At 72.8% G+C, this 55,438-nt stretch carries 52 protein-coding genes, 2 tRNA genes and 2 pseudogenes (2 of these 56 running past the window's edge); 28 read left to right on the top strand and 28 right to left on the bottom strand.

Features of this window, described 5'->3' with window-relative positions; genetic code table 11:
• On the bottom strand, positions 1–461 hold the start of the coding sequence (locus SMD11_RS19890) for an Lrp/AsnC family transcriptional regulator (protein ID WP_087927725.1). Its footprint begins 535 nt before the window's first position; only the first 461 of its 996 coding nucleotides appear in the window; it begins with the start codon at positions 459–461; the stop codon falls past the left edge of the window.
• A 70-nt stretch (positions 462–531) separates the two neighbouring features.
• Here SMD11_RS19890 and SMD11_RS19885 point away from each other — a divergent pair, with 70 nt between their 5' ends.
• Positions 532–1,422, top strand: a complete 891-nt coding sequence (locus SMD11_RS19885; protein ID WP_087927724.1) for an inositol monophosphatase family protein — start codon at positions 532–534, stop codon at positions 1,420–1,422.
• 135 nt (positions 1,423–1,557) lie between these two features.
• On the opposite strand, the gene SMD11_RS19880 is transcribed toward SMD11_RS19885, so the two are convergent.
• The 7 genes from SMD11_RS19880 to galU all read right to left on the bottom strand — a co-directional run bounded on the left by SMD11_RS19880 (position 1,558) and on the right by galU (position 6,984).
• Positions 1,558–1,631, bottom strand: a tRNA-Ala gene (locus tag SMD11_RS19880).
• 90 nt (positions 1,632–1,721) lie between these two features.
• A complete protein-coding gene (glpR, locus tag SMD11_RS19875; protein ID WP_087927723.1) occupies positions 1,722–2,813 on the bottom strand; it encodes a gephyrin-like molybdotransferase receptor GlpR in 1,092 nt (363 codons plus the stop codon).
• 176 nt (positions 2,814–2,989) lie between these two features.
• Positions 2,990–3,625 carry a GNAT family N-acetyltransferase gene (locus tag SMD11_RS19870; RefSeq protein ID WP_087927722.1) on the bottom strand — a complete coding sequence of 212 codons (636 nt, stop codon included), beginning with the start codon at positions 3,623–3,625 and terminating at the stop codon, positions 2,990–2,992.
• The gene (locus SMD11_RS19865; protein WP_087927721.1) at positions 3,622–4,182 is read right to left on the bottom strand and encodes a MogA/MoaB family molybdenum cofactor biosynthesis protein; all 561 of its coding nucleotides are present in this window, start codon (positions 4,180–4,182) and stop codon (positions 3,622–3,624) included. The genes SMD11_RS19870 and SMD11_RS19865 overlap by 4 nt, the downstream gene beginning before the upstream one ends.
• Positions 4,179–4,685 carry a cyclic pyranopterin monophosphate synthase MoaC gene (moaC, locus tag SMD11_RS19860; protein ID WP_087927720.1) on the bottom strand — a complete coding sequence of 169 codons (507 nt, stop codon included), beginning with the start codon at positions 4,683–4,685 and terminating at the stop codon, positions 4,179–4,181. Before moaC ends, SMD11_RS19865 begins: the two co-directional genes overlap by 4 nt.
• Positions 4,686–4,733: 48 nt before the next feature.
• Entirely contained in the window at positions 4,734–6,077 is a 1,344-nt protein-coding gene (gene glp, locus SMD11_RS19855; protein WP_418952459.1) for a gephyrin-like molybdotransferase Glp, read from the bottom strand.
• A gap of 4 nt (positions 6,078–6,081) precedes the next feature.
• Positions 6,082–6,984 (bottom strand): UTP--glucose-1-phosphate uridylyltransferase GalU, encoded by a 903-nt coding sequence (gene galU / locus SMD11_RS19850; RefSeq protein ID WP_087927719.1) that lies wholly within the window; start codon positions 6,982–6,984, stop codon positions 6,082–6,084.
• 81 nt (positions 6,985–7,065) lie between these two features.
• Between galU and SMD11_RS19845 the strand changes: the two genes are divergently transcribed.
• A complete protein-coding gene (locus tag SMD11_RS19845; protein ID WP_234366095.1) occupies positions 7,066–7,674 on the top strand; it encodes a 5-formyltetrahydrofolate cyclo-ligase in 609 nt (202 codons plus the stop codon).
• 139 nt (positions 7,675–7,813) lie between these two features.
• Here the strand turns inward: SMD11_RS19845 and SMD11_RS19840 are convergent, their stop codons facing one another.
• Positions 7,814–10,693: a penicillin acylase family protein gene (locus SMD11_RS19840; protein WP_199843913.1), complete on the bottom strand. Its 2,880-nt coding sequence runs from the start codon at positions 10,691–10,693 to the stop codon at positions 7,814–7,816.
• Between the two features lie 247 nt (positions 10,694–10,940).
• Between SMD11_RS19840 and SMD11_RS19835 the strand changes: the two are divergent.
• The 5 genes and pseudogenes from SMD11_RS19835 to mscL all read left to right on the top strand — a co-directional run bounded on the left by SMD11_RS19835 (position 10,941) and on the right by mscL (position 16,001).
• A pseudogene (locus SMD11_RS19835) lies at positions 10,941–12,439 on the top strand (potassium/proton antiporter).
• Between the two features lie 265 nt (positions 12,440–12,704).
• The gene (locus SMD11_RS19830) at positions 12,705–13,982 is read left to right on the top strand and encodes an MFS transporter (RefSeq protein WP_087927717.1); all 1,278 of its coding nucleotides are present in this window, start codon (positions 12,705–12,707) and stop codon (positions 13,980–13,982) included.
• Positions 13,983–14,048: 66 nt separating this feature from the next.
• The gene (locus SMD11_RS19825; RefSeq protein WP_087927716.1) at positions 14,049–14,369 is read left to right on the top strand and encodes an FmdB family zinc ribbon protein; all 321 of its coding nucleotides are present in this window, start codon (positions 14,049–14,051) and stop codon (positions 14,367–14,369) included.
• Positions 14,370–14,516: 147 nt separating this feature from the next.
• Positions 14,517–15,407, top strand: coding sequence for an S-methyl-5'-thioadenosine phosphorylase (locus SMD11_RS19820; protein ID WP_087927715.1), 891 nt, complete (start codon positions 14,517–14,519; stop codon positions 15,405–15,407).
• 120 nt (positions 15,408–15,527) lie between these two features.
• Positions 15,528–16,001, top strand: a complete 474-nt coding sequence (mscL, locus tag SMD11_RS19815) for a large conductance mechanosensitive channel protein MscL (protein WP_087927714.1) — start codon at positions 15,528–15,530, stop codon at positions 15,999–16,001.
• Positions 16,002–16,055: 54 nt separating this feature from the next.
• Here mscL and SMD11_RS19810 read toward each other — a convergent pair whose 3' ends face one another.
• Positions 16,056–16,238 (bottom strand): hypothetical protein, encoded by a 183-nt coding sequence (locus SMD11_RS19810; protein WP_087927713.1) that lies wholly within the window; start codon positions 16,236–16,238, stop codon positions 16,056–16,058.
• Positions 16,239–16,387: 149 nt separating this feature from the next.
• Here SMD11_RS19810 and SMD11_RS19805 point away from each other — a divergent pair, with 149 nt between their 5' ends.
• Together SMD11_RS19805 and SMD11_RS19800 are read left to right on the top strand one after the other, a co-directional pair.
• Entirely contained in the window at positions 16,388–17,620 is a 1,233-nt protein-coding gene (locus SMD11_RS19805) for a low temperature requirement protein A (RefSeq protein ID WP_234366094.1), read from the top strand.
• Between the two features lie 306 nt (positions 17,621–17,926).
• A complete protein-coding gene (locus SMD11_RS19800; protein WP_087927712.1) occupies positions 17,927–19,069 on the top strand; it encodes a P1 family peptidase in 1,143 nt (380 codons plus the stop codon).
• Between the two features lie 301 nt (positions 19,070–19,370).
• On the opposite strand, the gene SMD11_RS19795 is transcribed toward SMD11_RS19800, so the two are convergent.
• The 5 genes from SMD11_RS19795 to SMD11_RS19775 form a co-directional block, all read right to left on the bottom strand.
• Complete coding sequence (locus tag SMD11_RS19795) at positions 19,371–20,159, bottom strand: VIT1/CCC1 transporter family protein (RefSeq protein WP_087927711.1); 789 nt, start codon at positions 20,157–20,159, stop codon at positions 19,371–19,373.
• 50 nt (positions 20,160–20,209) lie between these two features.
• Complete coding sequence (locus tag SMD11_RS19790; RefSeq protein ID WP_087927710.1) at positions 20,210–20,989, bottom strand: class I SAM-dependent methyltransferase; 780 nt, start codon at positions 20,987–20,989, stop codon at positions 20,210–20,212.
• Between the two features lie 77 nt (positions 20,990–21,066).
• Entirely contained in the window at positions 21,067–22,041 is a 975-nt protein-coding gene (locus SMD11_RS19785; RefSeq protein WP_087927709.1) for an ABC transporter permease subunit, read from the bottom strand.
• Positions 22,038–22,949: an ABC transporter ATP-binding protein gene (locus tag SMD11_RS19780; protein ID WP_087927708.1), complete on the bottom strand. Its 912-nt coding sequence runs from the start codon at positions 22,947–22,949 to the stop codon at positions 22,038–22,040. Before SMD11_RS19780 ends, SMD11_RS19785 begins: the two co-directional genes overlap by 4 nt.
• A complete protein-coding gene (locus SMD11_RS19775) occupies positions 22,946–23,419 on the bottom strand; it encodes a GntR family transcriptional regulator (RefSeq protein WP_087927707.1) in 474 nt (157 codons plus the stop codon). Before SMD11_RS19775 ends, SMD11_RS19780 begins: the two co-directional genes overlap by 4 nt.
• Before the next feature lie 347 nt (positions 23,420–23,766).
• Between SMD11_RS19775 and SMD11_RS19770 the strand changes: the two genes are divergently transcribed.
• Both SMD11_RS19770 and SMD11_RS19765 read left to right on the top strand, forming a co-directional pair.
• A complete protein-coding gene (locus SMD11_RS19770) occupies positions 23,767–24,063 on the top strand; it encodes a hypothetical protein (protein ID WP_087927706.1) in 297 nt (98 codons plus the stop codon).
• 229 nt (positions 24,064–24,292) lie between these two features.
• Positions 24,293–24,973: a hypothetical protein gene (locus SMD11_RS19765; protein WP_087927705.1), complete on the top strand. Its 681-nt coding sequence runs from the start codon at positions 24,293–24,295 to the stop codon at positions 24,971–24,973.
• Between the two features lie 60 nt (positions 24,974–25,033).
• Here SMD11_RS19765 and SMD11_RS36455 read toward each other — a convergent pair whose 3' ends face one another.
• The gene (locus SMD11_RS36455; RefSeq protein WP_234366093.1) at positions 25,034–25,435 is read right to left on the bottom strand and encodes a hypothetical protein; all 402 of its coding nucleotides are present in this window, start codon (positions 25,433–25,435) and stop codon (positions 25,034–25,036) included.
• Positions 25,436–26,440: 1,005 nt separating this feature from the next.
• On the opposite strand from SMD11_RS36455, the gene SMD11_RS19755 reads away from it, so the two are divergent.
• From SMD11_RS19755 to SMD11_RS19730, 6 genes are all read left to right on the top strand, one after another.
• Positions 26,441–26,644 carry a hypothetical protein gene (locus SMD11_RS19755; protein WP_087927703.1) on the top strand — a complete coding sequence of 68 codons (204 nt, stop codon included), beginning with the start codon at positions 26,441–26,443 and terminating at the stop codon, positions 26,642–26,644.
• Positions 26,645–26,654: 10 nt separating this feature from the next.
• Positions 26,655–27,182: a DUF6879 family protein gene (locus SMD11_RS19750; RefSeq protein WP_087930613.1), complete on the top strand. Its 528-nt coding sequence runs from the start codon at positions 26,655–26,657 to the stop codon at positions 27,180–27,182.
• Entirely contained in the window at positions 27,179–28,021 is an 843-nt protein-coding gene (locus SMD11_RS19745; protein WP_087927702.1) for a helix-turn-helix domain-containing protein, read from the top strand. The genes SMD11_RS19750 and SMD11_RS19745 overlap by 4 nt, the downstream gene beginning before the upstream one ends.
• Positions 28,022–28,187: 166 nt before the next feature.
• Entirely contained in the window at positions 28,188–28,493 is a 306-nt protein-coding gene (locus SMD11_RS19740; RefSeq protein ID WP_087927701.1) for a hypothetical protein, read from the top strand.
• Positions 28,494–28,660: 167 nt separating this feature from the next.
• Positions 28,661–29,695, top strand: a complete 1,035-nt coding sequence (locus SMD11_RS19735; RefSeq protein WP_234366092.1) for a methyltransferase domain-containing protein — start codon at positions 28,661–28,663, stop codon at positions 29,693–29,695.
• A gap of 25 nt (positions 29,696–29,720) precedes the next feature.
• Positions 29,721–30,155 (top strand): VOC family protein, encoded by a 435-nt coding sequence (locus tag SMD11_RS19730; protein ID WP_087927700.1) that lies wholly within the window; start codon positions 29,721–29,723, stop codon positions 30,153–30,155.
• A 72-nt stretch (positions 30,156–30,227) separates the two neighbouring features.
• On the opposite strand, the pseudogene SMD11_RS19725 reads toward SMD11_RS19730, so the two are convergent.
• The 4 genes and pseudogenes from SMD11_RS19725 to SMD11_RS19705 all read right to left on the bottom strand — a co-directional run bounded on the left by SMD11_RS19725 (position 30,228) and on the right by SMD11_RS19705 (position 36,062).
• A pseudogene (locus SMD11_RS19725) lies at positions 30,228–32,260 on the bottom strand (PTS fructose transporter subunit IIABC).
• Positions 32,261–32,567: 307 nt separating this feature from the next.
• Positions 32,568–33,542: a 1-phosphofructokinase gene (pfkB, locus tag SMD11_RS19715; protein WP_087927698.1), complete on the bottom strand. Its 975-nt coding sequence runs from the start codon at positions 33,540–33,542 to the stop codon at positions 32,568–32,570.
• Positions 33,539–34,300, bottom strand: a complete 762-nt coding sequence (locus tag SMD11_RS19710) for a DeoR/GlpR family DNA-binding transcription regulator (RefSeq protein ID WP_087927697.1) — start codon at positions 34,298–34,300, stop codon at positions 33,539–33,541. Before SMD11_RS19710 ends, pfkB begins: the two co-directional genes overlap by 4 nt.
• A 226-nt stretch (positions 34,301–34,526) precedes the next feature.
• Entirely contained in the window at positions 34,527–36,062 is a 1,536-nt protein-coding gene (locus SMD11_RS19705; protein ID WP_087927696.1) for an MFS transporter, read from the bottom strand.
• Between the two features lie 95 nt (positions 36,063–36,157).
• Between SMD11_RS19705 and SMD11_RS19700 the strand changes: the two genes are divergently transcribed.
• Positions 36,158–37,141 (top strand): helix-turn-helix transcriptional regulator, encoded by a 984-nt coding sequence (locus SMD11_RS19700; RefSeq protein WP_087927695.1) that lies wholly within the window; start codon positions 36,158–36,160, stop codon positions 37,139–37,141.
• A gap of 102 nt (positions 37,142–37,243) precedes the next feature.
• On the opposite strand, the gene SMD11_RS19695 is transcribed toward SMD11_RS19700, so the two are convergent.
• Positions 37,244–38,272 carry a sigma-70 family RNA polymerase sigma factor gene (locus SMD11_RS19695; protein ID WP_087927694.1) on the bottom strand — a complete coding sequence of 343 codons (1,029 nt, stop codon included), beginning with the start codon at positions 38,270–38,272 and terminating at the stop codon, positions 37,244–37,246.
• A gap of 872 nt (positions 38,273–39,144) precedes the next feature.
• Here SMD11_RS19695 and SMD11_RS19690 point away from each other — a divergent pair.
• Both SMD11_RS19690 and SMD11_RS19685 read left to right on the top strand, forming a co-directional pair.
• On the top strand, positions 39,145–39,585 hold the full coding sequence (locus tag SMD11_RS19690) for a hypothetical protein (protein ID WP_087927693.1): 441 nt from the start codon (positions 39,145–39,147) through the stop codon (positions 39,583–39,585).
• 165 nt (positions 39,586–39,750) lie between these two features.
• The gene (locus tag SMD11_RS19685) at positions 39,751–40,878 is read left to right on the top strand and encodes a questin oxidase family protein (RefSeq protein WP_087927692.1); all 1,128 of its coding nucleotides are present in this window, start codon (positions 39,751–39,753) and stop codon (positions 40,876–40,878) included.
• Between the two features lie 56 nt (positions 40,879–40,934).
• Here the strand turns inward: SMD11_RS19685 and SMD11_RS19680 are convergent, their stop codons facing one another.
• The gene (locus SMD11_RS19680) at positions 40,935–41,729 is read right to left on the bottom strand and encodes a dioxygenase (protein WP_087927691.1); all 795 of its coding nucleotides are present in this window, start codon (positions 41,727–41,729) and stop codon (positions 40,935–40,937) included.
• A gap of 129 nt (positions 41,730–41,858) precedes the next feature.
• Between SMD11_RS19680 and SMD11_RS19675 the strand changes: the two genes are divergently transcribed.
• Positions 41,859–42,419: a MarR family winged helix-turn-helix transcriptional regulator gene (locus SMD11_RS19675; protein ID WP_087927690.1), complete on the top strand. Its 561-nt coding sequence runs from the start codon at positions 41,859–41,861 to the stop codon at positions 42,417–42,419.
• A gap of 109 nt (positions 42,420–42,528) precedes the next feature.
• On the opposite strand, the gene SMD11_RS19670 is transcribed toward SMD11_RS19675, so the two are convergent.
• Positions 42,529–44,037 (bottom strand): MFS transporter, encoded by a 1,509-nt coding sequence (locus tag SMD11_RS19670; RefSeq protein ID WP_087927689.1) that lies wholly within the window; start codon positions 44,035–44,037, stop codon positions 42,529–42,531.
• Between the two features lie 81 nt (positions 44,038–44,118).
• A complete protein-coding gene (locus tag SMD11_RS19665; protein WP_087927688.1) occupies positions 44,119–44,763 on the bottom strand; it encodes a TetR/AcrR family transcriptional regulator in 645 nt (214 codons plus the stop codon).
• Positions 44,764–45,121: 358 nt separating this feature from the next.
• Here SMD11_RS19665 and SMD11_RS19660 point away from each other — a divergent pair, with 358 nt between their 5' ends.
• The gene (locus tag SMD11_RS19660) at positions 45,122–46,420 is read left to right on the top strand and encodes a M6 family metalloprotease domain-containing protein (protein ID WP_087927687.1); all 1,299 of its coding nucleotides are present in this window, start codon (positions 45,122–45,124) and stop codon (positions 46,418–46,420) included.
• On the opposite strand, the gene SMD11_RS19655 is transcribed toward SMD11_RS19660, so the two are convergent.
• Positions 46,386–47,012: a TetR family transcriptional regulator gene (locus tag SMD11_RS19655; protein WP_087927686.1), complete on the bottom strand. Its 627-nt coding sequence runs from the start codon at positions 47,010–47,012 to the stop codon at positions 46,386–46,388. The two genes, SMD11_RS19660 and SMD11_RS19655, sit on opposite strands and share 35 nt — an antisense overlap.
• A 106-nt stretch (positions 47,013–47,118) precedes the next feature.
• On the opposite strand from SMD11_RS19655, the gene SMD11_RS35915 reads away from it, so the two are divergent.
• The 3 genes from SMD11_RS35915 (at position 47,119) to SMD11_RS19640 (ending at position 47,776) form a co-directional block, all read left to right on the top strand.
• Positions 47,119–47,268 (top strand): hypothetical protein, encoded by a 150-nt coding sequence (locus SMD11_RS35915; RefSeq protein ID WP_087927685.1) that lies wholly within the window; start codon positions 47,119–47,121, stop codon positions 47,266–47,268.
• 1 nt (position 47,269) lies between these two features.
• Complete coding sequence (locus tag SMD11_RS19645) at positions 47,270–47,659, top strand: hypothetical protein (protein ID WP_087927684.1); 390 nt, start codon at positions 47,270–47,272, stop codon at positions 47,657–47,659.
• Positions 47,660–47,703: 44 nt separating this feature from the next.
• Positions 47,704–47,776: transfer RNA gene (locus SMD11_RS19640), tRNA-Arg, on the top strand.
• 98 nt (positions 47,777–47,874) lie between these two features.
• Here SMD11_RS19640 and SMD11_RS19635 read toward each other — a convergent pair.
• Complete coding sequence (locus tag SMD11_RS19635; RefSeq protein WP_087927683.1) at positions 47,875–48,375, bottom strand: RICIN domain-containing protein; 501 nt, start codon at positions 48,373–48,375, stop codon at positions 47,875–47,877.
• Positions 48,376–48,919: 544 nt separating this feature from the next.
• The gene (locus SMD11_RS19630; protein ID WP_087927682.1) at positions 48,920–49,381 is read right to left on the bottom strand and encodes a hypothetical protein; all 462 of its coding nucleotides are present in this window, start codon (positions 49,379–49,381) and stop codon (positions 48,920–48,922) included.
• Positions 49,382–49,594: 213 nt separating this feature from the next.
• Here SMD11_RS19630 and SMD11_RS19625 point away from each other — a divergent pair, with 213 nt between their 5' ends.
• Complete coding sequence (locus SMD11_RS19625; RefSeq protein ID WP_199843912.1) at positions 49,595–51,712, top strand: restriction endonuclease; 2,118 nt, start codon at positions 49,595–49,597, stop codon at positions 51,710–51,712.
• Positions 51,713–52,048: 336 nt separating this feature from the next.
• Complete coding sequence (gene recQ / locus SMD11_RS19620; protein ID WP_087927681.1) at positions 52,049–53,926, top strand: DNA helicase RecQ; 1,878 nt, start codon at positions 52,049–52,051, stop codon at positions 53,924–53,926.
• A 178-nt stretch (positions 53,927–54,104) separates the two neighbouring features.
• Here recQ and SMD11_RS19615 read toward each other — a convergent pair whose 3' ends face one another.
• Positions 54,105–55,202, bottom strand: a complete 1,098-nt coding sequence (locus SMD11_RS19615) for a questin oxidase family protein (protein WP_087927680.1) — start codon at positions 55,200–55,202, stop codon at positions 54,105–54,107.
• A gap of 115 nt (positions 55,203–55,317) precedes the next feature.
• On the opposite strand from SMD11_RS19615, the gene SMD11_RS19610 reads away from it, so the two are divergent.
• Positions 55,318–55,438 carry the 5' portion of a MarR family winged helix-turn-helix transcriptional regulator gene (locus tag SMD11_RS19610; protein WP_087927679.1) on the top strand. The gene runs 419 nt beyond the window's last position, so 121 of the gene's 540 nt are visible here — the first part of the coding sequence; its start codon is at positions 55,318–55,320; its stop codon lies off the right edge, out of view.

Raw genomic sequence — 55,438 nt, 5'->3', positions numbered from 1 at the left:
CACTGCGCCGCGTCGGCGTGGACGTGCAGGACGGCGTGGACGGTGCTCTCGGCGACCGCCCGGGTGGCGGGCAGCTGCCGGTAGAGCAACCGGTCGCGGTCCCCGGCGGTCGGGACGACCACGGCGCCGATCTCCTCACCGCCCATCAGGATGTCGACGAACGGCACGTCGGGGCGGGCGGCCAGCGCGTCCGCGAGCGTCTCGACCTTCCCGCGCAGCACCCGTACGCGCAGGACGAGCGCCCCGACCGCGCCGGTGCCCTTGGGGTCCGGCATCCGTGTCACCCGCAGCAGGCCGGCCTCCCGCATCCGGGCCAGCCTGCGCGCGACCGTACGGGCGGAGACGCCGAGGACCTCCGCCATCAGCCGGGTCTCGGCGCGCCCGTCGATCTGGAGGGCGGAGACGATCCGGCGGTCGAGGGGATCCAGCACCTTGGCGGGATCCGCCACTGAGGTATCCATGCTTTCCACTATCCGCCACATCCGGGCCCTCCAGGGCCGGTTCGGGGCGCTCGCTCGGTAGACATCCGCCATGACCGCGAACACGACGCCCTCGAACACCACGCCCTCGCAGACCGCTCCCACCAAGACCGCGACGACCGCGCCCACACGCCCGGCCCCGGACCTCGCCCGCCTCCTCCCCGCCGCCGTCGACGCCGCCCGCGCCGCGGGCACCCTCCTCGCCGACCGCAGGCCGGCGGAGCCCTCCCCCGCCACCGACCTGGCCTCGCTCGCCGCCGCGTTCCGCTCCTACGACGAGCCCGCGGCGGCCCTCCTCCACGACCGGCTGGGCGCGCTCCGGCCCCAGGCGGGCCTGCTCACCGACGAGTTCGGGGGCGGGATCCCCGACGAGGGCGAGTGGTGGCTGTGCGACGCGACCGACGGCGCCGTGCAGTACCTCCAGGGCCTGCCGCACTGGTGCGTCTCGGTGACCCTGCTGCGCGACGGCGTCCCCGTCCTCGCGGTGCTGCACGCGCCGCTCCAGGGCATGACGTACACCGCGACCCTCGGCGGCGGCGCCCGCCTGGGCTCCCGTCCGGTGCGGCCCTCGCGCCGGGCACTGTCCGCCGCCGTCGTCGCCACGAGCCATCCGCCGTTCGCGGACCGCCGGCCGGAGGCCGCCCGCCGGGCCGGCGGCTCGCTGGGCGCGGCCCTGGGCCACGTCCTGGCCGTGCGCAACCTCGGGCCGACGTCGCTCCAGGTCGCCCATGTCGCCTCGGGCCACCTCGACGCCTTCTGGTCGTACGGGCCCGACGCCACCAATCTGCTGCCGGGCGCGCTCATCGCCCGCGAGGCCGGCGCCACGGTCACGGACGCGGCCGGCGGCCCCTGGAACGCTCGCTCCGAGGGCTTCCTCGCCGCGTCGCCGACCCTCCATCAGGAATTCGTGACCTCTGTCACAAACTCCCCCGCCGCCGGGTGAATGTGCCGGGCTTTCAGGGACTTCGGCGCGTCGGACACCTCAACAGGCCCCACAACGACGAAATCCCGCCCGATCGTGATGATCGGACGGGATTTCGTCAGCCTTTCCCGGGCGGACCCGGGAGAGGCGCTGCGGTGGACCTGTGGGGATTTGAACCCCAGACCCCCTCGATGCGAACGAGGTGCGCTACCAGACTGCGCCACAGGCCCTTGCAACGAGTGAAACTCTAGCACCTCCATACGGGTGCTTGGAAATCCGCTCCCCCGCTGGTCAGCGGCGGGGGTCGCGGACGGCCCCGGTCACTCGTTGGCCGCGCGGGGGCGGCCGTCCTCCGCGTACTGGTCGAAGAGGGGGGTGCGGCCGCGCTCGCGGGGGCGGCGGCGGCCGCGGGCCGGGCGGCGCTCCTGCGCGGGCGCGGGGGCGGCGGCCGGTTCGGCGGTGCTGGAGCGGGCGGAACTCCAGGTGTCGGGCGCGCCGAGGTCGACGCTCTCGGCGCCGCGCGGGGCGACCGGCGCGGTGACGTACGTCGGCAGCGGCACGGGCACAGGCTCCCAGCCCTCGCCGCCGGCGCGCCGGTCGCGCTGCTGGTCGACCCACTCCGCGTGGTCCGTCTGCTCGACGAGCGCGCGGCGGTCCGCCGTCACCGAGGGCTCGGGCACCGGCGGCGGTGTGGGCGCCGGGTGGGAGACGGTGTCAACGGGGGCGGCGGCGGTCACGGGGTCCGGCGCCGCCGCGTGAGGGCGGGGGCGGCCCTCACGGAGCCGCTGGGCGGCCAGTTCGGCACGGCGCTGGTCCATGGTGAAGGCGAACCGGCGCCGCTCCTGGATCCGCAGATAGATGATGTACGCGCTGAGCAGCAGGGCCGGTGCCGCCGGGACCCAGAGGAACGCCAGCCCGCCCACGCCCGCGACGACCGCGCCGATGGTGAAGGCCAGGAAGAGGATCACGGTGGTGCGGCGGCGGCGCGCGAGGACCTTCGAGCGCCGGGCGCGCTCGGCCGCCGCGGAGGCGGCCGCCGCGCCGGACGCGCCGGAGCCGGGGGCCTGTCCGCCGGACGCCGCCGCGGACGGCCGGCCCGCCGCCGGCCCGGAAGAGGGCATGGCGAAGGGCCGGACGTCGACCATTTCGGTCGGCGTGTCCGGCTCGGGCACGCGGGCCTCCGGCTCCGCGGGCTCGGCTGGGGCCGGCGCGTCGTCGGAGGCGCGCCCTTCCAGGTCCTTGGCGTAACGGCGCTCCATTCCCGCCCGTCCGGACAAGAGCCGGATGGCGGTGCTGAAGCGTTCCGTCGGACGGGCCTCATTGAGCTCGTCCTGCCTACGGAGCCACATCGGCACCAAGTAGGCGGCCCAGGCCCCGACGATGACTGCGTAGATGAGGCCGCTGCTGCTCACAGTTCACACCGTAGAGGGGTCCACGCGAGGGATTCCGCCAATTGGCCCGGTGTGTCGCACGATCCGGCTGATATCTCGAACTTTTTTTGTGATTGTTGGGGCCGAGATCACTCGAATACCGTCAATTGACAGTCAATTTCGAACGTTTATTCGTTTTCTTGTTCGGTTTGTTTTTCCTATTCGGCACTGCCGGCCGAGCGGGTCCCCGGCCGCGAACGGTGCCAGCGCGCCAGCAGCCCGTCCCCCGTCTCCTCCGCCGTCAGGGCGTAGACGAGGTGGTCGCGCCAGGCGCCGTCGATGTGCAGATAGCGGGGCCGCAGCCCCTCCTCGCGGAACCCCAGCTTCTCCACCACCCGGCGGCTCGGCAGGTTCTCCGGCCGGATGCAGACCTCCACCCGGTGCAGCCCCAGGGCGCGGAAGCAGTGGTCGACGGCGAGCGCGACGGACGTCGGCATCACGCCCCGGCCCGCGACGGCCGCGTCCACCCAGTAGCCGACGTGGGCCGAGCACATCGAGCCCCAGGTGATCCCCGCGACGGTCAGCTGTCCGGCCAGCCGTCCCTGGTACTCGATGACGAAGGGCAGCATCCGCCCCGCGTGCGCCTCGGCCCGCAGATGGCGGACCATCTGCCGGTACGTGGGGCGCTGGGTGACCGGGCCGCCCGGCGGGGGCGGCGGGATGGTGGCCTCCCAGGGGCGCAGCCAGTCGCGGTTGCGCCGGTTGACCTCGCGCCAGGCGTGCTGGTCGCGCAGCCGGATCGGGCGCAGCAGGACGTCGCCGTCGGCCAGCTCGGCGGGCCAGACGGCGCTCAGCTCGGGCTCCCGGGTCTGGGGTGGTCACCGCCGTGGACCTGGTCCAGGGCGTGCGGCAGCAGCCGGCCCAGCACGGCCAGGCCGTCGCGGACCCCGCCCGTCGAGCCCGGGAGGTTCACGATCAGGGTGCGGCCGGCCACCCCGGCGAGGCCCCGGGAGAGCGCGGCGGTGGGGACCTTCGCCAGCCCTTCGGCGCGCAAGGCCTCGGGGATGCCCGGGATGTCGTAGTCGAGGACGCGGCGGGTGGCGTCGGGGGTGCGGTCGGTGGGCGAGATGCCGGTGCCGCCCGTGGTGACCACGAGGTCGTACGCCGCCGCGACGGCCTCCCGCAGGGCGGCCTCGACGGGGTCGCCGTCGGGGACGACGCGCGGCCCGTCGACCGCGAGGCCGAGCTCCGTCAGGCCGGCCGCGAGGAGCGGGCCGCCCCGGTCGGCGTAGACCCCGGCGGCGGCGCGGTTGGACGCGGTGACGACGAGGGCGCGGTACGGGCCCGGGGGGCGCGCGCCGTCCGGCCGCTCGTCGCTCGGGGGCCGCGCCCCCTCCGGGCGGGTGCTCACGCCCCGCTCCCGTCCCGCGCGGCGCGCGCGTAGTCGCCGGACTTGCCGCCCGTCTTCTCCTCGACCCTCACGTCCGTGATGACGGCGGCCTTGTCGACGGCCTTCACCATGTCGACGACGGTCAGGGCGGCCACGGAGACCGCGGTCAGGGCCTCCATCTCGACGCCCGTGCGGTCGGTGGTCTTCACGGTGGCGCTGATCTCGACGGCGTCGTCGGTGACCGTCAGGTCGACCTTCGCGCCGGCCACGGAGAGGGGGTGGCAGAGCGGGATGAGGTCGGGGGTGCGCTTGGCGCCCATGATCCCCGCGATCCGGGCGGTGGCCAGGGCGTCGCCCTTGGGCACGCCCTCGCCGCGCAGCAGCCGCACGACCTCCGGGGAGACGAGGACCCGGCCGCTCGCGCGGGCCGTGCGGGCGGTGACGGGCTTGGCCGAGACGTCGACCATGCGGGCCGCCCCCGCGCTGTCCAGATGGGTGAGGCTGGGGTCCTGGGCGCTGCTCATCGTTCTCCTGATCCGGTCCTTGTGGGCAGACACCGTATCGGCAGCGTGTCAGGGAGTCCGGTCGAGGAGGACCACGTCGAGCTCGGTGCCGGCGTCGACGGCCGTCGTCGCCTCGGGGACGACTATCAGGGCGTTGGCGTCGGCGAGGGCCTTGACGAGGTGCGAGCCCGCCCCGCCGACGACCCTGACCGTGCCGTCCTCGTGGCGGGCGCGCAGATACTGCCGGCGGCCCTTCGGCGAGGAGGCGACCGCGTCGGCGCAGACCGCGCGCACGGTGGGACGGTCGAAGGGGTCGAGGCCCATGAGGGCGCGGACGGCGGGCCGGACGAAGAGCTCGAAGGAGACGTACGCGCTGACGGGGTTGCCCGGCAGGGCGAACAGGGGCGTCCGGTCGGGGCCGATGCGGCCGAAGCCCTGCGGCTTGCCGGGCTGCATGGCCAGCTTGCGGAAGGAGACGCTGCCCTCGTCGCCGGCCAGCTCGGAGAGGGTCTCCTTGACCACGTCGTAGGCGCCGACGCTGACGCCGCCGCTGGTGACCACGGCGTCGGCCCGGATGAGCTGGTCCTCCAGGGTGGAGCGCAGGGTCTCGGCGTCGTCGTCGACGGCGCCGACGCGGTAGGCGATGGCTCCGGCGTCGCGGGCGCAGGCGGCCAGGGCGAAGCTGTTGGAGTCGTGGATGCGGCCGGGGGTGAGGGTCTCGCCGGGCGGGGCGAGCTCGCTGCCGGTCGACATGACGACGACGCGGGGGCGGGGGCGGACCCGCACGGTGGCTCTGCCGATGGCCGCGAGGAGGCCGATCTGCGGCGGGCCGAGGACCGTGCCGGCGGCGAGCGCGAGCTCCCCGGCGGTGACGTCGCTGCCCCGGGCGCGGACGTGCCCGCGGGCGGCCACCGGGCGGTGCACGCGGACCTCGCCCGTGGCGCCGTCGGGGTCGGCGCTGTGGGCGGCCATGGCGGAGGCGGGGCCGCCGCCCGTGCCGCCGTCGGTCCACTCCACGGGGACGACGGCCTCGGCGCCGGGGGGCAGGGGCGCGCCGGTCATGATCCGGGCGGCCTCGCCGGGGCCGACGGTGGGCAGCTCGCCGCTGCCCGCGGCCACGTCGCCGATGACGGTCAGGACCGCCGGGAACTCCTCGCTCGCGCCCTCGACGTCGGCCGTGCGGACGGCGTAGCCGTCCATGGAGCTGTTGTCGAAGGGGGGCAGGGCGAGCGGCACGGTGACGTCCTCGACCAGGACGCAGCCCTGCGCGTCCAGGATCTGGAGCTCGATCGGCTCCAGCGGCCGGATCCGGTCCAGGATGTCCCCGAGGTGCTCCTCCACCGACCAGAGGCGCTCGTCGTCCCTCGCCACGTCGGTGTGCGCGTGAGTGCCCTTGTCGGCGGTCTTGCTCAAGGTGCTACATCTCCTCGGTGACGTAACGGCGAAGCCAGGCGCGGAAGTCCGGTCCTAGATCTTCACGTTCGCACGCCAGTCTGACAATGGCGCGGAGGTAGTCACCGCGGTCCCCGGTGTCGTAGCGGCGGCCCTTGAAGACCACGCCGTGCACGGGCCCGCCGAGGCCGGGCTCGGCGGCGAGGGCCTGGAGGGCGTCGGTGAGCTGGATCTCGCCGCCGCGGCCGGGCTCGGTCTCGCGCAGCACGTCGAAGACGGCGGGGTCGAGGACGTAGCGGCCGATCACGGCGTAGTTGCTGGGCGCCTCGGCGGCGTCGGGCTTCTCGACCAGGCCGGTGATCTGCACCACGCCGTCGACGTCGGTGGGCTTGACCGCCGCGCAGCCGTAGAGGTGGACCTGGGAGGGGTCGACCTCCATGAGGGCGATCACGCTGCCGCCGTGCTTGCGCTGGATGTCGACCATGTGCGACAGCAGCGGGTCCCGGGCGTCGATGAGGTCGTCGCCGAGGAGGACGGCGAACGGCTCGTCGCCGACGTGGGGGGCCGCGCACAGCACGGCGTGCCCGAGGCCGCGGGGGTCGCCCTGGCGGACGTAGTGCATGGTCGCCAGGTCGCTGGACTCCTGCACCCGGGCGAGCCGGGAGTCGTCGCCCTTGCGGCGCAGGGCCTCCTCCAGCTCGTAATTGCGGTCGAAGTGATCCTCCAGCGGCCGCTTGTTCCGGCCGGTGATCATGAGGACGTCGGACAGCCCGGCCAGGACGGCTTCCTCCACCACGTACTGGATCGCCGGCTTGTCGACGACCGGCAGCATCTCCTTGGGCGTGGCCTTGGTGGCCGGAAGGAAGCGGGTTCCGAGACCGGCGGCAGGGATGACAGCCTTGCTGATCCGAGGACGCGAATGAGTCATGGGCCGAACACTAACGGTTGGGAATGGGCGGAAGATGAGGCTCCACCGAGTATGACCCGACACAGGGAGTTTGTACGAACAGTGATCAAGTACGACGGTACCAAGGGTGAGTTGCGGACGGGTCTCCTGGCGGTGAGAGCCGGGTTGACCCCCGATGAGCTGGAGGTGTCCGGAACGGCGCTGACCGGCCGCGCACTGGGCCTGCCGGAGATCACGGGGGCGGGAACGGTGGCCGCCTATGTCTCGGTGGGGCGCGAGCCCGCCACCCGCGCGCTGATCGACGCGCTGCGCGAGCGGGGCGTACGGGTACTCCTTCCGGTGCTGCTCGACGACAACGATCTCGACTGGGCCGCCTACGAGGGCCCCGACCGCCTCGTCCGGGCCGGCCGCGGCCTGCTGGAACCGGCCGGCGAGCGACTCGGCCCGGACGCGGTCACCGGCGCGGACACGGTGCTGCTGCCGGGCCTGGCGGTGGACGGCCGGGGGATGCGGCTGGGGCGGGGCGGAGGCTCGTACGACCGCGTGCTGGAGCGGCTGGCGCGGGCGGGGGTGGCTCCGGTGCGGGTGGTGCTGCTGTACGACCACGAGGTGGTGGAGCGGGTGCCGGAGGAGGCGCACGACCGGCCGGTGGATGTCGTGGTGACGCCGGGTGGGGTGCGGAGGTTTTCCCCTGCCCGCCCCTCCCCGTAACGGGGGGCAAGCCCCCGGAGCCCCCTTTCCGCGCTCCGCGCGGGCCGGTTTCCGCCCGGCACACGAAACGCCGGACGGGCTGAGAAACAGCCCGTCCGGCGTTTGAGGACCGGGGTCCGGGGCGGAGCCCCGGGAAGGGTCACGGCTTCAGCGTCAGCTCCGCGTCCGTGCCCTTCTTCACCGCGTCCGGGCCGAAGGCCCACGGCAGCAGCTCGCCCTTCGCCCACTTGTCCGTCTGGTCGTAGTAGTGGTCGTTGTAGGCGTGGCCCGACGCGCCCGTGAGGTTGATCCACCGGGACTTGTCGAGGTCGTCGAGGTTGACGACCATCCGCATCGACGGCACCCAGACGGCCTCGTAGCCGCCCGCCGCGTTCCAGCCGGAGGCGTTCACCGCGGCCTCGCCGCCCGCCAGGTTCCAGGGCCCGCGGTTGAGGACCCACTGGACGATGCCGGGGCCTTCCTTGCCGAGCGTCTGGTTCTTCAGGGTCAGCTGGTGCAGCCGGCCCCAGCTCCAGGAGTTGACGTCCTTGCCGAGCTTGGAGGTGAGCTCCCAGCGGGCGTCCTTCATGGCGCGCGCGAGCAGCTCGTCACGGTTGCTGGCGCCCGGGTTGCTGCGGGTGCCGAACTTCCACCAGTCGTCCTCGGGCTTGTCGAGGATCGAGCGGACGACCTCGAACCAGCGGTCGCCGCCGTCGGGCTGCGCGGAGTCCGCGTCCCGCTCGCCGCACTCGGTGACGAGGCGGGTGTTGCCGTCGAGGTCCTCCTGCGGACCGGCGTCGTTGGCCGGGCGCACCCGCAGGCACTGGTCCTTGACCCGGAGCTCCTTGGGCAGCTTGTTGCCGAAGGCGAGCTTGAGGGTGTTGCGCCAGACGGCGTTGAAGTACGCGGCGGCGGCCGAGTCGGCCTCCTGCGTGTAGTCCCAGCCCTGGAGGAGCTTCTGGGCCTCGCGGACGTACTTCGTCTCGCGCTCGTTGGCGCCCTTGAGCTCGATCTTCAGCAGGTAGGGGGTGAGCAGCTTGGCGATCTCGCTGGTGTTGTCCATCTGCATCTTCTGCATGTCGTCCGTCGAGATCTTCCCCCCGTCCTTGATCTTCGACTGGATGAGCTCGTTGATGCGCTGGCTGCGGACGCCGTAGCCCCAGTCCGAGGTCAGGTTGTACGGGTACTTCTTGTCGACGACGGCCTGGTTGGCGGTGACGATGTAGCCGCGCTTGGGGTTGTACTCCCAGGGCAGCTCCTCCTGCGGGATCCAGCCGGTCCACTTGTAGGCCGGGTCCCAGCCGGGGGCGGGGTAGCGGCCGTCGCCCTTGCGGACGGGGATGCGGCCGGGCGCCTGGTAGCCGATGTTGCCCTTGGTGTCGGCGTAGACGAGGTTCTGCGAGGGGACCTCGAAGCCGGCGGCGGCCTTGCGGAACTGGGTGAAGTCCGCGGCGCGGTTCAGGTCCAGCAGCGCGTCCATGCTCCTGCCCGCGTCGAGCGCGGTCCAGCGCAGCGAGACGGCGTAGCCCTCGGCGCGGTCGGGCGCGGGGTCCTGCACCGGTGCGTCCTGGCCGACCTTGCCCAGCTCGGTGTTGCGGTCGGAGACGACCGGGCCGTTCTTGGTGGTGCGGATCGTGAACTCACGGTCCTTGCCGCCGGCGACCTTGATCTTCTCCTTGCGCTGGGCGAAGGGGACCTGCTTGCCGTCGTAGAGGTAGCTGTCGGCGGTGACCTTCTCCAGGTAGAGGTCGGAGACGTCGGCGCCGAGGTTGGTCATGCCCCAGGCGATGTCCTTGTTGTGGCCGATGACGACGCCGGGCATGCCCGCGAAGGTGTAGCCGGCCACGTCGTAGGGGCAGGACGGGCCGGTCTTCGTGCAGTGCAGGCCCATCTGGTACCAGAGGGACGGCAGCTGCGGGGCGAGGTGCGGGTCGTTGGCCAGCAGCGGCTTGCCGGTGGTCGTGTACGTGCCGGAGACGACCCAGGAGTTCGAGCCGATGCCGTTGCCGGAGGGGCCGAGCAGCGCCGGGATCTTGTCGAGGGTGTTGGAGAGCGAGGACAGGCCGGTCTTGAGGCCGTTCGCGGCGCCCGCGCCACCGGTGGTGGCGGGGGTGCCCGCGCCGCCGCTCTGCGTGTTCGGGGTGGTCTGACCGTTCTGGCCCGCCTGGCCGTTCTGGGCGTTACGGCCGTTCTGGCCGGTCTGCCCGCTCTGACCCTCCTGGCCGTTCTGACCGTTCTGACCCGCCGTCGGCGTCGCCTTGGGGTCGAACGCCTTGGCGGCCGGGTCGACGGCACCGCCCTCGACGACCGGCTTGTTCCGGCCGTACGGGTACGCCGGGTAGAGCTGCTCGATCTGCTTGGGGCTCAGCCGGGTCGAGGCGAGCGAGCGGTCGATCTCGTCCTGCATGTTGCCGCGCAGGTCCCAGGCCATGGCCTTGAGCCAGGCCACGGAGTCGACCGGGGTCCACTGCTCGGGCTTGTAGTCGTTCTCGAACTCCAGGGCCGCGTACTCGACGGACAGCGACTTGCCCTGGTGGTCCTTGAGATACGCGTTGACCCCGTCGGAGTACGCCTGGAGGTACTTCTTGGTGGTCGCGGAGAGCTTGGTGTCGTACTCCTCCTGCGCGACCTTCCGCCAGCCCATCGTCCGGACGAACGCGTCGGTCTCGACCTGTCCGTCGCCGAACATCTCGGAGAGGCGGCCGGCCGTCAGATGGCGGCGGACGTCCATCTCCCAGAACCGGTCCTGCGCCTGGACGAAGCCCTGGGCGCGGAAGAGGTCCTCGGCGGTGTCCGCGTAGACCTGCGGAATGCCGTTGGCGTCACGGGCGACCTTCACCGGCCCCGACAGACCCTTCAGCTGAAGGGTGCCGCTCGTCTCCGGGAAGGAGGCGCGGACCGTACTGACGCTCCAGTACGCGCCGAACCCCACGCCCGCCACGATCAGCAGCACGAGGGTGATCACGAGCAGCCGGGCGCGTCGGCCTTTCTTCTTACCGGTCTTCTTCTTGCCGGAAGGGCCGGTCTTGTTGGCGGGCATCGCTGTCCTTAGAGGGGCAGGGTGGTCCTGGAGTGCTGAAGCAACCATAGGCGCAGGGCCAGGAGCGGCCCGACGCGGAGTCCGGCCGCCGAAGTGACATAGATCGCCATCGCCCTCCTGTGACCGCCGTCACGCGTCAAGAACGCGTAAAATATTAGGTTAGGAAATGAAGTTCCCATCGGCCGGAGGAACGTTCCGGCCGAAACCCGCCCGATATCCGTGGAAAGACTCGTGAAGGGACCGGCCCCTGACTGTCCACCACCTCAACGAACTCCTGCTGATCTGCTCGGTCGTACTGCTCGTCGCGGTGGCGGCGGTACGGATCTCCTCGCGCAGCGGGCTCCCCAGCCTGCTCATCTATCTGGGCATCGGCGTCGCCATCGGCCAGGACGGCCTCGGCATCTCCTTCAACGACGTCGGACTGACCCAGGTGATCGGCTACGCGGCGCTCGTGGTGATCCTCGCCGAGGGCGGTCTCGGCACGAAGTGGCATGAGATCAAACCCGCCCTGCCCTCGGCGGCCGTACTGTCCACCTTCGGCGTCGCCGTCAGCGTGGGCGTCACCGCGGCGGCCGCCCATTACCTCGCCGGTGTCGAATGGCGCCAGGCCCTGATCATCGGTGCGGTCGTCTCCTCGACCGACGCCGCGGCCGTCTTCTCCGTCCTGCGAAACGTTCCTCTGCCCTCCCGGCTGACGGGTGTGCTGGAGGCGGAGTCCGGCTTCAACGACGCCCCCGTGGTCATCCTCGTCGTCGCCTTCTCGGCGGCCGGGCCGGTCGACCACTGGTACCTGCTGGTCGGCAAGATCGCCCTGGAGCTGGCGATCGGCGGCGCCATCGGCCTCGCCGTCGGCTTCCTCGGCGCCTACGGGCTGCGGCACGTCGCCCTGCCCGCCTCCGGCCTCTACCCCATCGCCGTGATGGCCATCGCCGTCACCGCCTACGCGGGCGGCGCCCTCGCGCACGGCTCCGGCTTCCTCGCCGTCTACCTCGCGGCGCTGATCCTCGGCAACGCCAAGCTGCCGCACTGGCCGGCCACCCGCGGCTTCGCGGAGGGGCTCGGCTGGATCGCGCAGATCGGCATGTTCGTCCTGCTCGGCCTGCTCGTCACCCCGCACGAGCTGGGCGACGACATCATCCCCGCGCTGGTCGTCGGCCTGGTGCTGACCATGGTGGCGCGCCCGGTGTCGGTGTTCCTGAGCCTGGCGCCCTTCCGGACCACCTGGCAGGAGAAGACCCTGCTGTCCTGGGCCGGGCTGCGCGGCGCGGTACCGATCGTGCTGGCCACCATCCCCATGGTGGCCGACGTGGACAACAGCCGGACGATCTTCAACATCGTCTTCGTGCTCGTGATCGTCTACACCCTGGTGCAGGGCCCGACCCTGCCCTGGCTCGCCCGGCACCTGCGGCTGGGCGACAACGAGCCGGAGGACCTCGGCATCGAGTCGGCGCCGCTGGAGCGGCTGCGCGGCCACCTGCTGTCCGTGGCGATCCCCGAGCCGTCACGGATGCACGGTGTGGAGGTCGGCGAGCTGCGGCTGCCCCCGGGGCGGCGGTGACGCTCGTCGTGCGCGACGGCACCAGCTTCGTGCCCTCGCCCACGACCGTGCTGCGCCGGGGCGACGAGCTGCTGGTGGTGGCCACGGACCCGGTGCGGGACGCGACCGAGAAACGGCTGCGCGCGGTCGGTGAGGGAGGAAAGCTTGCGGGCTGGCTGGGGAGTACGGGTACGATAAAGAGGAAGTAACCTATTTAGTTCGAAATCCTTGATCTTCGAACTGACTCGACGGGTCCACTTCACCGTCGGCCTCCCCGGCCGGCGACACCGACATCACCGAACCAACTCTGCCTGATGCAGGGCTGGCGCGACCGCACGGCGGCCGCGGTCGCGCAGTACAAGGCGGCCCGCTCGGCATCTACCACGGTCCTGCGCGAGAGGACAGCTCTCGGCGCGCTCCGTGCGGCTTTCCTCCGTCCGGTGCGCGCTACCAGGCGGCGGAAAGGCCCAGGCCGTGGCAACCACGGTCAACGACAACGCCGAGGCCCGGCCGGGATACGGACAGCTGCTGCGCACGCGCGGCGCCTGGACGTTCCTGCTCCCCGGCTTCCTCGCGCGGCAGCCGTTCGCGATGCTCACCATCGGCATCCTGCTGCTCGTCGAACACACCACAGGCTCGTACGGCAAGGCGGGCGCCGTCTCGGCGACCGCCGGCGTCGCCATGGCGCTCTTCGCGCCGCAGAGCGGCAAGCTCGCGGACCGCTTCGGCCAGGCCCGGGTGCTCATACCCGGGGTGGTCGTGCACGCGGCGGCCATCGCCCTGCTGATCACGCTGGCGCTGACGGACGCGCCGCTGTGGGCGCTCTTCGCCGCGGCGGTGCCCGCCGGTGCGTCGACCCCGCAGATCGGGCCGATGGTCCGGGCCCGCTGGGCGGCCAAGCTGGACGGCTCCCCGCTGATGCCGACGGCGGCGGCCTTCGAGTCGGTCACGGACGAGTTCACGTTCGTGATCGGCCCGGTGCTCGCCACCGCGCTGTGCACGAGCGTCCACCCGGCCGCCGGTCTGATCACCGAGGCCGTGCTCACCATCGGCGGCGGTCTGCTCTTCGCCGCCCAGCGGCGCACCCAGCCCACCCCGGTCCGGACGGCCGCGGGCAGCCCGGAGAAGCACGCGTCGGCGCTGTCCGTGCCGGGTGTGCGGGTCCTCGCGATCGCGTTCCTCGGCATCGGCTCCGTCTTCGGCGGCATGCAGGTGTCGATGACGGCCTTCACCAAGGAGCTCGGCGAGCCGGGCCTCAACGGTCTGATGTACGGCACGTTCGCGGCCGGAAACATGATCGCGGGCCTGATCTGCGGTGCCGTCGCCTGGCGCGTCAGCGCCCAGCGCCGGCTCCTGATCGCCTACCCGCTGCTGGCCCTGGCCACCACCCCGCTGTGGGCGGCGGACGCGCTGCCGGTCCTGGGCGGGCTCGGCCTGCTGGTCGGTCTCTGCATCGCCCCGGCGCTGATCACCGGCTACACGCTGGTCGAGAAGCTGGTCCCGGCGGGCAGCCGCACCGAGGCCTTCACCTGGCTGACCGGCGCGGTCGGCCTCGGCCAGGCGGCCGGCGCGGCCGTCGGCGGCAAGCTCATCGACGGCCACTCGGCGAGCACCGGATTCCTGGTGCCGCTGGTGGGCACGGCGGCGGCGCTGGTGGTCCTGCTGGCGCTGCGGAAGGCGCTCACACCGCGCGGCGAGTCGATCGTGGCCGCGCGTGGGGTCGGTCACCGTGAGCCGGTCTCGGTGGACTGACGCGACGGAATACTGCAATATGGATCGTCGTTAGCACTCAACGAGTGAGAGTGCCAGGAGGAGCAAGTGCCGACTTACCAGTACCAGTGCACCGAGTGCGGCGAGGGCCTCGAGGCGGTGCAGAAGTTCACCGATGACGCCTTGACCGTGTGCCCGAGCTGCGACGGACGCCTGAAGAAGGTTTTCTCCGCGGTCGGCATCGTCTTCAAGGGCTCCGGCTTCTACCGGAACGACAGCCGTGGCTCGTCGTCCAGCAGCAGCCCCGCCAAGGCGAGCAGCACGACGAGCACCACGTCCAAGTCGGACTCCTCCTCGTCGAGCACGAGCACGGCCTCCACGCCGAGCTCGTCCGGCAGCACGTCGAGCAGCAGCACGTCGGCCGCCTGACGGCGCCACCAGGAACATCACGGAGCCCGTCGCCCCTCACCGGGGCGGCGGGCTCCGTCGCGTCCGGGGCGGTCCCGTCCGGGGCCGCCGTGGCCATGATCGGCCATGACGTCCGGGGCCCGGTGGGGCGCCGCTAGGGTGGGCCGCATGGTCGATACAGACACCGTGAGGGACGAGACGGACGGCGGGCCCGTGGGCGACGGCGTGCGCGCGGACATAGGCGTGATCGGCGGGTCGGGGTTCTACTCCTTCCTGGAGGACGTGACCGAGGTCGTCGTGGAGACCCCGTTCGGGTCGCCGAGCGACTCGCTCTTCGTCGGCGAGCTGGCCGGCCGCAAGGTCGCCTTCGTCCCCCGGCACGGCCGCCGCCACACCCTGCCGCCGAACCGCATCAACTACCGGGCCAACCTCTGGGCCCTGCGGTCGCTCGGCGTCCGGCAGGTCCTGGCCCCCTGCGCGGTGGGCGGGCTGCACCCGCAGCTGGGCCCGGGGACGCTCGTCGTACCGGACCAGCTGGTGGACCGCACGAAGTCGCGCGTCCAGACGTTCTTCGACGGCGAGCCGCTGTACGACGGCCGGGTGGCCAACGTCGTCCACACCACGTTCGCCGACCCCTACTGCCCCACCGGGCGCGCGGTGGCGGTCGCGGTGGCGCGCGGCCACGGCTGGGGACAGGTGGTGGACGGCGGCACGATGGTCGTCATAGAGGGGCCCCGCTTCTCGACCCGCGCCGAGTCCCGGTGGCACGCGGCCCAGGGCTGGTCCGTGGTCGGCATGACCGGGCACCCGGAGGCCGTCCTCGCCCGCGAGCTGGAGCTCTGCTACACCTCGATGGCCCTGGTCACGGACCTGGACGCGGGGGCCGAGGCGGGCGACGGCGTCAACCACGGCGACGTGATGCGGGTCTTCGCCGAGAACGTCGGCCGGCTGCGCGAGGTGCTCTTCGCGGCGGTCACCGCGCTGCCGGAGAACGACGGCCGGTCCTGCCTCTGCGCCGGGGTGCACGAGGGCTGGGACCTGGGTATCGAGCTGCCGTAACGGCTCTTGTGCTCCGGGTGACCGGACAGAGCTGGCAAAATCTCCCGTACGTTGCGGAACTATTCATTCCGCAACGTACGGAGACAGCGTCGGAGACAGCAAGACAGTGAGGCAGTTGCGGTGAGCGAGAAGAAGACAGGCGTCCTCGGGGGCTTCAAGGCGTTCCTGATGCGGGGCAACGTGATAGACCTCGCCGTCGCCGTCGTCATCGGCGCCGCGTTCACCAACATCGTGAACTCCGTGGTCAAGGGTGTGATCAACCCGGTCGTCGGCGCCTTCGGCACCAAGGACCTGGACCACTACGCGTCCTGCCTCAAGGGCCCCTGCGACCGGAACGCGGCGGGCGAGGTGACCAAGGGCGTCTTCATCCAGTGGGGCACCGTGCTCAGCGCGACGCTCACCTTCCTGATCACGGCGGCGGTCGTCTACTTCCTGATGCTGCTGCCGATGAAGCGCTGGCAGGACCGCCAGGCGGCCAAGGCCCCGGCGACCCCCGCCAAGGAGACCGAGCTGGAGCTGCTCGCGCAGATCCGCGACGCGCTGGTGGAGCAGCGGCGCGAGCCGGGCGCGGACGCGGTGCCGGCCCAGCGGTAGCGCCCGGGCGCGCGGCAGCGCCGGGACCCGCGCCAGCGCCCGGACGCGCCGCCGTCACACGTGGTGCGGCGGCTTCTCGTCCAGGAAGCGGGCCAGGTCGGCGGCGCTCCCGCCGCCGGAGGGGCGGTCGCCCCAGCCGTGGTCCGTGTCGTCCGAGGACTGCTGCGAGAGCGGGTCGTCGAAGATCAGCGCGGCGGGACGGGGCCGCGGGGCGGGCTCGGGGGCGGTGTCGCTCATCCGTCCAGGGTACGGGGCGGGTGGCGGCGCGGGCGGGGCAGGCGCGGGCCCGCCCGTACGCACCCGCTCGCACCAGCCCGTACCCGCCCGTACCCGCCCGGCGGACGCCTCACCGCGCGCACCGCGCCACGGGCGGTGACAATCGGCGCATGAGCGAGCACCCCGCGCCCCGGACCGGTGCCGTCCTGCGGCGGATGGTCGCGCGCGCCCGCGACGAGGAACACCGCGCCGCGACACCGCTGGAGCTGTTCTTCGACCTCTGCTTCGTGGTCGCCGTGGCACAGGCGGGCGCCCGGCTGGTGCACGCGCTGGCCGAAGGACACACGGACACAGGGATCATTTCCTACCTTTTCGTGTTCTTCGGGATCTGGTGGGCGTGGATGAACTTCTCGTGGTTCGCCTCCGCCTACGACTGCGACGACGTGCCGTACCGGGTGCTGACCCTGATCCAGATGGCGGGCGTGCAGATCTACGCGGCCGGGGTGCCGCGCGCCTTCGACAAGAACGACTGGACGATCGCGGTCGTCGGGTACGTCGTGATGCGGCTGGCCCTCACCACGCAGTGGCTGCGGGCGTCACGCTCCGAGGAGGACCCCGGGGCGGCCCTCACGGCCCGGCGGTACGCGATCGGCCTGGTGATCTGCCAGCTCGGCTGGGTGGCCCTCCTGTTCGCCCCGGAGGGCTCCCGGAAGTGGCTGTTCCTGGTCCTGGTGGCGGCGGAACTGTCCGTACCGCTGATCGCCGAGCGGAACACGCCGACCCCCTGGCACCCGCACCACATCGCCGAGCGCTACGGCCTCTTCACGGTGATCGTCATCGGCGAGACGATCACGGCGGGCACGGTCGCGGTGCAGTCGGCCCTGGACGAGAACGAGGCGCTGGACGAGCTGCTGCCGATCGCGGCGGGCGGGCTGCTGATCGTCTTCGCCGCCTGGTGGATCTACTTCGCGGTGCCCATCCACGAACGGCTGTCCTCCAACCGCTACGCCCTCCCCTGGGGGTACGGCCACTACCTGATCTTCGCCTCGGCGGCGGCGATCGGCGCGGGCATCGAGGTGGCGGTGGAACAGGCCGTGGGCAAGGCCCATGTCTCGACGACCGCGGCGGCGGCCGCGGTGACGATCCCGTCGGCGGCCTTCCTGTTCGTGGTGTGGCTGCTGCACTCCCGGCACTACAAGAGGGGCGCGGCGCAGCAGGCGGTACTGCCGGTGTCGGCGGCGCTGATGCTGGCGTGCACGTTCGCGGGCCGTGCGGCGGTGTTGCTGGCGGGGGTGGTGGCGGCGGTGACGGTGGGGGTGGGGGTGACGCTTGCGGCGCGGGGGCGTGAGCGGGTGCGAGTGCGGGAGCCGGGGGATGTTTCCCCGCCCCGCCCTTCCCCGTGACCGGGGGCAGGCCCCCGGGGCCCCCGGTCCGCGCTAGGCGCGGGCCTCAAACTCCCCCAGCTACCGCTGGGAGGTGCCCCCAGCCGGGCTGGATCTCGCCCCTGCCTGAGGCTGGCTTTTCTGCCCGGTTCCGGGCGACAACTCAGCCCGTCCGGCGTTTGAGGACCGGGGTCCGGGGCGGAGCCCCGGTTTCGGGAAGGGGCGGGGCCGGGGAAAAAGGCCCGCGCAGCGGCACCCACCCCCCGCACAAGCGCCCCGTGGCGACAACCCGCCCCCACCCCGCACCCCTCGTGGTACCCAGGCCCCATGACTGATGCCGTCACAACCCCCGGCCCCCAAGACGCCCTCACCGACGTCCCCCACATCCGCGTGGGCCACGCACACCGCACAGGCAACGGCTTCCTCACCGGCACCACAGTCGTCCTCGCCCCGGTCGGCGGAGCCGTCGCCGCCGTGGACGTACGGGGCGGTGGCCCCGGCACCCGGGAGACGGACGCCCTGGACCCGCGCAACCTCGTGCAGAAGGTGGAGGCCGTCGTCCTCACGGGCGGCAGCGCGTTCGGGCTGGACGCCGCGTCCGGGGTGGTGGCGTGGCTGGAGGAGGCGGGCCGCGGCTTCCGCGTGGGCCCGGACCCGTCCCAGGTCGTACCGGTCGTCCCGGCGGCGGCGCTCTTCGACCTCGGCCGCGGCGGCGACTGGCGGGCCCGGCCCGACGCGGCGCTGGGCCGCGCGGCGGCGGAGGCGGCGGCCCGTACGGAATCGGGGGCGCCGGTCGTCCAGGGCACGGTGGGCGCGGGTACGGGCGCGGTGGCCGGCGGCCTCAAGGGCGGCGTCGGCACGGCCAGCGCGGTGCTGCCGTCGGGGACGACGGTCGCGGCGCTGGCGATCGTCAACGCGGCGGGTTCGGTGGTCGAGCCGACGACGGGCGCGCTGTACGGGCGGCTGGCCATGGGCGAGGTCGAGGTCCCGGACCGGGAGCGGCACCGCGCCGCCCGGGAGACGCTGGCCGCGGCCGTGAAGGAGTCCGCGAAGCGCTCGGCGGCGTCCGCGCGCCCGCCGCTGAACACGACGCTGGCCGTCGTCTGCACGGACGCCGCGCTCACCCGCGCCCAGGCACAGAAGCTCGCGGGCACGGCACACGACGGCCTGGCGCGCGCCGTACGCCCGGTCCACCTGCTGAACGACGGCGACACGGTCTTCGCCCTGGCCACGGGCGCGCGGCCGCTGGTCGCGGAGGACGTCTTCGGGGACCCGACGGTACTGGCGGCGGGGGCGCTCAACGAGATCCTGGCGGCGGGGGCGGATGTGCTGACGCGGGCTGTGGTGAAGGGGGTACTGGCGGCGGGGTCGGTGGAGGGGGCGGGTGGGGTGTTTCCGTCGTACGGGGAGTTGTACGGGGGTGAGTGGCGGGGTGGAGTGACGGCGGGCGGGTGGGGCGCCGGCGGATGACCGCTGCGCGGGGCCTTTCCCCAGCCCCGCCCCTTCCCGAAACCGGGGAGATCCCCGGGCCCCTTCCGCGCTACCGCGCGGTGTCCTCAAACTCCCCCGGCTACCGCTGGGAGGTGCCCCCAGCCGGGCTGGATCTCGCCCGGTTCCGGGCGACAACTCAGCCCGTCCGGCGTTTGAGGACCGGGGTCCGGGGCGGAGCCCCGCACGCGGCGGAGCCGCACATCGGATGCAGCGGGAAGGGGCGGGGTGGGGAAAAGGCCCGCCGCAGGCGCACCCCACCCGCACCCACCCGCACCCGCCCTCAAACCCCCACCGCCCCCAGCAACGACCCCGCCCCATACGTAACCCCCATAGCCACCACCCCACCCCCCGCATTGCGCAACACCGCCCGCCAAACCCCCGCCCGCCCCATCCGCGCACTCCCCCACCCGCACAGCGCCAGCGCTGCCAGCACCGCCACCACCGTGACCGGCAGCCGGACACCCGGTGGGGGCAGGACGATCGCGAGGAGCGGGAGCAGCGCGCCCGCCGTGAAGGCGAGGAAGCTCGCGCCGGCGGCCTGCCAGGGGCTGGTGAGTTCGTCGGGGTCGATGCCGAGTTCGACCTCGGCGTGGGCGCGGAGCGCGTCGTGCTCGGTGAGCTGTTCGGCGACCTCGCGGGCGAGTCCGGTGGTGAGGCCCTTGCCCTCCAGGAGCTCGGTGAGCTCGTCGAGTTCGGCCTGCGGGGCCGCGACGAGCTCCTTGCGCTCCAGGGCGAGCGCGGCCTGTTCCGAGTCGCGCTGGGTGCTCACCGAGACGTACTCGCCGGCGGCCATGGACAGGGAGCCGGCCAGCAGCCCGGCGAGCCCGGCGGTCAGCAGCGTGCCGCGCGCGTCGGTGGCCCCGGCGACGCCGACGACGAGGCCGGCGGTGGAGACCACGCCGTCGTTGGCGCCGAGGACGGCGGCGCGCAGCCGGTTGAGGCGGTTGCCGAGGGCGCCGCCCTCGTGGGGCTCGGCGTGGGACCCGGCGTCGGACCCGGCGGGCGCCGGGGAGGCCGCCTCGTCGCGTGGGCCGTCGTGACGGGGGACGCCGGGCTTGTCATCGCTCACCAGCCGAGACTCTCACCCGTCCCCCGCTCACGCGGCCGGACGCACCCCCGTCACCCGGGCAGGCTCACCCGGATCTTCGACTGGCCGTGCGGGCGGGTCTCCCAGTCCTCCATGAAGCGGCCGCGCAGCCCGTGCTTCTCGGCGAGGGCGATCAGGGTCTGGGTGCGGTAGTAGAAGTCCTCGCGGAGCACCTGGTGCTCCGCGCCCTCCGTGCGGTCGAAGGTGAAGTCGAAGAAGCCGCCGGGGGCGAGCACGCGGCCGACGTGGGCCAGGCACTCCTCGATGACCTCGATCGGCGAGTGCGAGAAGACGCTGTGCGCGTGCACGACGTCGAAGTGGGCGTCGGGGAGGAAGTCGAGCGTGAGGTTCTGGGTGATGGTGAGGTGGGGCAGCTTGTCCTGGAGGCCGTAGGTCGTCAGGGTCTGCTTGGCGGAGATGAGGATGTCGGGCGAGATGTCGATGCCGTAGTAGTTGCCGGCGTCGAGGTGGTCGATGAAGAGGCGGCCCGCGCGGAGGTTGCCGCAGCCGATGTCGAGCATGCGGTGGTGCGGGGCGAGGCCGTGCTCGCTGAGGTAGTCGAACTGCATCTTGCCGAGGGCGAGCCAGCGGTCGTGGCTGCGGCTGCCGACGGCGGCCTCGGGGTTGCGGGCGGTGTCGGAGGCCATGACCGCGCGGTAGTAGTCGACGTGGTCGGGGTGCTTCAGACGCAGCCAGGTGTCACGGGCGTGGCGCTTGAGGTAGGGGGCGATGCGTGCCGGGTTGGTGACCGCGTAACGGACCTTGTGGCTGAGGTGGCTGCGGTTCTTGAGCATGGCTTTGGGCGAAGACATGGGGGTGGACCTCCTTCGAACGGGACGAGCGGAACAGGCAGTACAGGAAGGGCGTACGGGAAGGGGAAGACGCCGCGTCAGATGACGGCGCGGCGCCGCAGCACGACGCAGATCAGCGCGAACAGCGCGGCGGCCAGCCCGAGGAAGACCGCGGTCTCGATCCACTGGAAGACCCAGAAGTCGCTGCTGGGATAGACCTTGTGGTACCGGCCGACGAAGCCCTTCTGGGCCATGCAGGTCTTCAGGTCGGGCAGGCCCTCGCCCCAGGGGCAGGCGTCCGCGACCGGGTGCTTGCGGCCGGCGCCGTCGATGAAGCCGAACTCGCCGGTCGACCAGGCGCTGCGGACGTTCTCCCGGGGCGCGTCGCCCTGGCTGATCCGGGCCGTGGGCTCGATCCAGTCGGCCCGGAAGGTGTTGAGCAGGAAGCGCAGTCCGGCGACGACGCCGAGGACGGCGCCCATGGCGGGCAGGGTGCGGCGGATCAGCAGTCCGGCGGCCGTGCCGGCGACGAGGCCGAACAGGGCGCAGGCGACGGCGGCGGGGCCGGTGGCGTTGAAGATGTAGCCGTCGTGCCAGTAGAGCCCGTCCAGCATGTTGGAGATCGGCGACCACCACCAGGCGACGAGCGCGGCGAGGACGGCCGAGCCGAGGACCGAGCAGAGGGCGGCGAGCCCGAAGCGGGCGGTGAACCAGCGGCGGAGGCCGACGCCCTGGGTGAGGGCGAGCTTCCAGGTGCCGCTCTCCAGCTCGCGGCCGAGCAGCGGCGCGCCCCAGAAGATGCCGATGATCACGGGGAGGGCGGCGCTGAGGGTGCCGAGGGCGACGATGCCGTCGTCGTTGTCGCTCAGCAGCCGCTGGGCCTGGTCGAGGTCGGTGCCGGAGCACTCCTCGGCGTCCCAGCCCTTGCAGACCTCGAAGTGGTGGCTGTCGATGAACGACATCATGTCCGCGCGCTGGAACGCGACCCACGCCACGCAGGCGAGGAGGAGCGCGGCGCCGGTCAGGATGAGTGTGCGCTGCTGGCGCCAGGCCAGCCAGAGGGAGCCTTTCACGCGGCCGCTCCGTGACGGCCGGTGTCTTCGGGGCGGTCGGAACGCAGGTAGGCGAGCAACAGTTCTTCCAGGGAGGGGGTTTCGGTGATCCAGCGGTCGCCGGCGGGCGCGGTGCCCCGGACGAACGCGCTGACCTGGCGGCCGGTGACGGTGGCCTCGACGATCCCGGCCCGGTCGAGGCCGGCGGGCAGCCCGTCCTCGGTGGAGGTGTCGGCGAGGCCGGTGAACCGTACGTGCTCCTCGCAGAGCCGCTGGACGTCGCCGTCGAGCCGTACGCCACCGTGCTTGAGCAGCAGCACGTGGTCGCAGACGCTCTCCAGTTCGGACAGGACGTGCGAGGAGATCACGACGGTGGTGCCGCGTTCGGCGACCTCCTCCATGACCAGGCCCATGGCCTCGATGCGCACGAGCGGGTCGAGGTCGGCGAGCGGCTCGTCGAGGAGGAGCAGCTCGGGGCGCTTGCCGAAGGCGACGGCGAGCGCGACGCGGGTGGCCTGGCCCTGGGAGAGGGTGCCGATCCGGACGTCGAAGGGGATGTCGCCGGCCCGGACGATGCGCTCGGCGGCGGCCTGGTCCCAGTCGCCGTTGAGCTCGCGGCCGAAGCGGAGGGTGTCGGCGACGGTGAAGCGCGGGTAGAGCGGCTTGTCCTGGGCGAGGAACGCGGTACGGGCGCGGGCCTCGTCGCTGCCGGGGACGGCGCCGAAGACGCTCAGCTCACCGGTGGTGGGGTGGAGCAGGCCGGTCGCGAGGTGGAAGAGGGTGCTCTTGCCGGCGCCGTTGGGGCCGACGAGGGCGGTGATCTTCCCGGCGGGCACGGCGAATTCGCAGTCGCGCAGCGCCCACCGGCTGCGGAACCTGCGGCCGAGGCCCGTGGCCCGCAGGGCCGTGGGGACGGTCGGGTCGGTCACGTGTCTTCCTCCATGGACTGCGGTGATCGGCGGGTCGCCCGTTCGGGCGATGGCGTGGGCCCGGGACCGGGCCCCGGGGCAGCGGGGGCGACCGCGAACGTGGCGTCGAGGGCGGCCTCGGTGAGCGCCTCGATGTCCTCCCGCTCCAGCCCGGCCGCGCGGGCGCGCGCCACCCAGACGACGGCCTCCGCGCGCAGCGGTGAGTCGGCCCCGGCGGCGGCCCGGGACAGCGACCGCTGCACGAACGTCCCCTGTCCGGGCCGTGGCTCGACCAGCCCCTCGCGCTCCAGCTCCCGGTAGGCGCGGAGCACGGTGTTGGGGTTGATCGCGACGGCCGCCACCACCTCTCTGGCGGTGGGGAGCCGGTCGCCCGGCTCCAGTGCACCCAGGCGCAGGGCTTGCCTGACCTGGTGCACGAGCTGGAGATAGGTCGCTACACCACTGCGCCGATCTATCCGGAATGCGATCATTTCGCACACTCGTTTCACTAAGGTGTTAGTGGAATGATGCGAGGGTACGACGATGACGTCAAATCACCACAGAAAGTATCCGGCTGATCACACAGCGGTACGAGCGGCGCGGTGCGGGGGTGGCCGGAAGGGACCGGCGCCCGCCAGGGCACGGAGGCGCTCCCCCCGGGCCGAGCCCCGGGTGGGGGTGCGAGCCGCCGCCTGACGACCCGCCCCGCCCGTCACGCCGCGTGAAACCCGGACACGCCCGCGCGGGACACCCTCGGGGCGCCGCTCCCACACGCCCGTTCCCGGGAGTCGGGGCCGGGCCCATCATCGGGGCAGGTACCGAGAAGAGAGGCAACCCCATGAAATCGAGGGCATCGCGCCTCGTCCCGGCGGCGGCGCTCACGGCGGGCCTGCTGCTGGCCGGAGCGTCGGGGGCGGCCGTCGCGACTCCGTCGGAGGCGTCCCCGAGCGCGACCGCCAGCCCTGGGGGCACGTCGGACAACCAGCTGACACGGGCGAGTTGGACAACGCGTGGCGAGTACTACCACAACCAGGACTGCTGCCACGGGGCAGGCAAGCACGGTAAGCAAAAGGGCGAGTGGCACGAGTACAAGTGCGAGCGGCACGGCCACTGGTGGTGGCTGCGGGCCAAGTGAACGGCGGACCGGCGACAGCCTTGTGCCCCCGGGGAGTTGCCCGGGGGCACAAGACTGTCACCGGCCATCGGCCCGCCCTTCCGCGGCCCTTCGCTCCCGGGTCAATGCCGTAAACGCGGCGCACCGCCTTTAACCCGTCCGAACCCGTCACTTTTCACACGGTCGGCAGTTCACTCGACATGGAAGTACGCCGGTCATACGGGTACCGGCGCCGACTGGGAGGAATGCTGTGAGCATCGTTCAGAGGGTCGCTGCCGCCGCCACGCTGGTCGTTACCGCTCTCGGGTTCGGGTGCGGGACCGCCTCGGCCGCGGGCCAGGGCGAGGGTTCCACGCACATCTACTGCAACAACCCGTACAACGCCACGCTGGTGGACGCCTCCGGCGGGACCGCGGTGGTGCGTCAGGCGCAGGATCTTCTGGGCATCGGTGTGGGTGGCGACGGCTCGGGCGGGTCCGGGGCCGGTGGCAACGGGGCCGGCGGCAACGCCACCAGCGGTAACGCCAGGGGTGGTTCGGGCGCGGCCGACAACGGCGGCGGCTTCGGCAACATCGGCGGTCCCGTCTTCGGCGACGAGGGCAGCTCGGCCCCGGGCGGCTCCGGTACGAGCGGTCCCGCCTCCGGTGGTCCCGGCAGGGGCGGCGTCGGCACCGGCGGGCCCGGCAGCGGCGGCTCCGGCGCGAGCAGCGGTGCCCAGCACCAGGGCGCCACCGCCAACGGCGGGAAGGGCGGCAGCGCGGACCTGTCCAACGTCCAGCAGGCCAACCACAACCGCTGCGGGCAGAGCACCGACGCCGAGATCAGCCACACGGTCGACAAGAGCACCGCGACCGACAACAGCACGTCGATCGACAAGTCGGTCCGGACGAGCAACCTGCTGGTCGACCGCGGTGCCCGGCCGCGGCACTGAACACGGCTGACATCCCGATGACGAGGCCCTGGGGCGAGCCCCCAGGGCCTTTCGCCGTGCTCAGTCGACGGACCGGCCGCACGTCCGGACGGCGGCCCGGATGGCGGCGATGCGGGCGGGGACGCCGGCCGGGGGCACGCCGGACGACGGCGCCGGCTCGGCCTCGCCCCGGCACTGACGGCAGACGCCGCCGGGGAAGGCTTCGGGGCGGCCGGGCGCGCGGCAGACGGTGCATTCGACGATGCGCAGGGGCGGGCGGGCCGTGGCTGCCACGTCGGCCGGGGGCCGCTCCGGGGGCATCTTGTCGACGAGCCGCCGCCGGGCGAGGGCGCCGGGGCTGTGCACGTCCGGTGGGAGGCCGGCGGTGAGGGCCCGTACGACGTCGGCGTCGTCGGCGCCGAGTTCCAGCCACTGGGTGGCGAGCTCTTCGAGGGCGGAGCATTCGGCGGCGGAGAGGGTCATGCGGGGGTCGGCGCGGCCTACGGAGGCGAGGAGGAGGTAGGCGCGGGTGCGGCTTCGGGTGCGCGGGGGTGCGAGTGGCGGTGGGTCGGGGGCGGGGCGGGGTGGACCCTCCGGGGCTGCATGATTTACGGGCCCCGTTACGCGACGTTGCCCGGTTTCCCGCCGTACGGCCCGCAAATCACGCGTCACGCCCCTTGCCGGGCCCACCCCACCCCGCCCCCTCCCGCCGCACTCCGGCTGCGGGCCGGTGTCGCCCGGCAGGTTTCCGGCCAGGAACGTCTCCCACCATTCGTCACACCTGGCGGCGCGGGAGAAATATGTCCGGGTCACCCAGTTCCAGCTCCCGCCGTCACCCTTGATCCGCTCCGTCACCCGCCGCAGATGCCCGGCCTCCGAGAGGCGCCGCAGTGCGGTGAGGCAGGCGGCCTGCCCGTAGTCGGGAAGCTGTGCGGCCAGGGTCTTGGCGTCCATGGAGGACCCGTCGGGAAGCCGGTCGATGTAGGTGGCGATGGAGGCTTCACGGGGGCGGAGATGGGCGAAGTCGTCCCGGCGGCGGGTGGCTTGATCGGGTACGGATCGCTTGCCGTAGCCGGAAGTCGCGGCGGGATGGGGGTGCGGGGCGCGCGAGGCACCACTAAAGTCGGCGTCAGCCATGGGATCGGCTCCTGCGATCTCGGTGGTCAGACCCCGGACCCGGTGTTGGCGCACCGACCGGGGTCGTTTGTTGCTGCGAACGCTAGAGCGCGGCGACAGGTCGTTGCAACCCGATCACCCAAAGTGAACGCGCCATGGTATAGGCGGCAGTTGGGAGGGTGGGTGGGTGGTATCCACCACCCGTTCCTCACAAAGAGCGCTCGGGTCCGAGAGCCCGGATCCCGGAGCTCACGGATTGCGCGCAATCAGCGACCGACTCGGGCAGTCGCGCAACATTCGGCAAACAAGTCACGCACCACGGCGGCCACCAGCATTCTGTGAGCCCGGCACCTACCACGAAGGGATGTGGTCATGGCTCTCAGGTTCCTGGGCACGACGTCCGACAACGGGAACTGCCCGACCCTGTACGAGATCGAGGAGACGGGTGACATCGTCGTTCAAGGCGACCTCCTCACCGACCCCCAGCATCTCGATCAGCTCCGGGACGTCAAACGTTCCGAGACGTTCGTCGTCGTCCCACGTGAGCTGCTGACCCGCTTCGCGCCGAAGGAGTGACGTGGAGAAGATGATCCCCTTCGAGGAGGCCGCACACCTCTTCGAAGAATTCGAGCACACGGCGTGGCGCCTGGAGACCCGGCGCGGGTACGCCTCCGATCGCGTGAGCCCCAAATGGGAACGGTTCCAGCACGGGGAGACGCTGGGCTACGAGCCGGACCACCCGTGGCACGCCGGTGTAAGGCGGCAGACCGACGAGGGGAAGCGATTCGAACGGGTCCGCCTCGTGGATGACCCACCGACCGAGGGGCAGCGCTTTCTGCTGGCCTCAGGCCTGGGAAACGTCGAGGCGGGCGAAGACATCCGGAACATGTACCGCGCCGAGGCCCGCCGCCTCGGGCTGCCGGACTACGACTTCTGGTTGTTCGACTCCCGCATCGTCATGAAGTTCGTCATCGACGACCAGGACGAGACGCTCGGCGTGTACCTTCTCGAGGACGCCGCGACGGTCGTCCACGCCTGCCAGGTCAGAGACAAGGCCTGGCACTACGCAATCCCCACAGTCGAGTTCCAGGCACAGGTACCTTCGACTGTGTGAGCACCGATTTCCAGGCAGGCCGGGTAGCCCTCGGTGCGCGGCTGCGCGAGCTGCGCACCGAGGCCGGCCTCAACGGAAAGGACCTGGCTGTCCGCCTCGGCTGGCAACAGTCCAAGGTCTCCCGCCTGGAGCACGGCAAGCAGACCGCGACCGCCGAGGACCTGAAGGCGTGGGCGCGGGAAGCCGACGCCCCGGACGAGGCAAGCGACCTGCTGGCCCGGCTGAACGGCCTGGAGTCGCAGCAGCGTTCATGGCGCCGCCAACTCGCCTCCGGCCACCGTGGCGTACAGGAGCGGTACGTCGTCGAGTACCGCAGCACCGCTCTGATACGCGGATATGAGGCCACGGTCGTTCCCGGCCTCTTCCAGACCCCCGGCTATGCCCGGCATCTCCTCATGCACAACTCCGAGTTGATGCAGTCGCCGAGGGACACCGACGCCGCGGTGCGGGGACGGATGCAGCGGCAAGAGGTGCTGTACCAGCCCGGCCGAACCTTCCACGTCATGGTGTGGGAGGGCGCCCTGCACGCGCTGATCTGCCCACGCGAGGTCATGGCCGGACAGCTCGATCGACTTGTGAGCCTGATCGGGCTCGACCGCGTGCACCTCAGCGTCATCCCGCTCGGAGCGCCACTCGCGCTGTCCCCGAAGCACGGCTTCTGGATCTTCGACGACAGTCGGGTGGTCGTCGAGACCGTCAACACCGAGCTGCACCTCGAATCCGATGAGGACGTCGCCCTGTACAGGCGAGTGTGGGACCGGCTCAACGGATCCGCTGTGAGTGGGGCCCAGGCACACCGTTTGATCGCCCGGGCGAGGGCGGCAGTGACTTCCACGTAGGCAATCCCGGGCAACCACGCGGACCGTCGCGCAATAGTGCGCAATCGGCACGCGGAGGCAGCACCACCATCCCTACTTTCGGCACATGAACACAAGGGTTGTTCCCGTATCCCACGGCAGCGCGCCGCCCACGGAAGCTGCCGAAAGGCACACACGCACACCTTGCATGGAGTGCTTCCGGCTCACCCTCACCCGTGTCACCGCCGTGCGGGACGGACGCTGGGAGGACGCCTTCACGTCGGTGGAGAGCGAGAAGCGGCACCGGCAGGAAACCCACCCCGGCACCGAGCGAGCCGGACACCCGGAGGAGCATGCGATGAGCCACCAGCCGATCACCCGATACGCACAGGGCGGCGGTCACGGCAGGCCCGACGACGACGGGGACGGGCTCCCCGGGCAGCCGTGGACGCCGACCGACGAGCCGACCCCCGACGGGTCGACTCCCCCTGGTGGCGGGACACACGGGAAGTGACCGCCCCGGCCGAGCGGACAACAGGACGTGGCCGGGACGCGCTGCGTCGGCAGCTGGTCGGATCCGGCTCGCTCACGCCCTCGTGGATCCCGGCCTTCGAGGCCGTGGACAGGGCCGGTTTTCTGCCCGACGTCATGTGGCCGCACGATATGGCGACCGGTCGCAGCGTGACCGTGGACAGGGACCGGGAGCCGGATGTCTGGCGGACGTACGCCGAGTCCGACGTCCCCATCGTCACCCAGTGGGACGACGGGGCCCACGCCGGGACCGAACCCGGGCAGTCTTTCAGCTCCTCCTCGTCCATGCCGAGCCTGGTCTTCGACATGCTCACGGATCTGGACGTCCACGAGGGGCAACGGGTACTGGAGATCGGCACGGGCACCGGGTGGAACGCGGGGCTGCTAGCGCACCGGGTCGGGGCGGGGAACGTGGTCACCGTCGAGGTGGACAGAGCGGTCGCGGATTCCGGCCGGGAAGCCCTGCGGCGCGCGGGGCTGCCCGTTCGCGTCCTGCACCGGGACGGATTCCTGGGCTTCCCGGAGCGCGCGCCGTACGACCGGGTCATCGCCACGTGCGGCCTGCGGGACATCCCGTTCGCATGGGTCGCACAGACCACACCGGGCGGGGTGATCCTCGTCCCCTGGGGTACGTACTACGGTCCGGCCGAGGCCACGGTCCGGCTGGTCGTCTCCGAGGACGGCCGCAGCGCGTCCGGGCCGTTCACACGGCCGGTGGGCTTCATGCGGATGCGTGCGCAACGGCTCGTACGGCGGGCGCACGCCGCGTATGTGCCACCGGGCGCGATGGACCGCGCCGAAACCTCGGTCACCACCCTGAGGACGGCCGACGCGGCTGGATTCGTGAAAGGCCTGCTCATGCCTGGCGTCACCCACGTCGCCGACCGCGAGCGGGACGGCCGGCGTGCTGTGTGGCTGTACGGGCTCTCGGACACTTCCTGGGCCGTGGCTGTCTTCCGCGACGGGCATGAGCAGGCCAAGGTCTGTCAGAGCGGGCCGCGCCGCCTCTGGGACGAGCTGGAGGAAGCCCACCGGTGGTGGGAGGGCAAGGGCCGGCCCGGGTTCGAGCGGTTCGGGCTGACCGTCACGGAGGGAGGGCGCGGCAGCGTCTGGCTGGACGAGCCGGCGGCCGTTCTCCGACGGGACGGCATCTCGAATCCCATGGGAAATCAGGGGGCTCGTTGAACGCGCGCGCCACTATGGTGGTCCGATGACATCGGTCAAGCAGTTCCAAGTGACCTTCGACTGCGCGGATCCTGAGCGCGTCGCTCGTTTTTGGTGTGAGGTGCTGGGGTATGTCGTCCCGCCGCCACCGGAGGGGTTCGCCACTTGGGACGAATTCGAGCGCACGCTGCCCGCCGAGCGTCAGGGCGCGTCATTCGTCTGCATCGATCCCACGGGTGTGGGCCCGCGCCTGTACTTCCAGCGCGTCCCCGAAGGCAAGGCCGTCAAGAACCGGCTGCATCTCGACGTACGGGTCGGCACCGGGCTGGTGGGTGAGGAGCGCCTCGCCGCGCTTGAGGCCGAGTGCGCGCGGCTGATCCCGCTCGGCGCGGTACGCGGGCAATTGCTGCTTGCCGATGGCGAGAACGAGTCGTGCCTCAACATGCAGGACGTCGAGGGCAACGAGTTCTGCCTCGACTGAGGGCCGGAGGTCCTACGGGCTGGTGGTGGGGTGCCGTCCGGCGAGGCCTCCGGACGGCACCCCATCGGCCCGTCAGGAATCAGCCGCCTCCGCCGTCGCGTTCCCCGGCCGGGAAACCGGCCCGCGCAAGGACTTGAGCGCGACCACCGACCCGGCCGCGACCGCCACACCCGCCGCGATCGCGACCAGGTACAGGAACGGCGCGCCGATCAGGGGGACGACGAACACGCCGCCGTGCGGGGCGCGGAGGGTACAGCCGAAGGCCATCGACAGGGCGCCGGTCACCGCGCCGCCCGCCATCGCGGACGGGATCACGCGCAGGGGGTCGGCCGCCGCGAACGGGATCGCGCCCTCGGTGATGAACGACGCGCCCAGCACCCACGCCGCCTTGCCGTTCTCCCGCTCCGTCGCCGTGAACAGGCGGCCGCGCACGGTCGTGGCCAGTGCCAGGGCCAGTGGCGGGACCATGCCGGCCGCCATGACCGCCGCCATCACCTTGAGGCTGCCGTCGTTGGGGTGCGCGAGGCCGCCGACCGCGAAGGCGTACGCGCACTTGTTGAGCGGGCCGCCCAGGTCGAAGCACATCATCAGGCCCAGGATCACGCCCAGGATGACGGCGTTGGCGCCGGACAGGCCCGCCAGCCAGTCGGTGAGCGCCTTCTGGAGCGAGGCGACCGGCTTGCCGACCACCAGGAACATCAGGAAGCCGACCACCGCCGAGGAGAGCAGCGGGATCACCACCACCGGCATGATCCCGCGCAGCACCGGCGGTACGTCCACCCGCCGCACGGCCAGCACGGCCGCGCCCGCGAGCAGGCCGGCGATCAGGCCGCCGAGGAAGCCCGCGTTGACGGTGAGGGCGATCGCGCCGCCGACGAAGCCGGGGACCAGGCCCGGCCGGTCGGCCATCCCGTACGCGATGTAGCCGGCCAGTACGGGCACGAGGAAGCCGAACGCGGCGCCGCCGGTCTGGAACAGCAGCGCGGCCCAGCTCGCGGACTCCGTCCACACGAAGTGACTCGCCACGGACGGCGCCTTGTTCACCTCGTACCCGCCGATGGCGAACGCGAGCGCGATGAGCAGGCCGCCCGCGGCGACGAACGGGACCATGTAGCTGACACCGGTCATCAGCCACGTGCGGAGGCGGGTGGCGAAGCCGTCGCCCGCCTCGGCGCCCGCGTCCATGGGCGCGGGCGCGGACGCCGCGGCCGGCTCGGGCGCCGGGCCGTGCGCGGCCTTTTCCCGTACCTCCGCGATCAGCTCGGCCGCCCTGTTCACCCCGGCCTTCACCCCGACGTCGACGACCGGCTTGCCCGCGAAGCGCGCCCTGTCCCGGACCTCGACGTCGTGCGCGAGGATCACGCCGTCCGCCCGTGCGATCACCTCCGCGTCGAGCGCGACGAAGCCCGCCGAGCCCTGCGTCTCCACCACCAGCTCGACGCCCGCGTCCCGCGCGGCCTGTTCGAGCGCCTGGGCGGCCATGTAGGTGTGGGCGATGCCGGTGGGGCAGGAAGTGACCGCGACTATGCGGAAGGGGGCCGGGCCGCCGCCTGGTCCTCGGCCGGTGCCGGATCAGCCGGATCAGCCGTTTCAACGGATGCCGTCGCCTGCGTCCGCTCCGGCACCCGCTCCTCCGATATCGGCTCCGGTGCCTGCCCCTCCGGCTCCTCCCCCCTGATCAGCGCCGCCACCCTCCCCGCGTCCTCCGCCGAGCGCAGCGCCTCCGTGAACTCCGGCACCATCAAGCGGCGCGCCAGGCTCGACAGGATCGTGAGGTGGTCGCTGTCCGCCCCCGCCGGTGCCGCGATGAGGAAGATCAGGTCGGCCGGGCCGTCCGGGGCGCCGAAGTCGACGCGGGCGGCCGAGCGGCCGAAGGCGAGCGTGGGTTCGGTGACATGGGCGCTGCGGCAGTGGGGGATGCCGATGCCGCCGTCGAGCCCGGTCGGCATCTGCGCCTCGCGCGCGGCGACGTCGGCGAGGAACCCGTCGAGGTCGGTGACGCGCCCGAGCTCCCGCATCCGCTCGGCCAGCGATCTCGCCGCCGCTTCCTTGGTGTCGGCGGCCAGGTCGAGATCGACCAGTGCCGCCGTGATCAGCTCACTCAACGCGGGCTCCCTTGCTCGCGGTCGCGCCCTACGGGCGGTGGGGGAAAGGGTGGGGGGACAGGCAGGAGAGGCAGCCGTCACTCACCGGTCCGGCCGGCGCTCCCGGGTCGGGGCGCGACGGGGCCCGCGCAGTACGGGCCTTCGGGGCCCGGCCGTGCGGCGCGGGCCCGGGTGAGGGGCGCCAGCGCCGCCGTGAGCGTCACGACCAGCCGGCGTATCCACCGGTCCCGGCGCCGCGCGGCCACCCGGCGCCGGCGGCCCGCGGCCGCGCAGCGGGACCTCGCCGCACCGGCGGCGCAGCGCGAGGTCACGAGACCGGTCCCGTCGGCGCGGGCGCCGGCACCGGCTCCGTCAGCGCGCGGTCCCACGGCACGTCGGACGTGACCGTGACCGCCGACGGGTCGAGGTCGGAGGGCGCCGGCATCGCGCTGCCCGGCAGCTGGACCGCGGCCGCGCCATGGGCGAGGGCCGCGGCCAGGGCCTTCTGGCCGGTGCCGCCCGCGGCGAGGAAACCGGCCAGGGAGGCGTCGCCCGCACCGACGTTGCTGCGGACGGCGGGCACCCGGGCGGTGCCGAAGTACGTGCCGGAGTCGTCGACCAGCAGCTGGCCGTCCGCGCCGAGGCTGGCCAGGACGGAGCGCGCGCCCAGCGCCCGTAGCGCCCGCGCGGCCCCGGCGGCGTCGCCGACCGTGGCCAGCGGGCGGCCCACCGCCTGGGCGAGCTCCTCCGCGTTGGGCTTGACGACGTCGGGGCGTTCGCGGAGCGCGGCGGTCAGGGACGGGCCCGAGGTGTCCAGGGCGATCCGCGCGCCGGCGGCGTGGGCGCGGGCCACCAGCTGCCCGTACCACTCGGGCGCGAGGCCGCGCGGCAGGCTGCCGCAGCAGGCGATCCAGTCCGCGCCGGACGACCGTTCCCGCACGGCGACCAGCAGGGACTCGGCCTCCCCGGCGGTGAGTTCGGGGCCCGCCGCGTTCACCTTGGTGAGGGTGCCGTCCGGCTCGGCGACGGCGATGTTGACCCGGGTCGAGCCCTGTACGGGCACGCCCGCGACCTCGATGCCGCGCTCGCCGAGCAGCCGCGCCAGCAGCGCGCCCTCGGGGCCGCCGAGCGGCAGCACCGCGACGGTGCGGCGGCCGGCGGCGGCCACCGCGCGGGAGACGTTGACGCCCTTGCCGCCGGGGTCGACCCGGTCCGTCCCGGCGCGCAGCACCGCGCCGCGCTCCAGCCGCGGGACCTCGTACGTGCGGTCCAGGCTCGGGTTGGGGGTGACGGTGAGGATCATGCGCGGACCACCGCCGGGCCCGCGGCCTCGACGGCGCGGGCGTCCTCGGCGGCGAGGCCCGTGTCGGTGATCACCAGGTCGACCTCGTCGAGGCCGGCGAAGCGCGCGAAGTGCCGCTGCCCGTACTTGCCGGAGTCGGCGAGGAGCACGACCCGCCGGGCGGCCGCGACGACCGCCCGCTTGACCGCGGCCTCGGCCGGGTCGGGGGTGGTGAGCCCGCCCTCGGGCGAGAAGCCGTTGGTCGCGACGAAGGCGACGTCGGCGTGGATCTCGGCGTACGCGCGCAGGGCCCAGGCGTCGACGGCCGCGCGCGTACGGTGCCGTACCCGCCCGCCGACGAGGTGGAGCTCGATGCCGGGGTGGTCCGCGAGGCGGGCGGCGACCGGAAGGGCGTGGGTGACGACGGTGAGGGAGGAGTCCAGCGGGAGCAGGGCCGCCAGGCGGGCCGCCGTCGTCCCGGCGTCGACGACGACGCTGCCCTCGGGCGGCAGCTCCGCGAGCGCGGCCCGCGCGATGGCGTCCTTCTCGTCCGCCGCCGTGGTCTCGCGCTCGGCGAGGTCCGGCTCGAAGTCGAGCCGCCCGGCGGGGATGGCGCCGCCGTGCACCCGGCGCACGAGGCCGGCCCGGTCGAGGGCCTTGAGGTCGCGCCGCACGGTCTCGGCGGTGACCTGGAACTCCTCGGCGAGGGACAGCACCTCCACCCGGCCGCTCTCACGGGCGAGCCGCAGGATCTCCTGCTGACGCTCCGGTCCGTACATGGTTTTGTGTCCGTTCGATGCCCGGGTGTGTGGTTGCCGGCCACGTTACCGCCCGTAAGGCGAAGAAGTAAACAGATTCGGGCGCCGAACGGGCAGAAATGGGCCCGCAGAGGCAGGGGGGAAGGCGGGGAGGAACGGCAAACGCCGGACGGGCCGGCAGAAACCGGCCCGTCCGGCGTCCCGGAACCAGGATCCGGGGCGACGCCCCCGGAAAGCGCGGGCGCGCCTAGACCGCCGCCCGCTCCGTCGTCTTGCCCAGCTCCACACCCGTGTCCGCGTCCGGGACCGCCTCGGCCACCTTCCGCTTCGGCAGCAGGAACATCAGCGCGAACACCACCGCCAGGCCGGCCGCGACCCACCACATCGCGTTGACGAACGCGCTCCCGAAGATGTCCGCGAGCGCCTCCCGCCGCGGGTCGGAGTCGTCCACCACCGAGAAGAAGGCCACGGAGACCAGGCCCAGACCGACCGCGTTGCCGAGCTGCATCGTGGTGTTGATCAGGCCGGACGCCGAACCCGCGTGCTCGCGCGGCACCTCGGAGAGGATGGCGTCCGTGATCGGGGAGACGACCAGGCCCATGCCCGCGCCCATCACGATCAGCGGCAGCGCCATCTGCCAGGAGGCGATGTCGGCGCCGTAGTGGTCGGCCTCCCAGATGTAGATCAGCACACCGGCGGCCATCACCAGCGCGCCGGCCTGGAGGACCTTACGGCCGAAGCGGGGCACCAGCTTCTGCACGGACATGCCGGCGGCCGTCGAGACGGCCACCGAGAACGGTATGCCGGTCAGACCCGCGCGCAGCGCCGACCAGCCGAGGCCGATCTGCATGTACATCGTCCAGACCATGAAGAAGATGCCGGTGGTGACGCCGAAGGCCAGCTGCACGCCGACGCCGCCCGCGAAGCTCTTGACCTTGAACAGCGAGAGCTCGACCAGCGGCGAGCCGTCCTTGCGGGTCTTGTGGCGCTCGTACGCGACGAAGGCGACGAACATCGGCAGCGAGCCCGCCATCGAGACGAAGCCCCACAGCGGCCAGTCGTGCTCGCGGCCCTGGGTGAGCGGGTAGAGCAGCATCAGCAGGGCGACACTGGCCAGGACCATGCCGACGAGGTCCAGCTTGAGCGCCTTGGGCGCCTTGGACTCGACGATGAAGCGGCGGCCGAGGATCAGACCGGCGATGCCGACCGGGAGGTTGATCAGGAAGATCGGGCGCCACTCCAGGCCGAGGATGTTCCACTGGGTGAGCAGGGCGCCCAGCAGCGGGCCGGAGACCGCGCCGAGGCCGACGACCGCGCCGAACATGCCGAAGACCTTGCCGCGCTCGTGGGCGGGGAAGGTGACGTGGATGATCGACAGCACCTGAGGCACCATCAGGGCGCCCATCAGGCCCTGGAGCACCCGGGCGGCGACCAGCAGCTGCGGGTCGCTGACGACGCCGCAGAGCATCGAGGCCAGCGTGAAGCCCCCGATGCCCAGCAGGAATATCTTCTTCCGGCCGTAGATGTCACCGAGCCGGCCACCCGTGATCAGACCGATGGCGAACGCGAGCGCGTACCCCTCGCTGAGCCACTGGAGGACGCTGAAGGACGCGCCGATGTCGCGCTGGATGCTCGGCATCGCGATGTTGACGATGGTGACGTCGACCAGGTCCATGAAGGACGCCGTCATCACGACCGCCAGCGCCAGCCAGCGGCGGCGGGCGGCGGGCGGGGACGCGAGTGGTGCGTCGTGCGGTGAGGCGGGCGGTGATGCGGCGGTCATCGGGCGGTGGCCTTTCCTGGACTTTCGGGTACGTCCCTGACGCTAACCCTCATGTAGGACAGAGCGTGTCCCATATCGCTGGCAGGCTGGGAGACATGACCGACACTCCCGCACGGCTGCTGAATCTGCTCTCCCTGCTCCAGACTCCGCGCGAATGGCCGGGCAGCGAGCTCGCGGAACGGCTCGGGGTCACCACCCGGACGATCCGGCGCGACGTCGAACGCCTGCGGGACCTGGGCTATCCCGTCCAGGCCACGATGGGCGCGATCGGCGGCTACCGGCTGGCGGCGGGCGCGGCGATGCCCCCGCTGGTCCTGGACGACGAGGAGGCCGTGGCCATCGCCGTGGGGCTGCGCGCGGGCGCGGGCCATGCCGTCGAGGGCATCGAGGAGGCGTCGGTACGGGCCCTCGCCAAGCTGGAGCAGGTGCTGCCGTCCCGGCTGCGGCACCGGGTGGCGGCGCTCCAGGCGGCCACGGTCCCGCTCACCCGGGGCGACGGCGCGACCGTCGACCCGCGCACGCTGACGGTGATGGCGGCCGCCGCCACGGGGCAGGAGCGGCTGCGCTTCGCCTACCGCAAGGGGGACGGCACGGAGACGCAGCGGCTGGTCGAGCCGCACCGGCTGGTGAGCACGGGGCGCCGCTGGTACCTCGTCGCGTACGACATCGACCGCGACGACTGGCGGACGTTCCGGGTGGACCGGGTCAGCGAGCCCTTCGCCACGGGGGCGCGCTTCGTCCAGCGGGAGCTGCCGGCGGCGGACGCGGCGGAGTTCATGAGCCGCTCGCTGGCCAGGCTCCAGCCGACCTACCGGGTCGTGGTGGACGTGGAGGCCCCGGCGGCCTTCGTCGCCGCGCGCCTCCCGCGCGCCATCGGCACCCCGGCCCCGGTCGACGACCGGCGGTGCCGGCTCGACATCACGACGGCGGACTCGCTGGAGTGGGTGGCCTTCCGGCTGGCCCTGCTGGACTGCGAATTCCGGGTGCACGAGCCGCGCGAGCTGATCGAGCACCTGGGTGAACTGGGGGCGCGGATCAGCCGGGCGGCCTCGGCGGGAACGGGCTCCACCGGGGCCTGAGCCCACCGCGCGGCGCGCGGTCAGGGGAAGGACCCCGACGCGGGGGGGTGGCGCCGGGGTCCGGTCTATGAGGTTATGCCCTGAAGGCCCGCTCCGCAGAACTCACGCCGCCGCGTCGAAGCCCGTGTCGTGCGCCATCTTCTTCAGTTCCAGCAGCGCGTGCTTCTCGATCTGCCGGATCCGCTCACGCGTGAGCCCGTGCTGCTTGCCCACCTCCGTGAGGGTGCGCTCGCGGCCGTCCTCGATGCCGTAGCGCGCCTTGATGATCGAGGCCGTGCGCTGGTCGAGGCGGCTGATGAGGTCCTCCAGCTCCTCGCTGCGCAGCAGGGCGATCACGGACTGCTCGGGCGACACGGCGGAGGTGTCCTCCAGCAGATCGCCGAACTGGGTGTCGCCCTCGTCGTCCACCGACATGTTGAGGCTGACGGGGTCGCGGGCCCAGTCCAGGACGTCGCCCACGCGCTCGGGCGTGGCGCCGAGCTCGGCGGCGATCTCCGTGTGGTCGGGGTCGCGGCCGTTCTCCCGGTTGAACTCGCGCTGGACACGCCGGATGCGGCCGAGCTCCTCGACGAGGTGGACGGGCAGCCGGATCGTCCGGGACTGGTCCGCGATGGAGCGGGTGATCGCCTGACGGATCCACCACGTGGCGTACGTGGAGAACTTGAAGCCCTTGGTGTAGTCGAACTTCTCGACCGCGCGGACCAGGCCGGCGTTGCCCTCCTGGATCAGGTCGAGCAGGGGCAGGCCGCTGCGCGGGTACCGGCGGGCGACGGCGACGACGAGACGGAGGTTGGACTTGATGAAGACGTCCTTGGCGTGCGCGCCGGCGGCGGCTATCGCCTCCAGCTCCGCGCGGGACGCGCCCTTGTGCGGGGAACCGGCCTCGGCCGCGTCCGCCTCCGCGGCCCCGTCAAGGCCGTCGAGAAGCTGCTGGGCGTAGACGCCCGCCTCTATGGTCTGGGACAGCTCGACCTCCTTCGCGGCGTCGAGCAGGGGCGTGCGCGCGATCTCGTCGAGGTACATGCCGACCAGGTCGCGGTCGGCGATCTCCCCGCTCGCGGCGCGAACGCTGCTCGTCCCCCCAGCGCCCTTGGCGGCGGTCTGACGGCGGGCGACGGCACGGGTTGCCATGCGTGCTCCCTTGCGATGAGTGGGTCGCGGGACGGATGGGGCTCCCAGGGCGGACCCTGTCACGAGTGCCCCGTCCGATGGAAAGAACGACTGGAATCCGGACAGAATTCCCACGGAACGTCTTATTTTTTGTGATCATGCAGTATCCTGCCCGGCCACAGCACGGGAGGCGGGTCTCCGGACCCTACGGAAGCGCAGGTCAGACCCTCTTCGGTCGAGGCGCGGACCGCCGCGCGCGGCGGCGGGCGGGGGCCGCCAGGGGCCGCCGGTGCGCGCTTCCACCCCTCAAGACGACGGGGAGGTCTGTCCGGTTGCGTCGGGGTGTCGGGTCGGCGGGGTGTCGGGTGGGGTGCGCCTGCGGCGGGCTTGTTCCCCACCCCGCCCCTTCCCGAACCGGGGCTCCGCCCCGGACCCCGGTCCTCAATCGCCGGACGGACTGAGTTGTCGCCCGGAACCGGGCAGCGAAACCCGACCGCAAGCAAGGGGAGCGGCCTCCGGCGTACGGAAAGCCGGCGTCGGACAGCGGCAGAATCCAGCCCGGCCGGCGATTGAGGCCACCGCGCGGGCCGCGGAACGGGGGCCCGGGGGCGACCGAGGCCACCACGCGGAGCGCGGAACCGGGGGCCCGGGGGCCACCGAGGCCACCACGCGGAGCGCGGAACCGGGGGCCCGGGGGCGAAGCCCCCGGTTTCGGGAAGGGGCGGGGCTGGGGAACAAGCCCGCCGCAGGCGCCCACCACCGGCACCGTCCCCAGCACCCGCACCCGCGGCCCGGCCCCGGCCCCGGCCCCAATGATCGAGTTGCCCCACCCCCGGCCCCGGGTGTGCCCTGGTGTACAGACAGAGCGCGCGCCGCCATGAGAGGAGCCCGCGATGCCGACCCACTCGATCATGCCCGGGCGTCACCACCACGCCCACGAGGGCCCCGGGCCGGTGGCCCGCGGTACCCACCTCCCGCACGCCGGCCGGGAAGGCCGCTGGACCCGGGACGTCCCGATCGCCGGCGGCGTCGTCCTCGGCCTGTACGCCACGTACCTCGCGAGCCAGAACGGGTTCTCCACGCTCGGGTACTGGATGATGGGGCTCGCCGTCGCCGTCGTCTCGATGGGCATCGGCTACGTCCTCATCCGGCAGCGGAACCGGATGGTCGCCGAGGTCCGCGCGGCCGCCTTCGGCACGCTCTTCGGCTGCTGCATGGGCTTCCTGCACAGCCTCGGCGGCGGCACGGTGCTGCGTGCCTCGGAGATCGGGCTGCTGCTGGGCCTGGGGATGGGCCTGGCCTCGTACTACGTCTTCTACTGGCACGAGCACTGACCCCTCCCGGCCGCCCGTCCGCGGGGCCCGGGCGCCGCCTTCCCCCTCCGGCGCCCGAGCCCCGCGCCGCGCTGCCCGAAAGGGGCGGAACCGACCGGACAGGGTCCTCGGATGTAGGTCCGGAGACCGTTCCGCGCCCCTTACCGGCACCCCTAGCGTGAGGGGATGGCCGACATCGAAGCGCGTGAGACCCCCACACCCGTCGCCACCTCCCCCGCCCCGTGCGGAACGCTCGACGAGGCGCTCGAACGCCTCCACACGACAGGCCCGGAATTCGAGGGCTGGCTGAGCAACCACGCCCCGATGGCCGTCGAGGCGCTCGTCCGGCACGGGCAGGCCGCCACTGTGCACCCGTGGCTGGACGCCTACCGCACCCGGCTCGACGAGCTGCCCGGCGCCCACTACCCCGTGACCGAGGCCAACTGGCGGGAGGCCCTCGGCGACCCGCGCCGCGCCGGCGACTGGGTCCGTCACTTCACCCGGCTGCTCGCCGAGCGCCCCTGGCGCGACGTCCTCGCCGAGTGGTGGCCCCGGCTGCTGCCGGGCATCACGGCCGCCGCGACCCACCCGGTGATCCGCGTCGGCCATGCCGTCCGGACCCTGCTCGACGGCGACGACGGTGGCGACGGCGCCACCGGGCCGCGCGTGGCCGAGCTGGGTCACGCGCTCGGCTACTGGGCCGCCCGCCACCAGCCGCTGCCCGTGCCCGTCCGACTCGGGGCCCCCGGCACCCCGGGCACCCTCGGCGCGGCCGAGGCCCTGGCCGCCGTCCCGCGCGTACCCGACCAGCGCGGCGGCATCCGCGACCGGCTCGCGCAGCTCCCCTCGGCCCCCGGCTGGCCCGCCGGGGCCGCGACGCTGCGCCCGGCCGCCGGGCCCGACGAGGCACGGGAGCGGCTCACGGAACTGGTCCGCGAGGCGACGACGCGGTACGCGGCCTACGGGCACGGCAGCCCCGTGATGCTGGTGCACGCCGCGACCGCGCCCAACGCCGTCCTGCGCACCCTGCCCGCCCTGCCCCGCGAGCTGTGGGCGGCGAGCCTGGCCGCCGCGTGGGAGGCGAGCGCCGCGGTGATCACGGCCTACTCCCCCGCCGGGCCCGCGGAGCCGCGGCGGGCCGGTGCCGTCCCCGCCACCGCCGAGGAGGTCTTCGCGCGGGCGGCCGCGCACGGCGACGCGCACACGATCAAGTTCACGGACACGGCGCTGGACGTCGCCGCGGCCGAGCCGGAACGGGCGCCGCGGGTCTGGGCGGCCGCCGCCGCGAGCTGCGAACTGATCCCGCCGGCCTGATGGGGAGGGCCCCGGCCCCGCCGCACCCGCCCCCGGTCACAGTCACGGTCACGGCCTCAGCCGAACTGGAGGGACCGCTTCGCCAGGCCCATCCAGAAGCCGTCGATGACGCTGCGCTGCCTGTCCAGCTCGTCCTCGGCGGCACCCATCGTGACGAACAGCGGCGCGAAGTGCTCGGTGCGCGGGTGGGCCAGTCGGGCCGCCGGGGACTTCCGCTCGAAGTCCAGCAGCGCGTCGACGTCCTGCCCTTCGAGCGCCTCCCGCCCCCACGCGTCGAACTCCGCCGACCAGCCCGGCGGCGTGGGCCCGGTGTGCCGCAGCGCGGCCAGGTTGTGGGTGAAGAAGCCGCTGCCGACTATCAGCACGCCCTCGTCGCGCAGCGGCGCGAGCCGGCGCCCGATCTCCATCAGCCGCCGCGGGTCGAGGGTGGGCATGGAGACCTGGAGGACGGGCACGTCCGCCTCCGGGAACATCTCGACCAGCGGTACGTACGCGCCGTGGTCGAGCCCCCGGTCCGGGATGTCCTGGACGGGCGTACCGGGCGCGCGCAGCGCCTTGCGGACCTTCTCCGCGAGCCCGGGGGCGCCGGGCGCCTCGTACCGGACCCGGTAGTAGTGCTCCGGGAAGCCCCAGAAGTCGTAAACGAGCGGGACGGTCTCCGTGGCGCCGAGGGCGAGCGGGGCCTCCTCCCAGTGGGCGGAGATCATCAGGATCGCCTTCGGGCGCGGCAGGCCGGCGGCCCAGGCGGCGAGCTGGCCGGGCCACAGCGCGTCGTCCGCGAGCGGCGGGGCACCGTGGGAGAGATAGAGCGTGGGCATCCGCCCGCCGGCGGGGGTTGCGGTGACCTGCATGGGCCCTCCAGGCTGTTCGAGGGGCAATGCTTGAACTCTCAAGCGTCTTGGTTCGAGCTTAGCCCTGCTTTATTTAAACTTCAAGGATTGAGTACCAAGAGGAAGCCGGTGGGTGAAACAGTGGATGTCATGACCAAACGACGCGCAGCGGACGCAGGGGACACGGCGGCCGAGCAGGCCCCGACGCACGCCGCGACCCCGGCGGCCGGGGAACCGCGCTGGCTCAGCGCGGAGGAGCAGTGCGCCTGGCAGGCGTTCCTGAACGCCACCACGCTCCTGGAGGACCACCTCGACCGGCAGCTCCAGCGCGACGCCGGCATGCCGCACATCTACTACGGACTGCTCGTCCACCTCTCCGAGGCGCCGCGCCGGCGGCTGCGGATGACCGAGCTGGCCCACGACGCCAAGATCACCAGGTCCCGGCTCTCGCACGCGGTCGCCCGCCTGGAGAAGTACGGCTGGGTCCGGCGCGAGGAGTGTCCCTCCGACAAGCGGGGGCAGCTCGCCGTCCTTACGGACGAAGGCTTCGAGACGCTGCGGAAGTCCGCGCCCGGCCATGTGGCCGCGGTCCGGGGCGCCATCTTCGACCGGCTCACGCCGGAGCAGGTCGACCAGCTCGGCGACATCTGCCGGACCATCGCGAACGGCCTCCAGCCCGCGTCGGGCGCGGACCTGCCCTGGCTGCGCTGAACGGCGGGCGCGCGCCCGCACACACCCTCCCGCGGTCACCCGCACGCGGGCATGTGTAAGGCCCTCCGCCCATGGGCGGAGGGCCTTACACGCAAGGAACCGGCGCTCGTCAGTGCACCATGACCGGCACGGAGTCGGCGGCCTCGGCGCCCTCGCCGTCACCGGAGGCGACGGTGTGGCCGCCCTGGTGACCGGTGTTGATCGCGACGAAGGCGATCAGCGCGGACAGCGCCAGGATGCCGACGGCCCACCAGATGGCGGTGGAGTAGCCGTGCACCATGGACTGGAGCTTGAGCATCTCCACGGACTTGGCGCCCGCCATGTGGGACGTGGCGTAGGCCGTGGTGGCGCTGGCGGCGATGGTGTTGAGCAGGGCGGTGCCGATCGCGCCGCCGACCTGCTGCGAGGTGTTCACCATCGCGGAGGCGACACCGGCGTCGCGCGGCTGGATGCCGTGCGTGGCCAGGCTCATGGCGGGCATGAAGGCCGTGCCCATGCCGAGACCCATCACGACCAGGCCGGGCAGGATGCCGGTGACGTACGAGGTGCCCAGGTCGATCTGGGTGAGCAGCAGCATGCCGACGCCCGCGAGCAGGAAGCCCGGACCCATCAGCCAGCGCGGCGCGACCCGGGTCATCAGACGGGCGCCGATCTGCGTCGAACCGGCGATCATCGTGGCGATCATCGGGAGGAAGGCCAGACCCGTGGTGACCGGCTTGTACCCCTTGACCACCTGGAGGTAGTAGGTGAGGAAGAGGAACAGGCCGAACATCGCGATGGCGGCGAGGCCCAGCGAGAGGTACACACCGGCGCGGTTGCGCTCGGTGAGGACGCGCAGCGGCAGCAGCGGGGCCTTGACCTTGGACTCGACGACGACGAAGGCGGCGAGGAGCACGACGGCCGCGATGAACATGGCGATGGTGCTGCCGGAGGTCCAGCCGTCCGACTCGGCGCGGGTGAAGCCGTAGACCAGCGAGACCAGTCCGAGCGTGGACAGGACGACGCCGGGGATGTCGAGCTTCGAGGGGTTGCGGCTGCCGGCGGGCTCGTGGATCACGGCGATCGCACCGGCCGCGGCGACGACGGCGAACGGGATGTTCACGAAGAACGTCCAGCGCCAGTTCAGGTACTCGGTGAACACGCCGCCGAGGATGAGGCCGACACCACCACCGGCACCGGCGATGGCACCGAAGACACCGAACGCCTTGGCGCGCTCCTGGGCCTCGGTGAACATCACCGAGAGCAGCGACAGGGCGGCCGGCGCGAGCAGCGCGCCGAAGACGCCCTGGAGCGCGCGGGCGCCCAGCAGCATCCCGAGGTTGACCGCGGCGCCACCGAGCGCGGAGGCGAGCGCGAAGCCGATCAGACCGATGACGAAGGTCTTCTTACGGCCCCACAGGTCGGCCAGCCGGCCACCGAAGAGCAGCAGACCACCGAAGGCGAGGGCGTAGGCGGTGATGACCCATTGCCGGTTGCCGTCCGAGATGCCCAGGTCGGACTGGGCGGAGGGCAGCGCGATGTTCACGATGGTCGCGTCGAGGACGACCATCAGCTGGGCCAGGGCGATGAATATCAGCGCTTTCCAGCGCCTGGGGTCGGGAGTGGTGGTTTCTGGCATGGGAGTGCCTACCTCAGTGGTGCGTCGGTGGGACGGGCGGGCGAAAAGGGGTGGGGGTGGCGAAGTTCGTGGGGCGCGGGGTCAGCCGGGACACTCGGTGCGGCGCAGGTCCTCCAGGGTGACCGCGCTGCCGGGGAGCTCGGACCGGGCCGGGGCCATCAGCCCGTCGAGGAAGAGCTGGAGGTGCCGGTGCGCGAAGCGGTCGAACATCGAGCTGGCGCAGCTTCCGGGCAGCGGCCTGGTCAACTGGGCGATGGCGACCATCAGATCACCGACGTCGACGCCTTCCCGCAGCTGCCCGGAGACCCGGGCGGCGGCCATCAGCTCCTCGACCGCGCGGTCGACGCGCTCGCGCGCCACCACGTGGTCGGGGTGGGTCGGGTCGATGCCCTCCTGGAGCATCGCGCACAGCGCGCCCACCCGTTCGTCCACGGCGGCGTGGGCGAACCGCCTCAGCGCTCGGAAAGCATCGGGCTCCTCAGCTCTTGCTGCCTCCGCCTGATCCGCGACACGGGTCAGTACGGAGAGGGTGACGTGGTGGATCAGCTCGGACCGATCCGCGAAGTGCCGATACAGCGTGGCATTGCCGACCCCGGCTCGTCGAGCGATTTCATCGAGCGAGCCCTCGACCCCGTGTTCGACGAACGCTTCGCGGGCCGCGGAGACGATCCGCTCCCGGTTGCGGAGGGCGTCCGCGCGGAGGCGGGGCTGCTGGGCGGTGGCCATGTGTGGCACTCCTTCCTGGTCTTCCTGACGGGTGTGTCCGGCGCCGGTGACCGGCGCGCGGCCGGGCCGTGACGCCCGCGGGTGCCGGGGCGTAAGCGGGGAGCGATTCCCCGTTTCGCCCGGCGAAGGGTTAAACGGGGAGGAGCTCCCCGTTTATTTCCCGGCTCTTCCATGACGCACGTCACATCTCCTCGCGCTCCCCGCCGCGCCCCCTCGCACCCGCTCCGCACCCCCGAAGGGACCACGCGCGAACGCCCCGGCCCCCCATCTGCCACGGCCAGAGGGCGCGCGGCCGCGCCCCGGCACAGGGTGATCGGACAGAGCGGTCTTCCGTCGTACGCGGCTGGAGGTGGGCGGCATGCGGTTCCTGGCTCTCCTGGTCACGGCCTTCACCACGCTCGCCCTGACCGCGCCCGCGGCCTCGCGCGCCGAGCCGGTCGCCGAGCCCGGGCCCGCCGGGGAGCCGGTCACCCTGGATACGGACGGCCGGCGGCCGACCGGCCCGTGCGCGCTGCGCGGGATCACCGACAGCGTCTCCGAGGCCGCCGACACCCCGCCCGGCTTCGCCCCCTCGAACGGCACCGTGCGGGCCGTCACCCTCTTCGTCGACTTCCCCGACGCGCCGGCCGAGGGCACCCCGCAGGAGCGCTACGCCGAGTTCTTCCCGGCCGTCGCGGACTACTACCGGACGTCCTCGTACGGGCGGCTCGACTACCGCTCCACGCCGGTGCCGCGCTGGATCCGCATGTCCCGCAAGTACGCCGCGTACGGGATCGAGCGCGGCACCCCCTTCGAACGCGGCTACCGGGCCCTGTCGAAGGAGATCATCGACGCGGTCGACGACACGGTGGACTTCCGCCGCTTCGACCTGGTCAATGTGCTGGTGACGCCGAACGCGGGCCCGCCCGCCACGGAGGACGTGCAGTCCGTGACCTTCGCGGGCGCGCCCACCGGGCTCACCACCGGCGACGGCGTGCCGTTCAAGAACGTCTCGTTCATCTGGAGCCGGCAGACCGGGAACAGCCCCTACCGGGTCCTCAACCACGAGAACGCGCACACCTTCGGCCTCCCCGACCTCTACTACACCGGTCGCGGCAGCGGCCTGCTGAAGACCCCGGTGGGCCACTGGGACCTCATGGACGAGGACTGGGGGCCGTCCGACGACTTCCTCGCCTGGCACAAGTGGAAGCTGGGCTGGCTGGCCCCGGGGCAGGTGGAGTGCGTGCTGACCCCGGGCCCGCGCACGGTGACGCTGACGCCCGCCTCGGTCCCCGGCGGCACCAAGCTGACGGTCGTGCCGCTCTCCCGGACGCGCGCCGTCACCGTGGAGGCCCGCGCGCGCGGCCCGCTCGACCACACGGTCTGCCGCCCCGGGGTGCTCGTCACGACGCTCGCCACGGACGTCCCCTCGGGCGCCGGACCCGTCCACGTCTCGGACGCGACGCCGGGCAGCGACGGCTGCTGGACGACCGACCCGAACGTGAACCCGCAGCTCAGCGACGCGCCTTACGTCGTCGGGGAGCGCTTCTCGACGGGCGGGGTGCGCGTCGCGGTGACGGGCCGGGACGCGGACGGCAACTGGCGGGTCACGGTGGAGCGGCTCCGTCCGCCGTCGTCCCGGCTCAGCCGTCCCGCCAGTGGCTCCGCCCGACGCTGATCAGCCGCAGCTGCCGCCGGGCGGTGTCGGCGATCCGCCGGCGCTCCTCGGGACCGGCCGCCTCGATGAACGCGGACGCGGTCATCACCAGGTGGTCGACGTAGAGCCCCGCGAGCATCCGCACGTCCTCGGCGCTCCACCCCGCCGAGAGCTCCTGCGCGCCGAGGGCCGCGGCGACCTCGTCGCCGAACCGGTCCAGCTCGGCACCGATGGCCTCCCGGACGGCGCGCACCCCGCCGTGCCGCTCCCGCGCGATGAACCGTACGTGCGCCGGGTGCAGCTCCACGTGCGCCGCCACGGCCGCGACGCTGCCGTCGATGACCTCCTCGGCCTCCGACTGCTCCGCGAGCACGGCCCGCACCACCACGTGCAGGCTGCCCAGCGACTCCTCCACCAGGGCCACCCCGAGGTCGGCCATGTCCCGGAAGTGCCGGTAGAAGGCGGCGGGCGCCACCCCCACGACCCGGGTCACCTCCCGCAGCCCGAGACTGCTGAGGCTCTGCTCCTCCAGCAGCCGCAGCCCGGCGTCGAGGAGGGCCTGCCGGGTCTTCAGCTTCTGGGCCTGACGGACGCCGAGGGTGTTGCTGCTCATGGAGTCAGTAAACAACTGTTTGCCGGACGAGGCCAGGAGGGGGTACGCTCGAACCGCATTCAGTGAACAACTGTCACTACAACTGTTCACCGAGAAAGGAAGCGTGATGATCTTCCTCGTCGCAGCCCTCCTCGTCCTGGGGATCCTGGTGGGAGCCGCGGCACACACCCCGCTCCCGGTCCTCCTCCCGGCGGCCGGGGCCATCGCCCTCTGGCTGCTGGCCTTCTCGGTCCGCGAACACCTGAGGGAGCGCTGACATGACGACCAGGACGACGACCCGCGCGGCGGCGCCGGAGCGGACGACGACCGCGGGACCCGCCCCGGAACCGGCCGCTCCTGAGCGGACCACCCCGGAGCGCACCACCTCCGGCGGGATCTCCCCCGCCCCCGGCGCCGGACACCGCCCCCACCGCTCCGACGCGGACTCCATGGCCGTCTGGTCCTTCGTACTGGGCCTGGTCGGCCTGCTGATCTTCAACCTGGTCCTGGGCCCGGCCGCCCTGGCCCTGGCGACCCTGGCCCTCCGCCGGAACACCACCCGCCGGGGCCGCGCCGCACTGGGCCTGACCCTCGGCGCGGCGGACCTGATCGTCCTCGCGGCGCTCACGGCGACGGACCACACCCTCTCCTGGTCCCTCGCCACCTGACCCCCCGCCCCCACCACCCGCTACACTGACGGCGGCCCTGCCTCGCCTCCGTAGCTCAGGGGATAGAGCACCGCTCTCCTAAAGCGGGTGTCGGCAGTTCGAATCTGCCCGGGGGCACCGTGAAGGCCGGAGGCCCTTCCGTCGGACGTGACGGAAGGGCCTTCGGCATTTCGGGCGCCGGTCGGCGGGCGCCCGGTCCGCGGGGTTCGCGGTGGTCAGACGACGAGCGGCAGGTAGCGCTGGAGGTCGCCGCCGTTGCAGGCGCGGAGCGTCACCGCGTTGGCGGTGCCGTTGTCCTGGATACAGCCCTGCGGGTATTTACGGCTCTGGAAGGCCGAACCCGAGTCCTTGATGTCGTAATTCCAGTACTGCGACTGGAGATTGGTGTTGCACGTCTCCAGGGTGATCTCCTTGTTGATGCCCTTGGCCGTGAAGCACATGTTCGCGTGCCGCTTGCTCGCCACCTGGTAGCCCGGGTGCTTTCCGGTGACGAGGTGGAACTCCTGGTCGGTGGTCCCGTCGGGGTTGTACGACTTGGCGTGAGTGCCGCCGAACGCGTCGAGGTTGCGGTCCGTGCTGAAATTCTGGAACGTGTACCAGACGTCTCCGGGGTCGGCCGGGTGGCCGGCCGCGGCGGCGGTCCCGGAGGCCAGCAGGCCCCCGCCGAGCAGGGCGGCCGCGGTCACGGCGACGGCGGCGTTCCTGATCCTGGTCATGTTGCCTTCCTTTCCGACGGCTTCACTGCTGCCCGGGAGAAAACCTCGCCGGGCAACTTCCCGAGGCACTCGCCTCGTTCGAGGAACCTACGGCCCGGCACCCCGGGAAAACAGAGGTGTTTCGCGTCAGTGAATTTCCTTGAAAGCCGCGCGTTCCCCGCGGGCGCATTCCCGTACGGTCCGCCCTTCGGCAAGCGCACCGGGCGGCCAGTACGGAACTGGCCGTAAATCTTCACCGGGCGGGCGACCGGTGGACACGACTTCGCAGGCGGATAGCCGGTGCAAAGGAACGCGGCGCGGCCGGCGCCGTGGCGGCCGGGTGCGGAGCGGGAGCTTCCGGCCATGCCCGCCGGTTCCGCCGGCGTGCGCCCCGGCTCGAACCCGGCCCGGAACCGCCCCCGCGGCGGCGGGGACGGGGCGGCCGAATCGCCGACGAATCGGCCCCCGGAGGGTTTCCCCCGGGGGCCGTTCGCCCATTCTCCGATTTCCCTGAACCCTCTGAAGCCTCTGTTTTCCCTTTCCTTCTCCTGCCCCTCACACGCGCCTACTCCGGCGGTCCCTTGAGGTCGTTCACCGTGAGGTCCGAGAGCCTGACGGAGTACCAGATGTCAGCAGTGGCACCCGAGGGCCAGCGTTCGGTGACGACCACCGTGGAGTGACCCGCCCCGCTGCCCTCGTACCGGAGGGACCAGGACGACGGGGCGTCCTGGGCGCGGAAGACCGGATCGGCCCCGTGCAGCCGGGCCCAGCCGTCCAGCCGCTCGTTCAGCTCGGGCGCCAGGAAGCGGGCCCTGACCTGGGCCGGGGTGCGGTCGCCCGCGCCCAGCGTCGCGCGGCGGTACTCCTGGAGGAAGGCGTCGACGCGGGCCTCCGCCCGGGAGACCCCGGACGTGGCCGCCCGTACGCGCGGGCCCTCCGCCGCGACGGCCTGCGCCGTCAGCGGACCCACCGTCAGCAGCGCGGCCGCGGCGACGGCGAGGGCGGCGGGCTTCCGTAAGCGATTCATCGTTCGTTTCGGCGTGTTCATGATCTAAACGCGTACCCACCACCCGGCGCGTTACGCGCCGCGCGCGCCCCGGCGCTGCCGCACCGAGAAGATCGGTCCAGGCGGATTACGCCTACTAATGTGACTAAAGTCGACTCATGACCGCTGGTTTTCGGGGCCAGTGCGTGGCTTTTCCGGGACCCCGCAGGTCTCGGGGGGAGGACATGTATCCGCATGAGTCGTCGCTCCAACGGACTGATAGGCATCTGGGCCGAGGCGCAACGCCAGCAGCAGCGGCAGCGGGAGGCCGAGCACCGGGAGCGGACGCAGGCCCAGCGGGAACAGGAGCGGCAACAGCGCGCGTACGAACGTGAGGCCGCCCGGCTCGACCGCGAGCAGCGCGCGGCGTACCGGCAGCGGCGGGAGGCCGAGGCCCGGCGCCGCACCGAGGAGCTGGACGCGCGCGTCGCGGAGTTGACGGGCGTACTGCTCGCCGGCTGCGGCGAACCCGCCTTCACGACGGCCGCGCTGCGCCGCCCCGAGGAGGTCGAGCCGTTCCAGCCCGGCCACCTCGCCCGCCCCGTGCCCATGCCCGACCCCGCCCTCTACCGCTTCGCCCGTGGGCAGTTCGAGCAGGACTGGCAGGCGGCCCAGCTCGCCGAGGCCCAGCGGCAGCAGCAGCTGGCCGCCTACCGGCAGCAGTACGAGCAGTGGGCGGCCGACCGGCTCGCCGAGACCCGGACGCACAACGCCGGCGTCGAGGAGATGACCGCGGCGCTGCGCCGCCGCGACCCCGACGCCGTCGTCGAGTACTTCTCCGCCGCGCTCTACGCCTCCGCCGCCTGGCCCGAGGAGTTCCCGCACCAGGTCTCCGCCGCCTACGACCCGGGCGCCCGGCAGCTCGTGCTGACCTGGGAGCTGCCGGGGTACGACCTCGTGCCCGCGGCCAAGTCCGTGCGCTACATGCCCACCGCCGACCAGGACCGGGAGACCGCCCGGCCGGCGGCGCAGCGGCGGGCGATCCACCGCGACGTGCTGGCCCAGTCCATGCTGCTCGTCCTGCGCGAGCTCTTCGCCGCCGACGAGTTCGGCGCGCTGGAGTCGGTCTCGGTCAACGGCTTCGTCGACGACCACGACCCGGCCACCGGCCGCCGGGCCGAGATCGTGCTCGCGACGGTCACCGTCTCCCGGCCCGTCTTCGAGGGGCTGCGGCTGGAGCAGGTCAGCGCCGTGGACTGCCTCACCGACGGGCTCGGCGGCCAGCTGTCGGCCCGCCCCGACCAGCTCGCGGCGGTGCGGCCCGGCCGGCTGCCCGACGAGGTCGGCCAGGGCGTCGTCTCGCACGGCGGCGGCGAGGACCCGGACCTGTACGCCATGGACCCCGTCGAGTTCGAGGCGCTCGTCGCCCAGCTGTTCCGCGCCCGGGGCATGCGCGCGGTGATGACGCAGCGCTCCAACGACGGGGGCGTGGACGTCGAGGCCCTGGACCCGGACCCGATCAGCGGCGGCCGGATCATCGTCCAGGTGAAGCGCTACCGCAAGACGGTCCCGCCGACCGCGGTGCGTGATCTCTACGGGACGGTGCAGGGCGCCGGAGCGAACAAGGGCGTCCTGGTCACGACGTCGGGCTTCGGCCCCGGCTCGTACGCCTTCGCCAACGGCAAGCCGCTGACCCTGGTCTCCGGCGAGGAGCTGGTGGGGCTGCTGGGGCGGCACGGGCTGCGTGGCCGGCTGGGTGACACCAGCGCGACGCCGCGGCGGGGGGCCTCGGCGGGTACGGGCGCGGACGCGGGCGGTGCGGACGCCGGTACGGGCCCGGGTGCCGGGACCGGGGGCGCGGCGGGCGGCGGTGCCCCTGAGTCCGACGCCGCGCACAACGTCCTCGGCATGTCCTGGAGCGGCGGCGTCGCCCTCGACATCTGCGCCCTCGTCTGCCGGGGCACCCAGGTGCTCAGCGACGACCACTTCGTCTTCTTCAACAATCCGGCCACCCCGGACGGCTCCGTGCGCACCGTCCCGCCGTCCGCCGCGGACAAGGCCGCGGTCCGGGTGTCCTTCGACACACTGCCGGCCGACGCCGACCGGCTCGTCCTCGTCGCGGCCGTCGACCCCCAGATCGACCCCCTGGCCGATCTGACGGGCTTCACCGACGCCCTCATCCGCCTCCGCGACGCCTCGGGGGCCGAGCTCGGCCAGCTGGAGGTCTCCGACGGGCGGCCCGGGGAGACGGCGCTGGTCCTGGGCTCGTTCCGGCGGCGGGCGAACGGGGACTGGGACTTCGTGCTGGGTGGGCAGGGGTACGGGGGTGGGTTGGAGGCGCTGGTGCGGGAGTTCGGGATCGAGGTGGCGTAGGGGGTGACGGGGTGCGCCTGCGGCGGGCTTTTCCCCAGCCCCGCCCCTTCCCGAAACCGGGGGCAAGCCCCCGGGCCCCCGTTCCGCGCTGACGCGCGGTGGCCTCGAACTCCCCCAGCTACCGCTGGGAGGTGCCCCCAGCCAGGCTGATTTCGCCCGGTTCCGGGCAACAAATCAGCCCGTCCGGCGTTTGAGGACCGGGTCCGGGGCGGAGCCCCGGTCGGGAAGGGGCGGGGCTGGGGAAAAGCCCCGCGCAGCGGCGCCCGCACCACCCCGCCGCACCCCCACTTATCCACATCACCCATCCGTGTCACCCAACCCTCGTAGACTTTCCGGATGGCCGACCCCACTGAGACCGCCTGCCCCACAGCCCCCAGCCCAGCCCCCAGCGAGGCCCTGAGCTGCCTGCGGCGCGTCTTCGGTTACGACGCGTTCCGGGGCGAGCAGGAAACGATCATCGAGCATGTCGTCGCCGGCGGCGACGCGCTCGTCCTGATGCCGACCGGTGGCGGCAAGTCGCTCTGCTACCAGATCCCGGCCCTCGTCCGGCCGGGCGTCGGCGTCGTCGTCTCGCCCTTGATCGCCCTCATGCAGGACCAGGTCGACGCCCTGCGGGCGCTCGGGGTCCGCGCCGGGTTCCTGAATTCGACGCAGGACCTCGACGAGCGGCGGCTCGTCGAGGCCGAGTTCCTGGCGGGCGAGCTGGACCTGCTCTACCTGGCACCGGAGCGGCTGCGCGTGGAGTCGACGCTGCGGCTGCTCGACCGCGGCAAGATCGCGCTGTTCGCCATCGACGAGGCGCACTGCGTCGCGCAGTGGGGCCACGACTTCCGGCCCGACTACCTGGCCCTCTCGCAGCTGCACGAGCGCTGGCCGGACGTCCCGCGCATCGCGCTGACCGCGACCGCCACGGAGGCCACCCACGGCGAGATCGCGGCCCGGCTGAACCTGAAGGACGCCCGGCACTTCGTCGCGAGCTTCGACCGCCCGAACATCCAGTACCGGATCGTGCCGAAGAACGACCCGAAGAAGCAGCTCCTGGAGCTGCTGCACTCCGAGCACCCCGGTGACGCGGGCGTCGTCTACTGCCTGTCCCGCAAGAGCGTGGAGGACACGGCCGACTTCCTGGTGGCCAACGGCATCGACGCCCTGCCGTACCACGCGGGCCTGGACGCGGCGACGCGCGCCGCGAACCAGTCGCGCTTCCTGCGGGAGGACGGCGTCGTCGTGGTGGCCACGATCGCCTTCGGCATGGGCATCGACAAGCCGGACGTCCGCTTCGTCGCCCACCTCGACCTCCCGAAGTCCGTCGAGGGCTATTACCAGGAGACCGGCCGCGCCGGGCGGGACGGCCTGCCGTCCACGGCCTGGCTGGCGTACGGGCTCCAGGACGTCGTCCAGCAGCGCAAGATGATCGACGGCTCGGAGGGCGACGACGCCCACCGCCGCAAGCTCGGCGCACACCTCGACGCGATGCTGGCGCTGTGCGAGACGGTCGAGTGCCGGCGGGTGCGGCTGCTCGCGTACTTCGGGCAGGCGAGCGGCCCGTGCGGCAATTGCGACACCTGCCTGACGCCCGCCGAGACCTGGGACGGCACGATCGCCGCCCAGAAGTTCCTCTCGGCCGTGCTGCGGCTGGCCCGGGAGCGGCGGCAGAAGTTCGGCGCGGGGCAGATCATCGACATCCTGCTGGGCAAGAAGACCGCCAAGGTCATCCAGCACGACCACGACGGCCTGACCGTCTTCGGCATCGGCACCGAGCTGAGCGTCGCGGAGTGGCGGGGCGTGGTGCGGCAGTTGCTGGCCCAGGGCCTGCTCGCCGTCGAGGGCGACTACGGCACGCTCGTCCTCACCGACTCCAGCGCGGAGGTGCTGGGCAGGCGCCGCGAGGTGCTGCTGCGGCGCGAGCCCGCGAAGCCGGCCCGCGCCGCGAAGAGCTCGTCCCGGTCCGGCGGCTCCGGCAAGCGGGCCGCGCCCGTGGACCTGCCCGCCGAGGCGGTGCCGGTCTTCGAGGCGCTGCGGGCGTGGCGGGCGGCGACGGCCAAGGAGCTGGGCGTACCCGCGTATGTGATCTTCCACGACGCGACGTTGCGGGAGATCGCCACGGTGTCGCCGTCGTCGCTGGACGAGCTGGCGGGGGTGAGCGGCGTGGGTGAGAGCAAGCTGGCGAAGCACGGGGAGGCGATCCTGGGGCTGCTGGGGACGCCCGCGTAGCGGGTGGCCCTGGCGGACGGCCTTTCCCCGGCGCCGCCCTGGGCCCCGGTCCTCAGGCGCCGGACGGGCTGAATTTCCGCCCGTCCGGCGCCTGAGGACACCGCGCGTCAGCGCGGGAAGGGGGCCCGGGGGCGAAGCCCCCGGTTTCGGGAAGGGGCGGGGCCGGGGAAAGATCCCCCTACGCCCTCCCCATCGGCTTGATGCGCCGCTGCGCCGCCACCACCGCCGCCGCGAACCGCGGATCCGGCCGCAGCGCGTGCTCCCGCCCGCACGCCTCCGTGAACTTCAGAACGTGCTCGTCGCCGTGCTCCACCGCCCGCGCGGCGAGCTCCCCGAAGGACGGCAGTTCCGTCTCCGCGGCCTCGCGCGCCGCATCCGCCTCGCCGCCGCGGTCGGCGGTGAAGGCCAGCAGGAACGCCACGTGCACCTGCCAGAGCACGGCCACCGTCGGTTCGTGGAGCTCCACCGGCAGGTGGGGCAGGACGAGGCGCACGGCGGCGGGTGCCGTGACGCCGTGGACGAGGGGGATCGGGAAGACCTCGGGGTGGCCCAGGTAGACCCCGGCGAACTCCGTGGTCATCTCGCTGAGCAGCCACTGCGCGCGGGCCGGTGCGAGGGCGTCCAGCGCCTCGGACCAGCCGGCGAGCTCGTCGGGGCGGGCGAGCCGGCGGGCCGCCTCCGCCCGGCCCCGCTCGCCGGGGAAGGGGGTGCGCGGCAGTGCGGCGACGGCGCCCGGCAGGTCCAGCCCGCCGCGCATCCGCACCTGGCCGGGGAGGTGGGCGAAGCGGGCGGCCCAGTAGGCGAGGCCCCGGGACAGCTCGGTGAGCTGGTGCGGCGTGGGCAGCGGGGTGGCGGCGAGGGAGCGTACGGCGTGGGCGGTGCGGATCAGGCCGTGCGTCAGGCCGGCCAGCAGGCCGGGCAGCAGCCGGGGCCACCAGCGCACGAGGACGTCGCGCCAGGCGGCGTCGGCGAGTTCGCGGACGAAGAGCTGCTCCCAGTCGCCGGCCCGGGAGAAGTCGCCGAGCGCCGGGCGCCAGGACGTCTCGTCGGCGGGGTCGAGCGGGAAGCCGCGCGCGGGCACCTCGTGGTGGGGCATGGCCGTGCGGTAGCCCTCGACCCAGGCGGCGACCGCGTCGCCGTGGCCGAGCACGGCCAGGGCCTCGGCGCCCATGGGGCCGTGGTTGGCGAGGTCGGCGCCGGCCCCGCGCTCGTAGCCGAGGTCGGCCATGCGCTCCAGCGCGTCGTTCAGTGCGTCCCGGTATCCGATGACGGGCATGGCGGTACTCCCCCTCCGTACGGGTCCGGACGGGCGCCGGGGCCGCGGCGGGCCCCCGCACCTTCTGTTCGGATTCCCGAATAGTTTGGTTTTCCGAAGCGTCTACACTCGCAGTATGCCGCACGACCCCGCAGCCGCGGAACGCCCCCCGTCCTCCCCGGAAACCGCCGCGCCCCGGGTCCCCACCCCGCAGGAGATCGAGGCGATCGGCCTCGTCCCCCTGCTGGCCCCCTACC

The sequence above is a fragment of the Streptomyces albireticuli genome (genome assembly GCF_002192455.1).
Lineage (GTDB): Bacteria > Actinomycetota > Actinomycetes > Streptomycetales > Streptomycetaceae > Streptomyces > Streptomyces albireticuli_B.
Note: the sequence above shows the minus strand (reverse complement) of the source record. Positions and strands in the feature narration are given on the sequence as shown.

Coding starts and splice junctions, on each gene's coding strand:
- SMD11_RS19885 (WP_087927724.1), top strand. CDS start 532: ATGACCGCGAACACGACGCCCTCGAACACCACGCCCTCGCAGACCGCT.
- moaC (WP_087927720.1), bottom strand. CDS start 4,685: ATGAGCAGCGCCCAGGACCCCAGCCTCACCCATCTGGACAGCGCGGGG.
- galU (WP_087927719.1), bottom strand. CDS start 6,984: ATGACTCATTCGCGTCCTCGGATCAGCAAGGCTGTCATCCCTGCCGCC.
- SMD11_RS19840 (WP_199843913.1), bottom strand. CDS start 10,693: ATGCCCGCCAACAAGACCGGCCCTTCCGGCAAGAAGAAGACCGGTAAG.
- SMD11_RS19820 (WP_087927715.1), top strand. CDS start 14,517: ATGGTCGATACAGACACCGTGAGGGACGAGACGGACGGCGGGCCCGTG.
- SMD11_RS19810 (WP_087927713.1), bottom strand. CDS start 16,238: ATGAGCGACACCGCCCCCGAGCCCGCCCCGCGGCCCCGTCCCGCCGCG.
- SMD11_RS19805 (WP_234366094.1), top strand. CDS start 16,388: ATGAGCGAGCACCCCGCGCCCCGGACCGGTGCCGTCCTGCGGCGGATG.
- SMD11_RS19800 (WP_087927712.1), top strand. CDS start 17,927: ATGACTGATGCCGTCACAACCCCCGGCCCCCAAGACGCCCTCACCGAC.
- SMD11_RS19790 (WP_087927710.1), bottom strand. CDS start 20,989: ATGTCTTCGCCCAAAGCCATGCTCAAGAACCGCAGCCACCTCAGCCAC.
- SMD11_RS19775 (WP_087927707.1), bottom strand. CDS start 23,419: ATGATCGCATTCCGGATAGATCGGCGCAGTGGTGTAGCGACCTATCTC.
- SMD11_RS19770 (WP_087927706.1), top strand. CDS start 23,767: ATGAAATCGAGGGCATCGCGCCTCGTCCCGGCGGCGGCGCTCACGGCG.
- SMD11_RS36455 (WP_234366093.1), bottom strand. CDS start 25,435: ATGACCCTCTCCGCCGCCGAATGCTCCGCCCTCGAAGAGCTCGCCACC.
- SMD11_RS19755 (WP_087927703.1), top strand. CDS start 26,441: ATGGCTCTCAGGTTCCTGGGCACGACGTCCGACAACGGGAACTGCCCG.
- SMD11_RS19750 (WP_087930613.1), top strand. CDS start 26,655: ATGATCCCCTTCGAGGAGGCCGCACACCTCTTCGAAGAATTCGAGCAC.
- SMD11_RS19740 (WP_087927701.1), top strand. CDS start 28,188: ATGGAGTGCTTCCGGCTCACCCTCACCCGTGTCACCGCCGTGCGGGAC.
- SMD11_RS19730 (WP_087927700.1), top strand. CDS start 29,721: ATGACATCGGTCAAGCAGTTCCAAGTGACCTTCGACTGCGCGGATCCT.
- pfkB (WP_087927698.1), bottom strand. CDS start 33,542: ATGATCCTCACCGTCACCCCCAACCCGAGCCTGGACCGCACGTACGAG.
- SMD11_RS19710 (WP_087927697.1), bottom strand. CDS start 34,300: ATGTACGGACCGGAGCGTCAGCAGGAGATCCTGCGGCTCGCCCGTGAG.
- SMD11_RS19705 (WP_087927696.1), bottom strand. CDS start 36,062: ATGACCGCCGCATCACCGCCCGCCTCACCGCACGACGCACCACTCGCG.
- SMD11_RS19700 (WP_087927695.1), top strand. CDS start 36,158: ATGACCGACACTCCCGCACGGCTGCTGAATCTGCTCTCCCTGCTCCAG.
- SMD11_RS19695 (WP_087927694.1), bottom strand. CDS start 38,272: ATGGCAACCCGTGCCGTCGCCCGCCGTCAGACCGCCGCCAAGGGCGCT.
- SMD11_RS19690 (WP_087927693.1), top strand. CDS start 39,145: ATGCCGACCCACTCGATCATGCCCGGGCGTCACCACCACGCCCACGAG.
- SMD11_RS19685 (WP_087927692.1), top strand. CDS start 39,751: ATGGCCGACATCGAAGCGCGTGAGACCCCCACACCCGTCGCCACCTCC.
- SMD11_RS19680 (WP_087927691.1), bottom strand. CDS start 41,729: ATGCAGGTCACCGCAACCCCCGCCGGCGGGCGGATGCCCACGCTCTAT.
- SMD11_RS19675 (WP_087927690.1), top strand. CDS start 41,859: ATGACCAAACGACGCGCAGCGGACGCAGGGGACACGGCGGCCGAGCAG.
- SMD11_RS19670 (WP_087927689.1), bottom strand. CDS start 44,037: ATGCCAGAAACCACCACTCCCGACCCCAGGCGCTGGAAAGCGCTGATA.
- SMD11_RS19665 (WP_087927688.1), bottom strand. CDS start 44,763: ATGGCCACCGCCCAGCAGCCCCGCCTCCGCGCGGACGCCCTCCGCAAC.
- SMD11_RS19660 (WP_087927687.1), top strand. CDS start 45,122: ATGCGGTTCCTGGCTCTCCTGGTCACGGCCTTCACCACGCTCGCCCTG.
- SMD11_RS19655 (WP_087927686.1), bottom strand. CDS start 47,012: ATGAGCAGCAACACCCTCGGCGTCCGTCAGGCCCAGAAGCTGAAGACC.
- SMD11_RS35915 (WP_087927685.1), top strand. CDS start 47,119: ATGATCTTCCTCGTCGCAGCCCTCCTCGTCCTGGGGATCCTGGTGGGA.
- SMD11_RS19645 (WP_087927684.1), top strand. CDS start 47,270: ATGACGACCAGGACGACGACCCGCGCGGCGGCGCCGGAGCGGACGACG.
- SMD11_RS19635 (WP_087927683.1), bottom strand. CDS start 48,375: ATGACCAGGATCAGGAACGCCGCCGTCGCCGTGACCGCGGCCGCCCTG.
- SMD11_RS19630 (WP_087927682.1), bottom strand. CDS start 49,381: ATGAATCGCTTACGGAAGCCCGCCGCCCTCGCCGTCGCCGCGGCCGCG.
- SMD11_RS19625 (WP_199843912.1), top strand. CDS start 49,595: ATGAGTCGTCGCTCCAACGGACTGATAGGCATCTGGGCCGAGGCGCAA.
- recQ (WP_087927681.1), top strand. CDS start 52,049: ATGGCCGACCCCACTGAGACCGCCTGCCCCACAGCCCCCAGCCCAGCC.
- SMD11_RS19615 (WP_087927680.1), bottom strand. CDS start 55,202: ATGCCCGTCATCGGATACCGGGACGCACTGAACGACGCGCTGGAGCGC.